Annotated in this window: 47 protein-coding genes and 3 pseudogenes; 26 read left to right on the top strand and 24 right to left on the bottom strand. The window is 73.5% G+C overall.

Going from position 1 to position 57671, the window contains the following annotated elements:
* Positions 1 to 57: 57 nt before the first annotated feature.
* The 4 genes from FM076_RS30905 to FM076_RS30890 form a co-directional block, all read right to left on the bottom strand.
* The gene (locus FM076_RS30905) at positions 58 to 333 is read right to left on the bottom strand and encodes an HPr family phosphocarrier protein (protein WP_173874126.1); all 276 of its coding nucleotides are present in this window, start codon (positions 331 to 333) and stop codon (positions 58 to 60) included.
* Between the two features lie 37 nt (positions 334 to 370).
* A complete protein-coding gene (locus FM076_RS30900; RefSeq protein WP_173874125.1) occupies positions 371 to 2431 on the bottom strand; it encodes a PTS fructose transporter subunit IIABC in 2061 nt (686 codons plus the stop codon).
* 134 nt (positions 2432 to 2565) lie between these two features.
* A complete protein-coding gene (gene pfkB, locus FM076_RS30895; protein WP_173874124.1) occupies positions 2566 to 3513 on the bottom strand; it encodes a 1-phosphofructokinase in 948 nt (315 codons plus the stop codon).
* Positions 3510 to 4271 (bottom strand): DeoR/GlpR family DNA-binding transcription regulator, encoded by a 762-nt coding sequence (locus FM076_RS30890; RefSeq protein ID WP_173874123.1) that lies wholly within the window; start codon positions 4269 to 4271, stop codon positions 3510 to 3512. Before FM076_RS30890 ends, pfkB begins: the two co-directional genes overlap by 4 nt.
* Positions 4272 to 4530: 259 nt before the next feature.
* On the opposite strand from FM076_RS30890, the gene FM076_RS30885 reads away from it, so the two are divergent.
* Positions 4531 to 6888: an Orn/Lys/Arg decarboxylase N-terminal domain-containing protein gene (locus FM076_RS30885; RefSeq protein WP_173874122.1), complete on the top strand. Its 2358-nt coding sequence runs from the start codon at positions 4531 to 4533 to the stop codon at positions 6886 to 6888.
* Between the two features lie 143 nt (positions 6889 to 7031).
* Here FM076_RS30885 and FM076_RS30880 read toward each other — a convergent pair whose 3' ends face one another.
* Positions 7032 to 8465: an FG-GAP-like repeat-containing protein gene (locus tag FM076_RS30880; protein ID WP_173874121.1), complete on the bottom strand. Its 1434-nt coding sequence runs from the start codon at positions 8463 to 8465 to the stop codon at positions 7032 to 7034.
* Positions 8466 to 8850: 385 nt separating this feature from the next.
* Positions 8851 to 9381, bottom strand: a complete 531-nt coding sequence (locus FM076_RS30875) for a pyridoxamine 5'-phosphate oxidase family protein (protein WP_173874120.1) — start codon at positions 9379 to 9381, stop codon at positions 8851 to 8853.
* A gap of 162 nt (positions 9382 to 9543) precedes the next feature.
* Here FM076_RS30875 and FM076_RS30870 point away from each other — a divergent pair, with 162 nt between their 5' ends.
* A complete protein-coding gene (locus FM076_RS30870) occupies positions 9544 to 11139 on the top strand; it encodes a PH domain-containing protein (RefSeq protein ID WP_173874119.1) in 1596 nt (531 codons plus the stop codon).
* 34 nt (positions 11140 to 11173) lie between these two features.
* Here the strand turns inward: FM076_RS30870 and FM076_RS30865 are convergent, their stop codons facing one another.
* The 3 genes from FM076_RS30865 to FM076_RS30855 form a co-directional block, all read right to left on the bottom strand.
* Positions 11174 to 11488, bottom strand: a complete 315-nt coding sequence (locus FM076_RS30865) for a hypothetical protein (RefSeq protein WP_173874118.1) — start codon at positions 11486 to 11488, stop codon at positions 11174 to 11176.
* Between the two features lie 124 nt (positions 11489 to 11612).
* Positions 11613 to 13052 (bottom strand): MFS transporter, encoded by a 1440-nt coding sequence (locus FM076_RS30860; protein ID WP_173874117.1) that lies wholly within the window; start codon positions 13050 to 13052, stop codon positions 11613 to 11615.
* Positions 13049 to 14167: a nucleoside hydrolase gene (locus FM076_RS30855; RefSeq protein ID WP_345945351.1), complete on the bottom strand. Its 1119-nt coding sequence runs from the start codon at positions 14165 to 14167 to the stop codon at positions 13049 to 13051. The genes FM076_RS30860 and FM076_RS30855 overlap by 4 nt, the downstream gene beginning before the upstream one ends.
* A 301-nt stretch (positions 14168 to 14468) precedes the next feature.
* Between FM076_RS30855 and FM076_RS30850 the strand changes: the two genes are divergently transcribed.
* Positions 14469 to 15830 (top strand): LacI family DNA-binding transcriptional regulator, encoded by a 1362-nt coding sequence (locus tag FM076_RS30850; RefSeq protein ID WP_345945350.1) that lies wholly within the window; start codon positions 14469 to 14471, stop codon positions 15828 to 15830.
* Entirely contained in the window at positions 15827 to 16735 is a 909-nt protein-coding gene (rbsK, locus tag FM076_RS30845) for a ribokinase (RefSeq protein WP_173874116.1), read from the top strand. Before FM076_RS30850 ends, rbsK begins: the two co-directional genes overlap by 4 nt.
* Positions 16736 to 16801: 66 nt before the next feature.
* Here the strand turns inward: rbsK and FM076_RS30840 are convergent, their stop codons facing one another.
* The 3 genes from FM076_RS30840 to FM076_RS30830 all read right to left on the bottom strand — a co-directional run bounded on the left by FM076_RS30840 (position 16802) and on the right by FM076_RS30830 (position 19586).
* On the bottom strand, positions 16802 to 17248 hold the full coding sequence (locus FM076_RS30840; RefSeq protein ID WP_173874115.1) for a hypothetical protein: 447 nt from the start codon (positions 17246 to 17248) through the stop codon (positions 16802 to 16804).
* An 83-nt stretch (positions 17249 to 17331) separates the two neighbouring features.
* Positions 17332 to 17709, bottom strand: a complete 378-nt coding sequence (locus tag FM076_RS30835) for a hypothetical protein (protein ID WP_173874114.1) — start codon at positions 17707 to 17709, stop codon at positions 17332 to 17334.
* A 248-nt stretch (positions 17710 to 17957) separates the two neighbouring features.
* The gene (locus FM076_RS30830) at positions 17958 to 19586 is read right to left on the bottom strand and encodes a CocE/NonD family hydrolase (RefSeq protein ID WP_173875122.1); all 1629 of its coding nucleotides are present in this window, start codon (positions 19584 to 19586) and stop codon (positions 17958 to 17960) included.
* Between the two features lie 187 nt (positions 19587 to 19773).
* Between FM076_RS30830 and FM076_RS30825 the strand changes: the two genes are divergently transcribed.
* Together FM076_RS30825 and FM076_RS30820 are read left to right on the top strand one after the other, a co-directional pair.
* The gene (locus tag FM076_RS30825) at positions 19774 to 20490 is read left to right on the top strand and encodes a TetR/AcrR family transcriptional regulator (RefSeq protein ID WP_345945349.1); all 717 of its coding nucleotides are present in this window, start codon (positions 19774 to 19776) and stop codon (positions 20488 to 20490) included.
* Between the two features lie 79 nt (positions 20491 to 20569).
* The gene (locus tag FM076_RS30820; protein ID WP_173874112.1) at positions 20570 to 20908 is read left to right on the top strand and encodes a hypothetical protein; all 339 of its coding nucleotides are present in this window, start codon (positions 20570 to 20572) and stop codon (positions 20906 to 20908) included.
* Between the two features lie 230 nt (positions 20909 to 21138).
* On the opposite strand, the gene FM076_RS30815 is transcribed toward FM076_RS30820, so the two are convergent.
* The gene (locus FM076_RS30815; RefSeq protein ID WP_173874111.1) at positions 21139 to 21381 is read right to left on the bottom strand and encodes a hypothetical protein; all 243 of its coding nucleotides are present in this window, start codon (positions 21379 to 21381) and stop codon (positions 21139 to 21141) included.
* A 202-nt stretch (positions 21382 to 21583) separates the two neighbouring features.
* On the opposite strand from FM076_RS30815, the gene FM076_RS30810 reads away from it, so the two are divergent.
* The 4 genes from FM076_RS30810 (at position 21584) to FM076_RS30795 (ending at position 27493) form a co-directional block, all read left to right on the top strand.
* Positions 21584 to 22576 (top strand): GlxA family transcriptional regulator, encoded by a 993-nt coding sequence (locus tag FM076_RS30810; protein ID WP_173874110.1) that lies wholly within the window; start codon positions 21584 to 21586, stop codon positions 22574 to 22576.
* Positions 22577 to 22707: 131 nt separating this feature from the next.
* Complete coding sequence (locus tag FM076_RS30805) at positions 22708 to 23331, top strand: isochorismatase family protein (RefSeq protein ID WP_173874109.1); 624 nt, start codon at positions 22708 to 22710, stop codon at positions 23329 to 23331.
* A gap of 283 nt (positions 23332 to 23614) precedes the next feature.
* Entirely contained in the window at positions 23615 to 25861 is a 2247-nt protein-coding gene (locus FM076_RS30800) for a hypothetical protein (RefSeq protein WP_173874108.1), read from the top strand.
* 6 nt (positions 25862 to 25867) lie between these two features.
* On the top strand, positions 25868 to 27493 hold the full coding sequence (locus FM076_RS30795; protein WP_173874107.1) for an ABC transporter substrate-binding protein: 1626 nt from the start codon (positions 25868 to 25870) through the stop codon (positions 27491 to 27493).
* 51 nt (positions 27494 to 27544) lie between these two features.
* Here FM076_RS30795 and FM076_RS30790 read toward each other — a convergent pair whose 3' ends face one another.
* The gene (locus FM076_RS30790; RefSeq protein WP_173874106.1) at positions 27545 to 28480 is read right to left on the bottom strand and encodes an alpha/beta fold hydrolase; all 936 of its coding nucleotides are present in this window, start codon (positions 28478 to 28480) and stop codon (positions 27545 to 27547) included.
* Between the two features lie 282 nt (positions 28481 to 28762).
* Between FM076_RS30790 and FM076_RS30785 the strand changes: the two genes are divergently transcribed.
* The 4 genes from FM076_RS30785 to FM076_RS30770 all read left to right on the top strand — a co-directional run bounded on the left by FM076_RS30785 (position 28763) and on the right by FM076_RS30770 (position 31914).
* Positions 28763 to 29002 carry a hypothetical protein gene (locus FM076_RS30785; protein ID WP_173874105.1) on the top strand — a complete coding sequence of 80 codons (240 nt, stop codon included), beginning with the start codon at positions 28763 to 28765 and terminating at the stop codon, positions 29000 to 29002.
* 368 nt (positions 29003 to 29370) lie between these two features.
* Complete coding sequence (locus FM076_RS30780; RefSeq protein ID WP_173874104.1) at positions 29371 to 29976, top strand: GNAT family N-acetyltransferase; 606 nt, start codon at positions 29371 to 29373, stop codon at positions 29974 to 29976.
* Between the two features lie 285 nt (positions 29977 to 30261).
* Positions 30262 to 30570, top strand: coding sequence for a hypothetical protein (locus FM076_RS30775; protein ID WP_173874103.1), 309 nt, complete (start codon positions 30262 to 30264; stop codon positions 30568 to 30570).
* A gap of 498 nt (positions 30571 to 31068) precedes the next feature.
* On the top strand, positions 31069 to 31914 hold the full coding sequence (locus FM076_RS30770) for an LLM class flavin-dependent oxidoreductase (protein ID WP_173875121.1): 846 nt from the start codon (positions 31069 to 31071) through the stop codon (positions 31912 to 31914).
* A 90-nt stretch (positions 31915 to 32004) separates the two neighbouring features.
* Here FM076_RS30770 and FM076_RS30765 read toward each other — a convergent pair whose 3' ends face one another.
* The gene (locus FM076_RS30765; RefSeq protein WP_173874102.1) at positions 32005 to 33972 is read right to left on the bottom strand and encodes a DUF2264 domain-containing protein; all 1968 of its coding nucleotides are present in this window, start codon (positions 33970 to 33972) and stop codon (positions 32005 to 32007) included.
* A gap of 480 nt (positions 33973 to 34452) precedes the next feature.
* Between FM076_RS30765 and FM076_RS30760 the strand changes: the two genes are divergently transcribed.
* Complete coding sequence (locus FM076_RS30760; protein ID WP_173874101.1) at positions 34453 to 35439, top strand: MsnO8 family LLM class oxidoreductase; 987 nt, start codon at positions 34453 to 34455, stop codon at positions 35437 to 35439.
* Positions 35440 to 35461: 22 nt separating this feature from the next.
* Here the strand turns inward: FM076_RS30760 and FM076_RS30755 are convergent, their stop codons facing one another.
* The gene (locus FM076_RS30755; protein WP_173874100.1) at positions 35462 to 36391 is read right to left on the bottom strand and encodes a phosphotransferase; all 930 of its coding nucleotides are present in this window, start codon (positions 36389 to 36391) and stop codon (positions 35462 to 35464) included.
* Between the two features lie 326 nt (positions 36392 to 36717).
* On the opposite strand from FM076_RS30755, the gene FM076_RS30750 reads away from it, so the two are divergent.
* From FM076_RS30750 to FM076_RS30705, 10 genes are all read left to right on the top strand, one after another.
* Positions 36718 to 36969, top strand: a complete 252-nt coding sequence (locus FM076_RS30750; protein WP_173874099.1) for a hypothetical protein — start codon at positions 36718 to 36720, stop codon at positions 36967 to 36969.
* A gap of 50 nt (positions 36970 to 37019) precedes the next feature.
* On the top strand, positions 37020 to 39227 hold the full coding sequence (locus FM076_RS30745; RefSeq protein WP_173875120.1) for a heavy metal translocating P-type ATPase: 2208 nt from the start codon (positions 37020 to 37022) through the stop codon (positions 39225 to 39227).
* Entirely contained in the window at positions 39224 to 39745 is a 522-nt protein-coding gene (locus FM076_RS30740) for a copper chaperone PCu(A)C (protein ID WP_173874098.1), read from the top strand. Before FM076_RS30745 ends, FM076_RS30740 begins: the two co-directional genes overlap by 4 nt.
* 191 nt (positions 39746 to 39936) lie before the next feature.
* Entirely contained in the window at positions 39937 to 40743 is an 807-nt protein-coding gene (locus tag FM076_RS30735) for a hypothetical protein (RefSeq protein WP_173874097.1), read from the top strand.
* A gap of 175 nt (positions 40744 to 40918) precedes the next feature.
* Positions 40919 to 41539, top strand: a complete 621-nt coding sequence (locus tag FM076_RS30730) for a sigma-70 family RNA polymerase sigma factor (protein WP_173874096.1) — start codon at positions 40919 to 40921, stop codon at positions 41537 to 41539.
* Between the two features lie 242 nt (positions 41540 to 41781).
* A complete protein-coding gene (locus FM076_RS30725) occupies positions 41782 to 42849 on the top strand; it encodes an ABC transporter substrate-binding protein (RefSeq protein WP_173874095.1) in 1068 nt (355 codons plus the stop codon).
* 2 nt (positions 42850 to 42851) lie between these two features.
* Complete coding sequence (locus FM076_RS30720; RefSeq protein WP_173874094.1) at positions 42852 to 43934, top strand: iron chelate uptake ABC transporter family permease subunit; 1083 nt, start codon at positions 42852 to 42854, stop codon at positions 43932 to 43934.
* Positions 43931 to 44722 carry an ABC transporter ATP-binding protein gene (locus FM076_RS30715; protein ID WP_173874093.1) on the top strand — a complete coding sequence of 264 codons (792 nt, stop codon included), beginning with the start codon at positions 43931 to 43933 and terminating at the stop codon, positions 44720 to 44722. Before FM076_RS30720 ends, FM076_RS30715 begins: the two co-directional genes overlap by 4 nt.
* A 68-nt stretch (positions 44723 to 44790) precedes the next feature.
* A complete protein-coding gene (locus FM076_RS30710; protein ID WP_173874092.1) occupies positions 44791 to 46062 on the top strand; it encodes a cytochrome P450 family protein in 1272 nt (423 codons plus the stop codon).
* 121 nt (positions 46063 to 46183) lie between these two features.
* Positions 46184 to 47119, top strand: a complete 936-nt coding sequence (locus tag FM076_RS30705; RefSeq protein ID WP_173874091.1) for an L-tyrosine/L-tryptophan isonitrile synthase family protein — start codon at positions 46184 to 46186, stop codon at positions 47117 to 47119.
* A gap of 70 nt (positions 47120 to 47189) precedes the next feature.
* Here FM076_RS30705 and FM076_RS30700 read toward each other — a convergent pair.
* From FM076_RS30700 to FM076_RS30670, 8 genes and pseudogenes are all read right to left on the bottom strand, one after another.
* Positions 47190 to 47405 (bottom strand): annotated as a pseudogene (locus tag FM076_RS30700) (hypothetical protein); the annotation flags it as partial.
* Between the two features lie 166 nt (positions 47406 to 47571).
* Positions 47572 to 49245 (bottom strand): annotated as a pseudogene (locus FM076_RS35435) (glycosyl hydrolase); the annotation flags it as partial.
* 555 nt (positions 49246 to 49800) lie between these two features.
* A pseudogene (locus FM076_RS35430) lies at positions 49801 to 50190 on the bottom strand (discoidin domain-containing protein); the annotation flags it as partial.
* Positions 50191 to 50237: 47 nt separating this feature from the next.
* Positions 50238 to 51809, bottom strand: coding sequence for an alpha-amylase family glycosyl hydrolase (locus tag FM076_RS30690; RefSeq protein WP_173874089.1), 1572 nt, complete (start codon positions 51807 to 51809; stop codon positions 50238 to 50240).
* An 81-nt stretch (positions 51810 to 51890) separates the two neighbouring features.
* On the bottom strand, positions 51891 to 52772 hold the full coding sequence (locus tag FM076_RS30685) for a carbohydrate ABC transporter permease (protein WP_173874088.1): 882 nt from the start codon (positions 52770 to 52772) through the stop codon (positions 51891 to 51893).
* Positions 52772 to 53722, bottom strand: a complete 951-nt coding sequence (locus FM076_RS30680; RefSeq protein WP_173874087.1) for a carbohydrate ABC transporter permease — start codon at positions 53720 to 53722, stop codon at positions 52772 to 52774. Before FM076_RS30680 ends, FM076_RS30685 begins: the two co-directional genes overlap by 1 nt.
* Positions 53722 to 55086, bottom strand: coding sequence for an ABC transporter substrate-binding protein (locus tag FM076_RS30675; RefSeq protein ID WP_173874086.1), 1365 nt, complete (start codon positions 55084 to 55086; stop codon positions 53722 to 53724). Before FM076_RS30675 ends, FM076_RS30680 begins: the two co-directional genes overlap by 1 nt.
* A 121-nt stretch (positions 55087 to 55207) precedes the next feature.
* The gene (locus FM076_RS30670) at positions 55208 to 56218 is read right to left on the bottom strand and encodes a LacI family DNA-binding transcriptional regulator (RefSeq protein WP_173874085.1); all 1011 of its coding nucleotides are present in this window, start codon (positions 56216 to 56218) and stop codon (positions 55208 to 55210) included.
* Positions 56219 to 56428: 210 nt separating this feature from the next.
* On the opposite strand from FM076_RS30670, the gene FM076_RS30665 reads away from it, so the two are divergent.
* Positions 56429 to 57610, top strand: a complete 1182-nt coding sequence (locus tag FM076_RS30665; protein ID WP_345945346.1) for a hypothetical protein — start codon at positions 56429 to 56431, stop codon at positions 57608 to 57610.
* The last annotated feature ends 61 nt before the right edge of the window (positions 57611 to 57671 follow it).

Here is a 57671-nt window from a genome sequence, read left to right as displayed (position 1 = left end):
AGCGGAAGCTGCCCGGGGCACAGCGCGTCGGCCGTCACATCGTGACGGCGTCAGCCCTCATGTCCCCGCCGCGTCGAGGTCGGAGGCGACGAGTGCGGCGAGTTCGTCGAGCGCCGCTTCCGCGCCGTCGCCCTCGGCCGCCAGGACGACGGAGTCGCCGTGTTCGGCGCCGAGGGCGAGCACCGAGAGGAGGCTGCGGGCGTCGACCGGCGGCCGGCCGTCCCGTGCGACGGTCACCTTCACGGGCTGACGGGCGGCGGCCTGGACGAAGAGGGAGGCGGGCCGCGCGTGCAGTCCGCTCTTGGCGCCGATCAGGACAGTGCGCTCGGGCATGGGGGTCACACTCCTTGTGGTCAGGGGCTGTTGGGGGTCAGACGGACGTCGCGGTCTTCGGGTCCGTCTCCGTCTCCGCGTCCGCCGGGATCCCGGTGCGGGCGGCGGCGCGGAGCCGTCGGGCATGCGTGCTCTTCAAGGCGATCACCAGGCCGGCCGAGACCGCGGTGCCGACGGCGATCGCGAGCAGGTAGAGGAGAGGACGGCCGATCAGCGGGACGACGAAGACACCGCCGTGCGGGGCCCGCAGCGTGTTCCCGAAGGCCATGGAGAGGGCGCCGGTGACCGCCCCGCCGGCCATCGCGGAGGGGATCACCCGCAGCGGGTCGGCGGCGGCGAAGGGAATGGCGCCCTCGCTGACGAACGAGGCGCCCAGCACCCATGCCGCCTTGCCGTTCTCCCGCTCGGCCTGGGTGAACAGGGAGCCGCGCACGGTCGTCGCCAGGGCCATGGCGAGCGGCGGCACCATGCCGGCCGCCATCACGGCGGCCATGATCTTCAAGCTGCCGTCGGTAGGGTCGGAGAGGCCGCCGACGGCGAAGGCGTAGGCGACCTTGTTGACCGGGCCGCCCAGGTCGAGGCACATCATCAGGCCGAGCAGGATGCCCAGGAGCACGGCGTTGGTACCGGAGAGGCCGCCGAGCCATCCGGTCAGCACCTTCTGGAGGGCGGCGATCGGCTTGCCGATCACCACGAACATCAGGAAGCCCACGACGGCGGTGGACAGCAGCGGGATGACCACCACCGGCATGATCCCGCGCAGTGTCGGCGGCACGCGCACCCGCTGGACGGCCATCACCACGGCGCCCGCGACCAGGCCCGCGACGAGCCCGCCGAGGAAGCCCGCGTCGATGGTGGCGGCGATGGCGCCGCCGACGATGCCGGGCACGAGGCCGGGCCGGTCGACCATGCCGTAGGCGATGTAGCCGGCCAGGACGGGGACGAGGAAGGTGAAGGCCGTGCTGCCGGTCTGGTGCATCAGGGCGGCCCAGCTGGCGGTCTGCGTCCATACGAAGTGGTCCGCCACGGACGGGGCTTCGGTGATCTCGTAGCCGCCGAGGGCGAAGGCCAGCGCCATCAGCAGGCCGCCGGCCGCGACGAACGGCACCATGTAGCTGACCCCGGTCATCAGCCAGGTGCGCAGGCGGGTGCCGAACCCGTCCTCGGAGGGTTCCGCCCGTTCCGCGGGGGGTCCGTCGGCGGACGGGGCGGGCGGCACCTCGCCGCGGGCGGCCTTCTCCCGGACCTCCGCGATGAGTTCCCCGGGCCGGGTCACCGCAGCCTTCACGCCGACGTCGACGGTCGGCTTGCCGGCGAAGCGGTCCTTGTCCCGTACCTCGACGTCGTGCGCGAGGATCACGCCGTCGGCCGCCGCGATCACCGCCGGGTCGAGCCGGGTGAAGCCGGCCGAGCCCTGTGTCTCCACGACGACGTCGACGCCCTCGTCGCGGCCTGCCCGCTCCAGCGACTCGGCGGCCATATAGGTGTGGGCGATGCCGGTGGGGCAGGAGGTGACGGCGACGATACGGAACGGTGCCGCTGCCCGCGCCTCGTCCGTCGCCGGGGCCGGTGCCTGCCCGTCCGCGGGGACCGGGGTGCCGTCCGGCCGGCCGGACGCCCGCTGCTCCTCGTCGCCGGTACGGGGGCTTTCCGGAGCCCGCTCGCCGCGTATGAGGGCAGCCGCGGCGGCGGGGTCGGTCTCCGTGCGCAGCGCCTCGGTGAACCGGTCGTCCATCAGCTTGCGGGCCAGCGCCGAGAGAATGGTCAGGTGGTCGCTGTCCGCGCCTGCCGGGGCGGCGATCAGGAACACCAGGTCGGCCGGGCCGTCCGGGGCGCCGAAGTCGATGCCGTGGGCGCTGCGCCCGAAGGCGAGCGTCGGTTCGGTGACGTGCTCGCTGCGGCAGTGCGGGATGCCGATGCCGCCGTCCATCCCGGTGGGCAGCTGCTCCTCCCGCGCGGCCACGTCGGCGAGGAAGCCGTCGAGGTCGGTGACGCGGCCCGCGGTGACCATGCGCTCGGCGAGGGCGCGGGCGGCTGCGTCCTTGGTCGAGGCGGAGAGATCGAGGTCGACCAGCTCCGCGGTGATCATTTGCGTCATCTCACACGGCTCCTTGCTCGCGGACCGCCCGAAGGGCGGGGCGTGGGGACGATCGGGGACGTACGGAAACCTCGGGGGCGCGGGGGCCGGGAGCGCGTGCCCCGGGAGGAAGGGCCGGGGATGCGGCGGGGGCGTCACGCCGGGTCCCCGGGCAGGGGGCGGTCCAGCGGCGGGTCCGAGGTGACCGTCACCCGTGCCGTGTCGATCTCGCCGGGGCCCGGCATCGCGCTGCCGGGCAGTTGGACGGCCGCGGTGCCGTGCGCGACCGCCGCGGCCAGGGCCGCGGGACCGCTGCCGCCGGCGGCCAGGAAACCGGCGAGCGACGCGTCCCCCGCGCCGACGTCGCTGCGCACGGGGACGGCCGGGCCGCTGCCGAACCACACATCGGAGCCGTCGGCCAGCAGCTGGCCGGCCGCCCCCAGGCTGGCCAGTACGGTGCGCGCGCCGCGACCGCGCAGCTCCTCCGCGGCCTTGACGGCGTCTCCGACCGTGGCGAGCGGACGGCCGACGGCCTCGGCCAGTTCCTCGGCGTTGGGTTTCACCACGTCGGGCCGCTCCCGCAGCGCCGACGCCAGCGCGGGGCCCGAGGTGTCCAGAGCGATGCGCGCCCCCGCGCGGTGGGAGCGCGCGACCAGTTCGCCGTACCACTCGGGGGACAGACCGCGCGGGAGGCTGCCGCAGCAGGCGACCCAGTCGGCACCGGAGGCCCGCACGCGCACGTGCTCCAGGAGCGCTTCGGCGGCGGCCGGGGAGATCCGGGGTCCTGCGGCGTTCACCTTGGTGAGGGTGCCGTCCGGTTCGACGAGCGTGATGTTCACCCGGGTCGAGCCGTCGACCGGGACGCCCGCGGCCTCGATGCCGTGCTGGTCGAGGAGCCGGGCGAGCAGCGCGCCCTCCGGACCGCCCAACGGCAGGACGGCGACCGTCCGGTGCCCTGCCGCGGCCACGGCACGGGAGACGTTGACTCCCTTGCCGCCGGGATCGACCCGGTCGGCTCCGGCGCGCAGTACGGCTCCCCGCGTCAGACCGGGCAGCTCGTAGGTGCGGTCCAGGCTCGGGTTGGGGGTGACGGTGACGATCACGCCCGGACCACCTTCACACCCTGCTCCTCGGCCGCGCGCACCGCTCCGGGGCCGAGAGCGGAGTCGGTCACGAGCACATCCACGTCGGCCAGGGCGCCGAAGCGGGCGAAGTACTTCTGCCCGTACTTGTCGGAGTGGGCGACGAGCACCACGCGGCGGGCCGCGCGGACGATGGCGCGCTTGACCGCGGCCTCCGCCAGGTCGGGCGTGGTGAGGCCGCCCTCGGCGGAGAAGCCGTTGGTGGCGAGGACGGCCACGTCGGCGTTGATCTCGCCGTAGGCGCGCAGTGCCCAGTCGTCGACCGCGGCGCGGGTGCGGTGCCGCACCCGGCCGCCGACCAGGTGGAGCGAGATACCGGGGTGGTCGGCCAGCCGCGCCGCGACGGGCAAGGCGTGGGTGACGACGGTGAGCGGGGAGTCGACGGGCAGTACGGCGGCGAGCCGCGCGGCGGTGGTGCCGGCGTCCAGGATTACGCTGCCCTCGTCGGGCAGCTCGGCCAGGGCCGCCCGGGCGATGCGGTCCTTCTCGTCGGCGGCGACGGTGTCCCGCTCGGTGAGGTCGGGTTCGAAGTCGAGCCGTCGGGTGGGGATGGCGCCGCCGTGCACCCGCCGCAGCAGGCCGGCCCGGTCGAGGGCTTTCAGGTCACGGCGCACGGTCTCGGCCGTGACCTGGAATTCCTCGGCGAGGGACAGCACATCGACTTTCCCGTGCTCCCCGGCCAGGCGCAGGATCTCCTGCTGGCGTTCCGCAGCGTACATGTGGGTTTGCTTCCGTTCCATGCCCGAACATGTGGTTCTGGGGCACGCTACGTCCACGTGACGCGGAAGTAAACAGGTTCGGGCAAGAAAACAGAAGCGGTCGGACACCCGAGCTGGACAAGCAGGACAGTACGGAAAAATATCCGGACCGTAGCTCCTTCGGGTGAAACAGACAGCAGCCCACCGGCGGCCTCCCCGGGCCGGGCCGAGACTGTGGCCGACGCCGCCGGGCGTCCGTGGCTACAGAGGGCGAGACGTCATGGTGGACGGCACAGTTCTGCTTGCTCTGCGCGAGAACCTGCTCCAAGGAGGCGTCGGCGCCGAGCAGTTACGGCGCATCGCGAAAGAACTCGGAAACCGGGGCCTGGACGTCCGCTGGGCGGCCGACGCCCGGGACGCCCGCGCAGTCCTGCGTACGGAGTCGGGGCTCGCCGCTGCCGTGGTGGCCTGGGAGCTGCCGGGCGAACGCGCGGCCGGACGGGACGGCGACGGGGGCAAGGATGGCGGTGGAGGGGGCGGCGGCGCCGACGTTCTGCGGCTGATCCAAAGCCGGTCCAGGGACCTCCCCGTCTTCCTGCTCATGACGGACGACTCCGACCACGACCTGGAACAGCTGCCGCTGTGGGTCTCGGAGACCGTGGTCGGCTACATCTGGCCGCTGGAGGACACCGCCGCCTTCATCGCCGGACGCGTCTCCACCGCCGCCCGTGCCTACCACTGGGACGTCCTGCCGCCGTTCTTCAAGGCGTTGCGGCGCTTCGACGACGCGCACGAGTACTCCTGGCACACTCCCGCCCACTCCGGCGGTGTCGCCTTCCTCAAGTCCGCGGTGGGGCGCGCCTTCTTCGACTACTTCGGCGAACGCCTCTTCCGCAGCGACCTGTCCATCTCGGTGGGAGAGCTGGGCTCCCTGTTCGAGCACAACGGTCCGATCGGTGAGGCCGAACGCAACGCCGCCCGGGTCTTCGGCGCCGACCGCACGTACTTCGTCCTGCACGGCAACTCGACCGCGGACCGGATGGTGGGGCACTACAGCGTCACCGCCGACGAGATCGCCCTGGTGGACCGCAACTGCCACAAGTCCGTGCTGCACGGGCTGGTGATCTCCGGCGCCCGCCCCGTCTACCTGGTCCCCACCCGCAACGGCTACGGTCTGGCCGGCCCCCTGCCGGGCGCCGAGATCGACCCGGCCGCCGTCGCCGCGCGCATCGCCGCCAACCCGCTGGCAGCCGGAGCGGTCAGCGAGCAGGCCGCGTACGCGGTGGTGACCAACTCCACGTACGACGGGCTGTGTTACGACACCATCGCGGCGGCCCGGGCCCTCGCGCCGAGCACCCCGCGGCTGCACTTCGACGAGGCATGGTTCGCCTACGCCCGCTTCCACCCCCTCTACGCCCGCCGCTACGGCATGGCCGTCGGCCCCGACACCTTCCCGGACGCCCAGCGGCCGACCGTCTTCGCCACACAGTCCACGCACAAGCTGCTCGCCGCGCTCTCGCAGAGCGCCATGGTGCACATCAAGTCCTCACCCCGCGCCCCGGTCGAACCCGCGCGCTTCAACGAGGCGTTCATGATGCACGGCACCACCTCGCCGCTCTACCCGGCCATCGCCTCCCTCGACGTGGCCACCGCCATGATGGACGGCCCGCAGGGCCGGTGGCTGATCGACGAGGCCGTCACGGAGGCCATCCGCTTCCGCCAAGCCGTGGTCCGCACCGGGCGCCGCATCGCCGAGGCCGGGGACCGTCCCGACTGGTTCTTCGGCGTCTGGCAGCCGGAATCGGTCACCGACCCTGCCACCGGCCGGCAGCTCACCTTCGCGGACGCCCCCGCCGCGCTGCTGCGCAGCGAACCGCGCTGCTGGCTGCTGGAACCGGACGCCGACTGGCACGGCTTCGAGGGCCTGACCGAGGGCTACTGCATGCTCGACCCGGTCAAGGTCACCCTGACCTGCCCCGGGGGCACGGCGAAGGGAGAGACCTCACCCTGGGGCATCCCGGCCCGCGTCCTGACGGCATACCTGGCCACACGCGGCATCGTCGTCGAGAAGACCGACAGCTACACCACACTGGTCCTCTTCTCCATGGGAATCACCAAGGGCAAGTGGGGCACCTTGATGGACGCCCTGATGGACTTCAAGACCCTCCACGACACCGACGCACCACTGGAGCGGGTGCTGCCGGGCCTCGTCGGCCAGTTCCCCTCCCACTACGCGGGAACCACACTGCCCGAGCTGTGCCGGCGGATGCACGAACACCTCACGGGCGCGGAGCTGATCACCACGCTCGACACGGCGTTCCAGCAGCTCCCGAGGCCCGTGGAACCGCCTCAGCGCTGCTACCAGAAACTCATCCGCCAAGGCACCGAACGCGTGCGCCTCGTCGAAGCAGCCGACCGCGTCGCAGCCGCCATGGTCACCGTGACGCCACCGGGCATCCCGGTCCTGATGCCCGGCGAGTCCACCGGCACCCCCGAAGGACCGCTCCTGCGCTACCTGAGCGCACTGGAGGCGTTCGACCGTGCTTTCCCCGGCTTCCACAGCGAAGCACACGGCGTCACCCTCGACGCCGAGACCGGCGACTACCTGATCGAGTGCGTCTCCCGCCCCACCTCGTGAACCGATTCCGCCTCGTGCACCGATCCCGCGCGGCCCGGCCGGGGCCGGCACCGCCCGGGATCCGCACGGAACCGCGTGCTCCCGGGCCCGGCGCCCGTCGCCGGAGGCGAAACCGATCTGCCCGCCGCGCCGGAGGGCTGTTCTCAGTGGTCGTAGACCTCGCCGAAACGCAGGCCGGTGTTCCGGGGGAAACCGAAGTCGGCGCCGTCGAACGAGGTGACACCGGCCGTCGTCAGGCCGGACGAGGAACCCCGCAGGACCCAGGCCGCTCCCGCGTCCGTCACCGTGCCGATGTCCTCGCCACCGGCTCCGGCGAACAGGTCCGCCTTCCCGTTCTTGTCGATGTCGGCCAGATGCACACCTGAGCCGAAACGGTCACCGTCCTCACCGGCGCCGGGCACCCCGGCGGTCTCCTGGTGGACGGTCTGCGCGCCGGTGGGGCTGACGCCGTCGGCGGAGCCTTTGAGCAGGACGACTGCACCCGCGCGGCTACCGCGTACCACCTCCGAGGGGACGCCCACGGCGATATCCGCGTAGCCGTCGCCGGTCACATCCCCCACGGAGACGTCGGCGCCGAAGCTGTCGCCGTTCTCGCCGGTGCCCGGGACGCCGGGGCTGTCCTGGTCGTAACTCGCGGGTTCCCGGCCGGAGTCGAGGCCCCCCTCGGCGCCCCACCACACGGTGACCGCGCCTGCCTCCCGGTCCCCCACAGGTTCGCCGGTGACCAGGTCGGTCCAGCCGTCCTTGTCGATGTCACCGGTGGCCACCGAACGGATCTCGGTGCCGGCGTCGGACAGGACGCTGTGGTAGTAGCCGATGTCACCCGGGCCGCCGCGGAAGGTCGCCAGATAGTCGCCGTCACCGTCCCCCCGCTTCCCGTACAGCACGAAGTCGCTGCCCTCGGTGCCCGAGAAGCGTCCTGCGGCCACACCGTCCAGTTGGACGTCTTCGGGGAGGAAATCGGCCTCCAGCGGCAGGGGCACGTCGCTGCCGTCGCCCTTGGGCGTCGTCTCCGGGTACCACCAGAAATGGCGACCGCTGACGACCTGGAGCTGCGCCGTGCCGTCTCCGTCCAGATCGGTGAAGGAGGCGCCCTGCCCGAAGTTCCGGTCGCCGGCCGTGGGGGCGCCGAGCGCGATGCCGCCGCTCGTGAGGCCCCTCGCACCGCCCCAGACGACCGACAGGGTGCCGTCGGGCCTGCCGCCGACCTTCTCGTAAGGGGCCCCCACGATCAGATCGGCGTAGCCGTCGTGGTTCACGTCCCCACTGGTGACGTTCTCACCGAACTGGTCGCCCGCCTCCGCCCTCCCCGGCACGCCCGCGGTGTTCTGCGTGAGGCGCACCGAGCGGGACGGAGAGGCACCGGACGCCGACCCGTACGTCACCACCACGGCACCGGCCCTGCCGTCGGCCTCGGGCACTCCGACGGCCACATCGGGGTAGCCGTCGCCGTTGAAATCCCCGTGCCGCCCGGAGGGTTCGGCGACCGCCGGAGCGGCCGTCGCGAGGGGAACCACGAGACCGGCGGCGGCGAGGGCCGTCAGGGTCGCTGCGGTGAGAAGCGCGCGGGTACGCATACGGTGTCCTCTTCGCTCTCTTCCGGGGACGGAGTAGGGACTTCCGGGACGGAGTACGGACCGGCTGAGTGCCGGCTCCGGGGGTGAGACTGTTCGACCGGGCGCATGGTTGTGCGGCAGGGGCAGCGTCGTGCCGCGCACGTTGCGGTCGCCCGGGTCGGCGTAGTTGGATCTCGTGGTCGACCCGGGCGGAGAGCACCGCGCCCACCGCGGCCGGGAGCGCGGCGGGCCGGAAGCGCGCGCGGCGCGTGAGCGGTCCGGGTCAGCAGGACGGTGGTTTCGCGGAAGCGACGGGGAAGCCTTCAGCACGCGGTGGGTGCCGGCCATGCCGGCACCCACCCCCCCCTCGCGCATACCGGTCATCCGGGACAGCGGTTCCCGCGGCTCAGGACCGAGGCACCGCGGTGAGTTTCGCGAGATCGGGCGCGAAGACCGTCATCCAGTGCGGACGCAGCCGGTAGAAGACGACTTCGTTGTCCCAGTCGAAGGCGTCCTCGCCGTAGAAGTCCTTGAGGTAAGCGAGCAACTCCGGCCAGTCCGCGGCGGGTTCACCGTCCTGGGGGTTGAGGATCTCCACCGTGCCGTGCGTGAAGACTCCCAGGTCCTCCCCGCGCATGTGCGCCGCGCTGGCGGCGGGCCGGGCGGCGAGATGCCGGGCCTTGGCGGCCTCACGCGCCGTACCGAAATGCCACATGCCGTGCAGGAAATGCCCGTCCACACCGCTGATCCGCGGCTCGCCCTTCGCCGTCACGGTGGACAGGGCGAGGGTGCGCATCCCGGTGAGGACCTGGGTGAGCTGCTCCGCCGTCAGGGTGCGCTCGGAGTTGATGATCGACCGCAGGTGCGAGGTGGAGCGGGAGAGGGAGGCGTCGAGAAGGGCCTGGAGTTGTTTGAGGTCTTCTGGCGTTTCGCGCATCCGGCAACAGTAGTCATGCCTCCCGGACGGCACATGCCGAATGCCGCAGGCCGCGCGCCTCGGGCCGGGGCATTTCCGTATGCGCTCGGCAGAGTTCCGGGCCGTGAGACTGCCGGAGGTCGCACAAGAACGTGCGGGCCGGCCGCTGGCAGGATCTCGGGCATGACCGCTGTCCAGGAAGTGACCTGCCGTTTCCCGTGGAAACGCCCTCTGTGGTTCCTCGTCGGCCTCGGTGCGGCCGGGGCGGTTCTGGCCGCGGTGCGCCTGGCCGGCCGGGGCGGGTTCCTGGACGCGTGGCTGGGCGTCGGCGTGCTGCTCGCGCTGGTGGGCGTACCGGCCCTGTACGCGCTCACCGTCCGGGTGAGCGCCGACGCGGACGGGGTGCACTCCCGTACGCTGCTGCGGCGCCGGACTGTGCGGTGGGACGACATCGCCGGCCTGCGCATCCACCTCGTCCACGAGAGGAACCCGCGGGTCCAGGACGCCCGTCGTCTCGGCCTGGCGCTGCGCGACGGCCGCAGGTCCCTCCTGCCCCTGCCGCGCAGCTGGACCCGGGACGATCCTGACTTCGAGGCGCACGTGGACGCGTTCCGCGCGCTGCACGCGCGCCACGGGGCACCGGAATCGGACCACGTGCCCGTCATCTCGTACCGCACCGCCGGCTACGGCTCGGCCGGGCTGCTGACCGTGTGCGTGCTCCTGCTCGCGGGCGCGGGCGTGGCCGCGTGGTGCGTCCCGGACGCCGCAGCGTACGAGCGGGCGTGGCGCTCGGCCACTCCCTGCGCCGCCGGGACGCCCGCCATGGAACGCCGCGAGTGCCTGACCACGACGGCCGCGGTGGTCGCCAGGACCGAGGCCAACCAGCCCAGACGGCGCAGTTGGCTCTACTTCACCGACGACCGGCCGCTGGAGCGGCTCGCCGTCCCGCGCGAGGCCGCCCAAGGGTTCCGGTCCGGGGACCGGGTCGAGCTGACCATCTGGCGCGGCGAGGTGCGGAAGGTCGCGGGCCGGCATTACGTGTGGCGCAAGCACATCGTCAGTACGGGGAGCGTGGCCCTCCTCGCCGCCGCGCTGGCCCTCGCCGCGGGCTACCCCGGTGCCCGGATGCTGGTACGCCTGCGCGGGCGCCGGCTGCCCGACGACGAAGTGCTCCCGCCGGCGCTGCCGTTCGCGGGCGCGCTCGCGGGTACGGCCGTGTGGCTGCTGCCCCTCTGCTACCTGCACCCCACGATCCCGCTCTCCACTCCCGCGACGGTCGCGTGGACGGTCGCGGGCTCGCTCGTCACGCTGGGCCTGCTGTGCGGGGCCTGGCGGGCCACCCGCGTACGGACGCCCGCGGCGGCGGCCGATGAGCACGGGCGGGACCGGGAAGGCGCGTACCGGGCGGACAAGGTGTACGTGCCCGCCCGCTTCCTGGAGCCCACCGACTACAACCCGCACCTCTTCGGCACCCACATCCTCCTCGGAGACGGTCCGCCCGCGGTGACCCCGCACCCCGGTCCGGGCCGGTTCGCCGCGAAGCCCGTGCCGGTCGAACGGCTCACCCTCAAGACCGTACGACGCGTACGGGGCGACGACGGCGACACGGTCCCCAGGAGCTGGCACATCGCCGAACTCGACGATGCGGGCAGGACGGTCCGCCTCGCCGCCGCCCCGGCGGATCTCGCTCGTGTACTTCGGGAGCTGGGCGGGCCGAGCACGCCCGCGCATCCGGCGCGCACAACGCCTCCCGCGAGCAGCACGGTCCCCGAGCCGTGACGTGGCCGGCCACGGCGCCGTATCAGCCGGTGGGTCACATCTCGCCACCGGTCAACTCGGAGACGGCGTCCACACCCACCTCCTCGCGGAGGACGGTGGGGAGCCCGAGGTCGCCGCACTTGACGGCAGGGCTACTGGCGGGGAGGGCGGCGCCGAGTCCGCCGATGAGGCCGCTGTGCCGTGTCGTGGCGCCGTCGGCGCGGGAACCTCCGTGGTCGGCGCAGGCGTTGCCGAAAGCCGCGTTGCCGAGACCGATGACGGAGGTGGCGTTCGCGGGTGTCGCGGCGCCGACGGCGCCGATCGTGGCGGCGGCCAGCACCAGGGCACGGAGCACAGGGATACGGTTCATGTCCCCACCAACGTGCGGGACCACCGGGCGGACACGGCACCGGACCGCGGTGGGTCCGGTGCCGTTCCTCGGGGCGGGGCCCGGGTGCGGTCGGCGGCACGGTCGGTCCGCCGGGCCGGCCCGGTCAGTCCGTCTCGGCCGCCACCGGCTTCGGGATGAGGAACGAGGTGCCGAACGCGACGGCGAGCAGCACCACCCCCGCGATCATCCCCGCGGCGTACCCGGTGGGCGACGAGGCGTCCTGGGGCAGGGCCGCGGTCTGCACGGCGTAGATCACCGCGAAGCTGAGCCCCGAACCGAGGTTGAAGGCGCCCGCGTTGAGCCCCGGCAGGAAGCCCGGGTTCTCCCGGGGCGAGTGCACGATGCCCAGCCCGTTGAGCACGATGTTGGCCACGCCCGCGTACGCCACACCGACCAGGAGCGAGGCCGCGAGCAGCAGCCAGCGCGAGTGCGCGTCCAGGGTGAGCAGCATCAGCACGACCGTTCCGGCCGCGCCGACCAGCCCGGCGCGCAGGATGCGGCCGTAGCCGTGGGTGGCGGCGAGCCGGCCGGCGAGCGGCCCCATGGCGAGTCCGGCCAGGGCGTAGGGGGTGAGGGTCCACCAGGCGGACTGCTCGGCCGACATGCCGAGCCCGGCCTTGGCGTCCTGCGCGAAGGCGGGCAGCAGGCCGTTCATGACGGCGAAGACGCCGGTCATGGTGAGCACCGTGGTCAGCAGTGTCGCCCAGGTGGCCCGGCGGCGCAGGTGGCGGGTGGCGACCAGCGGATGGGTTCCGCGGTCCTGCACGCGCCAGAACAGTGCGAAGGCGAGTGCCGAGACCACCACGAGCCCACCGGCGAGCGGCCAGTTGGCGGCGCCCAGCTTGCCCGCCTCGTTCAGCGCGATGAGCATCGCGCCCACCGAGACGACGAGCAGGACGACGCCCGGCCAGTCCATCCGGGTACCGGAGGCGGCGCGCGACTCGGGCGCCAGCGTCGCCACCAGGACCGTACCCAGGGCCGCGACCAGGGCCATCGCCCAGAACACGGCGGCGAAGCCGTGGTGGTCGGCGAGGTAGCCGCCGACGAGCGAGTCGACACCGGCGATACCGCCGTTGACCGCGGTGATGACGCCGAGCAGGGTGCCGTACTTCTTCGGCTCGGTGACCTCGACCCGCAGCATGATCAGGCAGAGCGGGACGGTGGGCCCGGAGACACCCTGGATGACGCGGCCCGCGAACAGCATCGGGACGCTGTTCGCCAGCGCGGCGACGACACAGCCCACGGCCATCAGCGCCAGCATGCCGACGAGCACCTTGCGGCGGCCGATGAGGTCACCGAGGCGCGGCAGGAAGAGGGAGAAGAGGGCGGCCGAGGTGAAGAACGCGGTCTGCGTCATGCCGATCTCGGCCGAACTGGCGTGCAGAGAGCGTTCGATGCTGCTGAGCGCCGGGCTGAGCATGCTCGCGTTCAGCTGGAAGGCGAAACAGGCTACGAGGAGCGCGGCCATCAGCACGCCGATGCGCACGGGCCGGCCCTGACGCACGTGGCCCTCGGTGAGGGTGGGGTAGGCGGCGCCGGTCATGCCCGTCCCGCCCGTTCGGCCGGGGTGTCCGGGCCGCCGGCCGTGCCCTCGGGGGCGGCCGGTCCGCCGGTGGTCTCCTCAAAGGTCGTCTCGGCCGCAGCGCCGACCGTGCCCGAGGCGTCCTCGGCCGCCGACCGCGCCGCCTCGGCCGCCGACCGCGCCGCCTCGGCGCCGCCGCCCTCGCCGATCCGCTCCAGCGCGTCGACGACCAGGTCCCAGAAGCGGGCGTGGTCGAGGTCGACGGCGACCTGGGTGTGGCAGTCGGCCGGCGCCGGCGCACGGAAGTCCGCGACCGTCATACCCAGGGTGAGCCCGCCGCGCAGCTCGATGTCGACGGGCGCCTTGCGCACCGTCATCACGTCCGGGTCGATGACGTACGCGACGGCGCACGGGTCGTGCACCGGGGGGTGTGCGAAGCCCTGGGCCTCCAGATAGGTGGCGCCGAAGAAGTCCAGCAGCTCGTTGACGAAGACCGCCGGAGGGGTGCCCAGCTTCGCGATCCGCTCGGTGACCTCCGGGGTGGCCAGCGCCTGGTGCGTCAGGTCGAGCCCGACCATGGTGACCGGCCAGCGCTCGTTGAAGACGATGTGGGCGGCCTCCGGGTCGATGACGATGTTGAACTCGGCCACCGGGCTCCAGTTGCCCTGGTGGTAGCCGCCGCCCATCAGCACGACTTCGCGGACCCGTTCGGCGATCCGCGGCTCCTTGCGCACGGCCATCGCGATGTTGGTGAGCCCCGCCGTGGGGACGAGGGTGATCTCACCGGGCTCGTGGGACATCACCGTGTCGATGATCAGGTCGACGGCGTGCCGCTCGTCCACGTCGAACGCGGGCTCGGGCAGCACCGGGCCGTCCAGGCCGGACTCGCCGTGGATGTCCGGTGCCGTCTCCACCGTGCGCACCAGCGGCCTGGGGCAGCCGGCCGCGAACGGGACGCCGGTGATGCCCGCGATCCGGGCGACGGCGAGCGCGTTGCGCGTCACCTTCTCCAGCGTCTGGTTGCCGACGACGGTGGTGACGGCGACCAGCTCGACCTCCGGGTTGCCGTGCGCGAGCAGCATCGCGATCGCGTCGTCGTGCCCCGGGTCGCAGTCGAGGATGATCTTTCTGGCCACGGAGAGCCCCTTTGCTCAGCCCTCCCGCCGCCCTGCCCTCCCCCTGCTGTCGGCCGGGGCGCCCCTGCCCCTGGCGGCTGCGCGGCGGGAGGGCGGGTGCGTGTGGCGGGAGCCACGGGATGTGGTGGGAAAACGTTCTCCCAAGACTCTGCGCAGGGCCTCCCAGGATGTCAATGGAGGACTGCGTCACACCCGTGCACAGGGGGCTGAGGCAAGCGGGTTCCGCTTGATAACGTTTGCCGATCCTCGACCGGCAAGGGGATAGGATCCACCCGATCCCGACGAAGAACTGGTGGCCGCCGTGACTCCTGCCTCAGACGTCACCCTGCGCGATGTGGCACGCGCCTCGGGCTACTCCGTCTCCACCGTCTCCCGTGTGCTGGCCGGCTCCCGGCCCGTCGGCCCCGCCGTCGCCCGCCGGGTGCGGGAGGCCGCCGAACACCTCGGCTACCGGCCCAACCAGGTCGCGCGCGCCCTGCGCAGCAGGAGCACCGCCACCGTCGGCCTCGTCCTCCCCCAGATCACCAACCCGTTCTACCCGGCGCTCGTCCGGGAACTGACGCACGTCCTCGACGAGCGCGGCCGCGCCGTGCTGCTCGCCGACTGCGACGACGACCCCGGCAAGGAAGCCGCCCGGATCGAGGCCCTGCTGGCCCGGCAGGTCGACGCGCTGCTCGTGGTTCCCGTGGACGAGCACCGGAGCCGGCCGGCCGTCGCCGCTGCCGCCGCGCGCGTCCCCTTGGTCCTGCTCGACCGAAGCTGCGGCCCGGGGGTCGCCGACCTCGTCGCCGTGGACAACGCCGCCGGAATGACACTGGTGCTCGACCATCTCGCCGCGCAGGGCCGCCGCCGGCCCTGCTACATCGGCGCCGACGGCACCGCCTCGGCCGCGGTGGAACGCCGCGCCGCCTACGAGGCGGGCGTCGCCTCCCTCCCGTCGGCGGCCTCCGGCGGGCCGCCGCTGCTCGCCCTCGGCGACTTCTCCGCCGCCTGGGGCCGGGAGGCTGTCGACCGGCTGTGGGACGAGCGGGAACGGACCTCGGACCCGGCTCCCGATGCCGTGGTGTGCGGCAACGATCTCATCGCGCTCGGGGCGATCCAGCGGCTGCGGCAGCTCGGCGTCGATGTGCCCGGCCAGGTCGCCGTGACAGGTTTCGACGACATCCCGCCCGCGGACCTCGCCGACCCCGCCGTCACCACCGTGCGGCAGCCGGTGCGGGACATCGCCGTCGAAGCGGTACGGCTGCTGGAGCGGCGGCTCGCGGACGGGCACCGTGCCGGACGCCGGTCCGCTGACGGGCGTCCCGACGACGGCCGGACCATCGGCGCCCGGGCCGCCGACGGACGTCCTGCCGACGGCCGCCCCACCGATGACCGTCCCGCCGACGGCGCCGACGCCGGCGGGCCTCCCGGCGCCGCTCCGGCCGACGCGCCCGGACCGGGTCCGGACACACCCGTGGCACGGCACGCCGTACGGCTCGCGCCGCATCTCGTCGTCCGGGCGTCGACGGTGTCCGGGCCGGCAACCGGGGCCGGGCCCCTCCCCGGGGCCTCGGGAGGGGCGGCACCGAGCCGTGCCGCCCCAGCGCCACGGTCCGCCGGTTCCCCGCCGGGCGCCCCGTCCCCTCAGCCCAGCCCCCTCTCCTCGAAGGCAGCACAGTGATCGCAGTCGTCGGAAGCCTCAACCTCGACCTCGTCACCTCCGTCCCGCACCATCCGGTGCCGGGCGAGACGGTGCTGGGCGGGGACATCGCCCAGCACCCCGGCGGCAAGGGCGCCAACCAGGCCGTGGCCGCGGCGCGGCTGGGGGGCGAGGTCGCGTTCGTCGGCCGGGTCGGTGACGACGACGCGGCCGAGGTGATGCTGGACGCCGCCCGCGAGCAGGGCGTGGACGTCCGGCACATCCGGCGGACCCCCGGCACCCCGACCGGCCGCGCCCTCATCGCCGTCAGCCCCCAGGGCGAGAACACCATCATCGTCAGCCCCGGCGCCAACTCCCGGCTCACCGCGGCCGACTGCGCGGCGGCGGCCGGCACCCTCGGCCGGGCCCGGGTCACCGTCCTCCAGCAGGAGGTCCCGGACGAGGCCAACCACGAGGCCGCGCGGCTGTCCGGCGGTACCGTGCTGTACAACCCGGCGCCCGCCGTCGCGGGCGCCCAACTCCCCTCCCGCGTCGACCTGCTGGTGCCCAACCGGACCGAACTCGCCGCGCTGGCCGGGCTGTCCTCGGCGCCCGGGACGCTCGACGAGGTCGCGGCGGCGGCGCGGCGGCTGCGGGGCGCCGGCGCCGTTGTCGTCACCCTCGGCGGGGACGGCGTCCTCCTGTGCGAGGGAAGCACTCATCTGCACATTCCGGCCTTCCCCGTGAAGGCTGTGGACACCACGGCCGCGGGTGACTCGTTCTGCGGCGCGCTGGCCGTGGGGCTGGCAGAGGGGCGGTCGCTGGAGGAGGCCGCCCGGTGGGCCGCCGCGGCCGCCGCCGTGAGCACCACCCGGGCCGGGGCGCAGCCGTCGCTGGCCCGGCGCGAGGAGGCCGACGCCCTGCTCGACCGGGGTTCGCTCGACTGAGGTCCACCCGGCCGGGGCTTCCCTTTTGGGGCGACGCACCGCCACGCGGCCGGGCCGCACGGGACTTCAGGCCGTCCGCAGGTGGCGGATCCGCCGGGCGACCGCGCGCCAGACGGTTCGGCGGCGCTCGGAGGTGGCGGGGTCGGACACGGTTCCGGGGTCCGGATCCGGGTCGTGGTCGGGATCGGGATCGCCATCGTGATCGGAGTCGCCGTCGGGAGATGAGTGGCGGTCGCGGTCGTGAGTCGCGTCGTGATCGTGGCCGTGGTGTTCGGTGTTTTCCGGGGACCCGGTGACCTCCGTGGCCTCGGCGTCTTCCGACCGGTCGCTCTTCTCCGCCGCGTCGGTCTCTTCTGTCGCGTCGGTCCCTTCCGTCGCGTCGGTCCCTTCCGTCGCGTCGGTCTCTTTCATCGTTTCGGTGGACGTGCGGGGCTTCGGCGTGGTGGGAGCTGAGGCGCGGGTGGCTTCGGCACGCGCCAGCGCGGCGATGGCCCGGAACGGGTCGATGGACATGACTCTCCTGCGGCAGAGGTGAAAAACCGGAACGGTGGCCAGCCGGAGCGCGGTCATCCTCGGCTCCGGGCGGGCGGGCCCGGTCAGCAGCGCAGGATCTGCCGTTGGTCCGTCCGTGGTGGACAGTCGGCGGTGGTGCCGGGGGCCGGGGGCGCGGGAGCGGTCACGGCCGGTGCCGGACCGCCGGTGGCCGGGAAGGCGACCGCGGGCAGCAGGGTGTGGCACAGCGTCCGGTGGGTGGCCGTGGCCACGGGACACACCTGGACGGTGAAGGGATGGTGCCCCGGGTGCCGGTCGCGTTCCGGGACGGCCACGGCCGGCCGCGCGCACGGGACCGCCGCGGCGGGGGCCCGGTCAGGGCGGCATTCCGGCTCCGCGGCCGTCAGTTGTGAGCTTTCGAAGGTGAAGAGGGTGAGCAGCAGCGTGAGTACGGTCGCCAGGATCAGCGCTGCCGCGGACACGCGGGACGACAACCGCCGACGGGCCACGGGTGGCATCCGAAGGAGCATCCGCCTTCCGCCTCCCGCCGTCCCGGTCACCGCTTCTATGGGCATGATCGAGGCGGTCCGGACGGAGCGTGGTGACAGTCACTCGCACGGGGTCGCTTTTCACCCGTGCCGCGTACATGGGGCGTTCATCCGATGAGCACGAAAACGCGGGGCGGCGGGTCGGCCCGGGGGTGAGCCGGGCCGGTGGCCCGGCTCACCGGTCACTCCCGTCCGGGACCGGCGGATGGGCGGGGTCCGGCGCCGTGGGCGAGCATCAGCGCCGAGTCCGCGTGAAGCGTGACGTGTACCGGGGTGAAGGTGGTGGCTTCGAGGGGTGACTCGCCCGTGCCGGGGTTGCGGGCGTAGCGCGGATGGGCGCCTCCGCTGATCTGCCAGCGTATGCGGTGGCCGGCGGCGAAGCGGTGGGCCGTGGAACTCATCGGCACGGTGAGCTGGGTGGGCGAATGCGCTCTCGTGCGCACCCGGCCCAGGCCGTCGCAGATGTTGACGGACCTGCCCTGTGCGTCGACGTCGCACAGGCGGACGAAGACGTCGGCGTGGCCGGTGTCCGTGGAGACGGTCAGCCGCGCGGAGACCGGGCCGAGGACGTCCACGGGCTCGGTCAGCTCAGGGCCGGTGAACGTCAGGACGTCGCCCCGGGATTCCAGCGCGCTGTTGTCGCGGGGGCCGGCGGTGCGGGAGAGCAGCGGGCCGCCGACGGACGGGGTGGGGTCGGCCGGGTCGTAGCGGAAGGCGGCCAGCGGCGCGGAATCCGTGGGGGCCTGCCGGGTGAGGTGCCCGTCCGGTGCGGGGAACCAGGCGGTGACGGGCGAGGCCGGGGGCCAGTCGTCCAGGTCCCGCCAGGCGTTCTGGCCGCCGACGTGCACGCGCACCCTCGTGGGGCGCAGCCCTGAGGGGTCGGCGCACAGGTGGGCACGCAGCCAGGCGAGGCTTTCGGTGAACACCTCGGGCCAGCCCCGCTGGAGCGCGGAGGTGTGGGTCCAGGGGCCGACGAGCAGGGCGGTCTCGCATCCGGCCCGGCGCAGCCTGCCGTACTGTTCGAGGGTCTGGTCGGAAAGCGCGTCGTGCCATCCGGTGAGGAGAGCGGTCGGAACGGCGAGCCGCTCGGCCGCCTCCGCCGTGGACGCGCCGTTCCAGTACGCGTCGCCGGGGTCCGGGTGCCTCATCACGTCGTCCAGCCAGGGCACCTCGCCGCCGAGGGCGACGGCGTGGGCGCCGCGCAGCGGTTGTGCCGTGGTGACGGCGCCAAGACGGCGCCGCAGGCGCAAGGTGGCGTTCAGGAACGGTCCCATGCCCTGGTGCTGGTACGTCATGCCGGCGCCGACGGCGAGGGCGTTCTCCAGACGGAGCGCGCCCTGTGCGTGGAAGAGGGCGTGGGGGTCGTGCAGCCCCACCTGCACCACCATCGCCTTCAGCTCCGGCGGCGGGTCCAGGGCGAGGGCCCACTGCGCGTACCCCAGGTAGCTGGGGCCGACGGTTCCCAGTTCTCCGCCGAACCAGGGCTGTTCCCGCAGCCAGGACACCGTGGCCCTGCCGTCGGCCGCCTCGTTGCGCCACAGGTGGAAGTCGCCGCCCGAGCCGCCGGTGCCGCGGCAGCTCTGCAGGAGCACATGGAAGCCCTGTTCGGCGAGGAGCAGTCCGTACATCGGGGACCACGGCAGGCCCCTGCCGTAGGGCGAGCGCACCAGGAGGGTGGGGAAGTCGCCCTCCGCACGCGGGAAGTAGTGGTCCGTGACCAAGGGGCTGCCGTCGGCGGCGGGTACGGGGAGTCCCGGCTCCCATCCGACGTCGTACCGCCTGTCCGGGAGGCGGCGCCAGGTCGCCCTCATCATCCGTGCGGACAGGGGCGGTTTCCCCGGAGGCGGTGCCCAGGCCGGCTTCGGCACAGGGTCCTGTGTGCGTGGTGCCATCGTTCCCTCGCTATTCTCGTACGTCGTACGAGAATAGCGGATGCTTGGATGGCATCCACCAGGCCGCCGCGACGACCGGGGAAACCGGGGAAGGAGCGCCAAGACCGTGACCCGTGAGGGAGGGAACGGCGCCACGGGCGTCGACCCCCAGCAGCTCTGGCTGGACCCCGGCCGGCCCCGCAGGGGCCGCAGACCCGCCTTCAGCCGTGAGGCGATCACGACGGCAGCCGTCGCGCTGGCGGACGCGGAGGGGCTCGACGCCGTCACCATGCGGCGGGTCGCCGCCCAGGTCGGAGCCGGCGTCATGTCGCTCTACAGCTACGCCCCCGACAAGGAGACCCTGCTGGAGCTGATGGTCGACCATGTCAGCGGTGAGCTGCCGGCCACGGACGACCTCACCGGCGACTGGCGCGCCGACCTCAAGGGCATCGCCCACCTCCAGCGCGCCCTCATGCTGCGCCATCCATGGCTCCCGGCCGCCCTGTCCACCCGCCGCGCGCTGGGCCCCAACACCCTGGCATTCCTGGAGCACGCGCTCGCCGCCCTGCGCCCGACCGGGCTGGACGGCGCGGCCAAGCTGGAGGTCTTCGCCCAGCTCACCGCCTTCGTGGCCGGGTACGTCGCCCACGAGATCACGCAGCGGGAAGCCGTCCGGTCCCCCGACCGGGCCGCGGCCGAGGCCCGCTACCTCGCCGCTGTGGCCGCGGACGGCCACCATCCGGAACTCGCCGAGGCCCTCTCGGCCCCCGGGCGCTCCCTCACGCCCGAAGCCACCTTCACCCGCTTCCTCAACCGCCTGGTCGACGGCCTCGACACCGCCTGACTCCCCCCTCCCCCACCCCCCGCTCCCCCACCGCATGGTGGGTTCCGTCCCCTCCGGTGCCGTCGAGTAGCCTCACCGCATGAAGGAGCAGGACCGGGATCAGGACGCGCGGTTCAGGGATGACGCGAAGGCGCTGAGGGAGATCGGCGCACACCTCGACGCCCAGCTGGACCGGGTCACCGTACGACTTCCCAGGGCGGTGGCCGAGGCGGCGATGGCCGCATGGGAACGGGACGAGCGGGCCGGCCCCGGGCGGGAGAGCCCCGCGCGGTACGCGCTGCGGGACCAGGCCGCGGAACTGGCGCTGATCGGCCTCGCGCTCTCGGAGCGCGGTCGCCGGGAGGGCGAGGAGTACGTCGTCGCTCTGGACGTCGCCTCGGCGGGGGCCGCACTACGGGCTTTCCAGCAGTCGGCCTGACCGGCCCGGCGCGACGCCCCTGAGACGCGGCGCCGAAGCGGCGCGGGCTCCCGGCTCCACCGGGCGGGGCCAGGGCCGCCAGTACGGCGAGCAGTCGGTCACCGCGGAACTCCTTCCCTCCGGAACAGCACATCGCCGGCCAGCCCCCCGGGGGGACGAGCTGAGGCACCTGTGTCAACGGCACACCGACTCACGGCACGCCATCCCCCTCTCACGCCGCCCCCCTCACGTCACGCCACGTCGCGTCCTCCCGGATCACGCCCTTCCGGACCGCGACGGCGCGACGGCTCCTCGGCGGCCGCCTCGCCGCCCTGTGCGGTGCTCCGCCCACCGGGGACGAGCCGTAGGTGCCTCTTGGCGCGAGCATGCCGTGGCGGACGACCGGCGTGGAAGAGGCGCTCCTCGACGCGGTCCATGGCGAACAGCAGCCCCCACAGGGCCGGCAGCAGCACAAGCGCGACGGTGACCAACACGATGCACCTCTCGGAGGACGACCGTCCCCCCGGGTGCCCGGCTCCGACCCGCTCAAAAGGACCAAGCTCGAAGGGGACGGACAGACCACCCGCACGCCCTCCGCCGCAGCGGGGAAGAGGCGAGGGACCGTGCGACCGCCGTGTCCGGATGTGACAGGGAATCGTCATTGTGGCCACGAGGGAGAACGGTGAGGATGGGCACATGCCCAGTCCACACCGTGTCGTCATCGCGGCCTTCCCCGATGTCGACCTCCTCGACGTCACCGGCCCTGCCGAGGTGTTCTCGCTGGCCAACCGGGAGACCTCGGGCCGCGCCGGCTACCAGGTCCGCCTCGCCGGGCCCGTCGCGGGCACGGTCCGCACCTCGGCGGGCGTGCGGCTGCTCACCGATGTGAGCTTCGACGAGGTCGGAGAGCAGGTGGACACCCTGCTGGTGCCGGGCGCGGTCGACATGACCGACGACGGTCCGCTCGCCCGTGTCGACAGCGCTGTCGTGGAGTGGGTGAGAAGGACCGCCCCGCACGCCCGGCGGGTCGCGTCGGTGTGTGTGGGCGCGCATGTGCTGGCGGCCGCCGGGCTGCTGGAGGGAAGGACGGCCACCACTCACTGGTCGACCGCCGCCCAACTCGCCGCCGACCATCCCGGCGTCACGGTCGACCCGGACCCGATCTTCGTCCGTACCGACCGGGGACGGCTGTGGACCGGGGCCGGTATCAGCGCCTGCCTGGATCTGTCGCTGGCCCTGGTGGCGGAGGATCTGGGCGAGGAGACCGCGCTGGCGGTGGCCCGCCACCTGGTGATGTATCTCAAACGGCAGGGTGGCCAGAGCCAGTTCTCGGTGCCCCTCAGCCGTCCGGCCGCCGGCCGGCGCGACATCGACGAGCTGCGGCTGTGGATCGCCGACCACCTCCAGGAGGACCTGTCCGCGCGGGCCCTGGCCGCCCGGATGTGCCTCAGCGAGCGGCATTTCGCCCGGGTCTTCACCCAGGAGACCGGCGTCAGTCCCGCCGCCTACGTCGAAGCGGCCCGCGTCGAGGTGGCCCGGCGCGTGCTGGAGACCACCGACTGCCCGCTCGACCAGGTCGCGGCCGCCGCCGGGCTCGGCTCGGCGGAGACCCTGCACCGGGCGTTCCGGCGGCAGCTCGCCACCACACCGGCGGCCTACCGCCGGCGCTTCCGTACCCAGGCGGCCTGACCCCGCCGCCTCCGTCCCCGTTCCCCTCCCCCTCTCTCCGCACCTTCCCCCTCCCCACCTCCCGCACTTCTCCCCCGCATGCAGCGAGGCGAAGGGCCTCGCCATGCCTTCTTCCCGATGAAAGGTTCCTCATGAGCACGCACACGCCCGCCACGACGCTGCGCGATGTGATCGGCCTCGATGGCCGGCCGCCCCGGCTGAGCGAGTCCGCCCTGATAATGATCGACTTCCAGAACACCTACCGCACCGGCGTCATGGAGCTGGACGGCGCCGAGAAAGCCCTCGCCGCGGCGGCACGCCTGCTGGAGCGCGCCCGCTCGCTGGGCACCCCCGTCGTCCACGTCGTCAACGACGGGGGCGAGGGCAGCCCCTACGACATCACCGCCCACATCGGCTCCCTCAGCGACGAGGTCGCACCGGCCGACGGAGAGCCGGTCGTCGTCAAGCAGGTCCCCAACGCCTTCCACGCCACCGGCCTGGAGGAGACGCTGCGCGAGCTGGGCTTCGGCGCGGGCGGCGGCAAGGACCTCGTACTGGCCGGGTTCATGACGCACATGTGCGTCGCCTTCACCGCGCAGGGCGCCTTCAACCTCGGCTACCGGCCCACCGTCGTCGCCGAGGCCACCGCGACCCGCGCCCTCGCCGCCCCGGACGGGAGCGTTCTGCCGGCCGGCGCCCTCCAGGACGCCGCCCTGACGACCGTCACCGATCTGTTCGGCCTGGTCGTTCCCACCGCCGAGGCGCTCCCCGCCTGAGCGGCCACGCCGGAGGCGAGCAGACGGCGGGAAACACGGGCCGCGCGGGCGGGTCCGGCGTCCGGCAGCAGGCGGGTCCGGCGTCCCCATGGGCGCCGGACCCGGGGGGGGGCGGCGGCAACCGGCCGCTCCGCCGGGTACGTCCGGCGTATTCGCCAACTCTCTTCTCTCACATGACAGTTCCCCCACCGGACAGGTTCGTGTTCCACTAGCCTTTTCCGGCACGGTGGTTCACCGGCCACCCGTTCCAGGGCGGGACAGCACCTCATTGGGGGGTGGGTGCGTGTGTGAGGACCTGGGGTTCGAGAGATTGCTCGGCGAGGAGGGCTTCTTCGCCTCCCTGCTGGGACGGGCGCCCTCGGGTGCCGGACGGGAGCCGCTGTACGGCCCCGACCTTCCCGTGGTGCTGCTCACCGGGGGCCCGGGGATGGGCAAAGGGCGGCTGCTGCGCGCGGTCCGGGACCGGTTCGCCGCCAAGGTGCCGGTGATCTTCCTGGACTGCGCTTCGCCCGTGTACGCGGACCGCGCCGAGCCCGAACCGGGTGCCCGATCGGTGGCGACCGAGGCCCTGGCCGAGGTCGCCCGCCGGCTGAGCACCTGGCAGGGCACCGGCGGCTCGTTCGCCCTCCCCCGGCTCTTCACGGGCCTCGCGGTGGTCGCGACCGGTGTCGCGGAGGGCACTGCCGAAGCGGTCGCCACGGAGGTGGAACGGTACGAGGAGCTGCCGCAGAAGCAGCGCCTGCGCGGCCTGGGAACAGGTGACTTCTGGAAGGGCGTGGTCCGCGGGACCGTCAGGAACCTGCTGACGACCCTGTCCGGGCAGCAACTGGACCCGTACTCGGCGGCGGTGAGCAACGCGCTGCTGGACGCCCTCTTCGAGCGCCTGGCCCCGCGCGGCAGGGCGGAACTGGAGCGCCTCTACGGCGCGTACCCCGGCGCGGCAGGCCAGCCCAAGCACGGCCTGAGCAACCTCGCCGCCGACTTCCAGGCCGGCGGCGAGGCCCGGGAGCTGGCCGAGGGCTTCCTCTTCCGGGCGCTCCGCGAGGACCTCGAGGCCGCGTACGCCTCGGCATCCGGCTGGCTGCGCCGGGTCGGCCGCCCGGGACTGCTGCTGGACCACGCCGAGACGCCCCTGGGAGAGCGGCTGCTGCGTGCCGTGCTCAGCGACCGCCGTGCCGGGCAGCGCGACCGTGTGGTGATCGTGGGCACCGCGCGGCGGGCGGACGGGGGCGCCTTCCTGCACGGTGGCCTGCCGCCCGAGGAGGTGGTGCGGCCGGTGGAGTTCCGGCCCGCCGACGGCCGGCCGCCCGCGTGGTCCCGGCGTACGGACGGCGGATCGGACCGGGCACCGCTGGCCGACGGGGTGCTGCTGCTGCGGATGCCGTTCCTCACCGGGGACCAGCTGCGCCGGGAGACCGAGCGCAGACAGCAGCGCGCCGAACCGGAGGGCGGTGCGAACCGGCGCCGGATCGACTCCGCCGTGGCCCGGCTCAGCGGCGGACGCCCGCACACGGTGATCCGCCTGGCCGCCGCGGCTGCGGCCTTCCGGATGCCGGCGGACGCCAACGACCGGGACATCCTCGACGCCCCGCTGCAGCACTCCGGTGACGGCGGGGCCGAGCAGCCGGTGGCGGACGTGCTGCTCCAGGAGCTGATCCTCGACCAGTTGCCGGTGGCGCTGCCGGACGAGCACCGTGACCACTGGCTGGATCTGCTCACCCATCTCTCCGTGGCGCACGACCAGGAGTGCGCGGACGTGCTGCTGCGCCACCACCAGGCGGGCCGGGTGCACAAGCTGACCTCGCACCACGTGCTGGAGCTGCTCACCGACACCGGCTGGCCCGGCTGCGAGAGGCACTTCATCGGGGACTTCGGGCTCCGGCAGCTGCTGGTGCACCGGCTGTACGGGCTGAGCCCCGGCGGCGCCGCCTGGTACGCCGACCATCATCTGCTGCGGGACCACTACGCGGCTCGCGCGGCGGCGGGCGAGGGGGCACCGGGTGACGCCGCCTCCGGCAACGGGAGGCCGGACGACGGGGCGTCGGGCGACGGGGCCTCCACCGTCGGAACGCGGGGCAACGGGGCGTTCCGTTCGCTCACGGCACACCGGATGAACCACCACCTGGTGTCGGGCGGTGCCCACGACGTGGTCCGCCATCTGGCCGCCACGCTGCCGGGGCGTCCCCGGGAGTGGTGCGCGGAGCTGCTGGAGATCGCCCAGGCACCGTATCCGGGCGGGGCGGACGCCCGGCGGGAGCGCGCCCAGGGGCTGGTGGCGGTCGACGGTGCGGCGCTGCGCCGCACCGTCGACCAGCTGCTGCACGCGGTGTGGCTGTGCGAGGAGCGGACCAGGCCGACGGGAAAGGAGACGGCCCGCACGCTGGCCAAGCTGCTGGATCTCCTCTCGATCATGGAGTTCGACGGCGCGGGACAGCTCAGCAGGACGGCGACCAGCTGGAGCGGCCTGGCGGAGAACGATCAGCCGCTGCTGCGCTGCGCCTGCACCGAACAGCTCGGGCGAAGGAGGTAGTGGGGAATGCCCAGGTGGCAGAAGATCCTCTACGCGCTGCTGGCCGTGGGGACGGTCACGGCGTGCGTCTGGTTCGGTCTGTCCGTCCTCAAGACGCCGGACACCTGCACCGACGGGATCGAGCGGATCGGTGACGAGTGCGTCGGCGTCAACGGCGAGGGCTACGACTTCGGTACGCCGGAGATCGCTGCCGTGGCCCGGGCCATCGCACGCGAGAACAAGCGCATCGACGGCCGGCCGCACGTGACGGTGGCGGTGATGCTGCCGCTCCAGTCGGACAGGACGGCGCTGCGCCGGCAGATGCGCAGCGACGTGCAGGGCGCGTACCTGGGGCAGCGGCAGGCCAACGAGGGCGAGGGGGAGCCGCCGAAGATCCGGCTGGTGCTGGCCAACCCCGGGCGGGACTACCGGCACCAGGGAAAGGTCGTGGACACTCTGCTGCGAATGGCCGACTCGTCCCGGGACCGGTTGCGGGCCGTCACGGGCTTCAACCTCAGCCTCGACGAGACCGAGAAGGCTGTCGCGCGGCTGACGCGGCACAAGGTGCCGGTGCTGGCCTCCCGGATCAGCGGGGACAGGCTCGCGAACAAGGACCGTCCGGACGGCACGGCGGAGCCGCGCTTCCCCGGCTTGGCCCGGATCATCCCCACCAACCACGACGCGGCCCGGGCACTGGCCGACTTCAACGGGGAACGGGGCCGGGAGAACCGCAGGACGGTGCTGGTCTACGACAAGCGCGCCGACGGCTACAGCCAGTCGCTGGCCAGGGCGTTCAGCGGGATCGAGGAGAAGGGCCCGCCCGGTCCCGCCGCGATGCCCTTCGAGTCGCCGGCCATCCATGAAGCAGGCTCGACCGGCAACCAGTTCACCCAGACGGCCAACAACATCTGCGACTCCGGCGCCGACACCGTCTATTTCGCGGGCCGTACGCTGCACCTGCGGATCTTCGCGCTCAAACTGGCCCAGGTGGACTGCGCGAACCGGCACTACACCCTCATCAGCGGCTCCGACGCCGCGTCGCTGCGGCAGGACATGTCCGCGAAGGACTGGGCGCACCTGCGCGGCGAGGACGGCCGGGCCAAGGTCACGGTGCAGTACGCCGCCCCCGCGCACCCGGACGCCTGGCGCACCGAGCTGGCCGACTGGCGCCGTGAGTGGAAGGCGGACCACGACCGCTCACCTGCCGAGGAGGACCTGCCCCAGTACCTCACCGAGCCCAAGGCCGCCCTGGACACCCTGCGGAAGCGGATCGAGACCACGCGCGGCGAGGGCATACGGCTCGGATCCGGCCCGAACCTGGAGGACTCCCGGACGATGCTCGTCTACGACGGGCTGGTCACCATCGGCAAGGCGCTGCACCAGGCGCAGAAGGGCGGCGCCGAGGCGGTGCCCAGCCGCGAGGACGTCGGGCGGCAGTGGTCGCTGCTCCAGTCCCGGCACCGGGTGCGGGGCACGAGCGGTCTGATCTGTCTGACCAGCGGCGGGAACGCCTACGACAAGCCCGCGGCGGTGGTGGAACTGGATCCGGGCCAAAGGGGGCGCGGCAAGCTGAAGTTCGTCGGCCTGGGCTGGCCCACGGGCCGGGAGCAGCCGAAGAACTGCGTGATTCCCGGCCGCTCTTTCCAGGAGTGACGAACCGGAGCCGTCAGCGGTGTGGGAGAACCGGTTGGGGGTGCGGGTCCGTCACCGGCGGGCCCCGGTATGGCGGGCGGCGAAGGTGAGGATCAGCGCCGCCACGTCGTCCGGCCGTTCCAGGAGCATGGCGTGTGTGGCGTCGACTTCCTCGACCGTGACGTGAGGGTGCGTCGTGGCCAACCGGGCGAGGTCCCGCGCCAGTCCCGTGGCGTAGGCGGCCATGAGCGCGTCGAACCAGGGCAGGCCGGGCGTCGGCGGGTTGGGGCGGGCCGCCCGGCAGATCAGCAGCGGACACGTGAGGCGCCGGTAGACCCCGAAGAGATCGAGCTGGTCCATGGCGGCCAGCATCTGCAGCGCCGGTGCGCGCTCGGGCCGCAGGTACCGCCTGCCGTCCTCGCACTCGGCGAGAGCCCTGCGCAGTCCCGCCTCGAACAGCGTGCCGGGTATGCCGAGGTCCTCGGCCATGGAGGTCTGCCGTGCGAGCAGGACGTCCATGGCCTCTGCCGGCAGTTCCTGGCCCGCCGCCCGCGCGGCGAACCGCCGGACCTCGGCCAGCCTGCTCTCGACGTGGTCGCGGTCCAGGCCGGCGTACTGCTCGGGCCGGCCGTATCCGTGACCGTCGAGGTTGACCGCCGCGGGTGCGGCCGGATGGTGCAGGGCGTACAGGGCGGCGACCATCCCGCCGAGCGAATGGCCGACGGGCAGCGCGTGCGGGAGGGCGAACGCGTCCAGCACCGCCTCGACGTCGTCGAGAACGGCGGGGAACGTCCACGGCCCGGATTCGGAACGGCCATGGGCGCGCAGGTCCATGGCCACCACGCGGTGCCGCGCGGTCAGCATCGGGGCGACGGCCGCCCAGTCCGCCAGGGTGCGCCCCGCACCGTGCAGGAGGAGCAGCGGCGGACCGTCCCCGCCGTGGTCGCGCACGGCCAGGCCGATGCCGTCACGGGTGACAAGACGGTCCTCGGGGGCTGAAGAAGGCATGGGGAAGCGCTCCTGGTGGCTCGTTCCTGGGGTCGCACCTCACCGTAAGCCCCTTGAGCAGACACAAGATCATCTGTGAGGACGAAGAAACAGCGGGCCTTCCCGGGGCATAATGGATGCACACCACGCCCGCACCCGCACCGTCCCGGGCCGTACCGGAGCCGCCGGGCAGAAGACGGGCCACCGCCCATCGGGCCCGTCGATTAGCCCATCCCGGAGAAGAAGCGCGCGCCACGGCAGCGGACCGGATCTTTCCTGCCGGAGGGCTCCTACAGTCGCGGCGTGCCCCACCCGTCCTCGCGGCCCGACCCGTCGGAGCCGGTGGTCTACCGCCTCACCTGCCGCTTCCGGCCCGGCGGGCCCCTCAACAGCGGCTGGTGGACCGACCGCGAGACGGCCGAGCGCCGCTACCGCGAGTGGATCGGCCTCTACGGCAGCACCCCCGGCACGGTCATCACCCTGACCCGTGAGACCGGCGCCGGAAGCGAAGTGCTGCGTGCGTGGCCCCCGGAGGGGCCCTGATCCGCCGGCCAGGGCCTCGGACGACCCCGGTGCGGCCCCGATCGACGAGGTCTCACCAGCCGGACGACACGGGCCTGCGAAAGGCGAGGAGAAGAGGCGGCCGGGACCATGGGGGCGGGACGTCAAAGAGGCGCCGGACGGTGAGCTTGTCACCGAGGCTCCGCCGGGAGAGCTTGGCACCGAAGCTCCGTCCGGAAAGCCGGCGCGGCCTCCCGCCGGGAAAGGAGGAAGTGCGACCGGCGTCCGAAAGCCGATGCCCTGGCACGGGACACCGACCGGAGACGGGGACGCGCCCGCCGGCTGGCCCCTCGCCGCCCCCGTGGTCAACGGGCCGCCCGCCGAAGGGCGAAGATCACCAACGGGGCAGAATGCCCCGTGTGCCGATAACGAACACCCCGAAGAGGGCCACTGCCGACGACGCCGGACCCGTCGGCCGCATCCTGGCCCGCGCCTTCGACGACGACCCCATGATGCGCTGGTTCTTCCCTGACGACTCCACGCGCGAGGCGGGGCTGGGACGCTACTTCGCCACACTCCTCGCCCGGCAGTACGGCCGCCACGGCGTGTGCGAGCGCACCGACGCGGCAGCCGCCTTCTGGGTGCCGCCGGAGGGCCGGGACAAGGCCGTTCCCGACGCGGAGACGGTCCGGGGACTCCAGGACATCCTCGGTGACCGGGCCGGCCTGTTCCGCGAGGCCGTCGAGGCGGCGGCCGAGCACACGCCGAAGGAGCCGCACTGGTACCTGGCGGTGCTGGGCGCCGACCCGGCCGCCCAGGGCCAGGGGCACGGGGCGGCGCTGCTGCGCTCGGGGCTGGCCAAGGCCGACGCGGCGGGGATGCCCGTCTGCCTGGAGTCCTCCAAGTCCTCCAACCTCCCCGTCTACGAGCACTTCGGTTTCACCGTGCGCGAGGAGCTGCGGCTGCCGGGAGGCGGGCCGGTGCTGTGGGCCATGCGGCGGGAGCCCCGGGCCTGACGCGCCCGGCCGGTGCCGGCCGGTCCCGCGTGGACCGCTGTCCGGCACCGGTCGGTCGAGGACCACGGCCGCTTCGACCGCGACGAGAGGCTGGGCTCGGAGACGTCGAGGGCCGCGGCGCCCGGCGGTGTGGCGAGCGGCGGTGCTCACCGGGCCGCCCGGATCAGGGAGTTGCCCCGGGTTCCCGCTCCATCCGGCCGGGCCTCCGGCGGGCCGCGACGATACCGAGAGCTTCGCGGCCTCGGCCCGGTAACGGCCGTGGGTGGAGGAGCGCTGCTCCTCGAAATGGGCGACCACCCGCTGGACGGCCGCCTCGTCCTCGATACGGGCGAGGGCACGCACCGCCAGGCCGCGCCAGAAGTACTGGGTGCGCCGGTCGTCCAGGAACCTCAGCAGCGGCTCCGTGCACCCCGGCTCCGGCCGTCCGTCGAGCGCACGGACCGCGGCGAGGCGGATCTCTTCGCCGAAGGGGCCGCCGGTCAGCCGGCCGAGGGCGGCGGGCAGCTCCCGCTGTCTCGCGGCCGGCCGCCGGGGAGCGTGCCCGACCGGTACGGAGAGCACCGGGACGGCGGGAGTGCCGATCCGGCCCAGTGACCGGATCGCCCAGACCGCGATGCCGGTGTCGTCCCGCTGCCCTCAAGCCGGCTATGTCCAAGGGGAGTTGAGGAGGGGTCCGCGCGGCACGGGCCGGCCGGGCAGCGGGCTGCCGGGGTCGGGCGGGCAGTGGTCAGGGGGCTTCCTCGTCCTGGTGCACGGGCGCCGCTCCTCACCCGGCAGGCGCGCCTCCTCAAAGCGGTCCAGCACCCGTTGGTCCCCGGTGACACCCGCGCCACCGCGGCACATCCGCGGCGGCTCGCTCCGGTGATCGCACACCTGGGCGAGGCGCTGGAGGAGGCGACCGGCCAAGGGGGCGGCCGAGCGGGGTGGGGAAACACCTTGCTGCCCGCGGCCCGCTCGCTCTAGGGTCGGGGCACTTCGAAGAGACGTTCTCCAGGAGCACGCCGCAGAGCGGGAACGTCCCACCTCGCCGAGGTGCCGGAGGGGCGGCAGCTTCCTTTGTCGACCCTTCTTCAGGAGGACTCTCCCGTGAACGTGAACGTCGGTATCGGCCTGCCCGTCGACGACCCCGCGGCCCTGCTCTCCTGGGCCCGTCGTGCCGACGCCGGTCCCTTCAGCACGCTCGGCCTGCTCGACCGGCTCGTCTACCACAACCCCGAACCGCTGGTGGCCCTCGCCGTCCTCGCCGGTGCCACCTCCCGTATCCGCCTCCAGACCGAGGTGCTGCTCGCCCCGCTGCGCGGCACCGCGCTGCTCGCCAAGCAGGCCGCCACACTGGACCGGCTGTCGGAGGGCCGGCTGGTCCTCGGTCTGGGTATCGGCGGCCGGGCGGACGACCACCAGGTCACGGGGGTGGACCTCCGCGCCCGGGGACGGCGCCTGGACCAGCAGATGGCGGTGATGCGCCGCCTGTGGTCCGGGGAGCCCTACGGGGACGGCGTCGGCCCCATCGGCCCCGCGCCCTTCCGTCCGGGCGGCCCCGAGGTGCTCTTCGGCGGCTTCAAGCCCGCCGCGCTCGCCCGTGTGGCGCGGTGGGGCGACGGCTTCCTCGCCGCCGCGGCTCCCTCCTGGGCCGGCGGCTTGTTCGACACCGTCCGCGCCGGCTGGGCGGAGCACGGCCGCGAAGGCGAGCCCCGCCTCGTCGCCCAGGTCAACGTCGCCCTCGGCCCCCAGGAGCTGATCGACGAGGCGCGGGCCAGCATGTACGCGTACTACGCCTTCACCGGTATGCCCGAGCGCATGGTCGCCGGCATGCTGACCACGCCGGGCGAGATCCGCGGTGCCCTCGCCGCTTTCGACGGTCTCGGCGCCGACGAGGTCATGCTCTACTGCTACGGCCGCGACCCGCGGCAGGTGGACCGTCTCGCCGATCTCCTGTGAAGGCCGCGGGGCCGTGCCGGGGCCACGCCGCCCCGGCAGGGCACGCGCCCCCTCGCGGGCCGCCGGCCGGGTGCGGCGGTCCCTCGGGTGTCAGGGGCCCGCCGGAAGGACGGGACGCACAACGGTGCCGTCGGTGAACCGCACCTCGATCCCGTGCCCGCCGCCCGCGTCCTTGTCGCCCGGGTGCCCCTCGCCCGTCTCCTCGACGACGACGGCGGTGACCGCCTCACGCAGTGCGCGGGGATCGACGGCGTCCCGGGACAGTGCGATCAAGGAGATGTGGACGCTGGTTCCGCCCGGGTGCCGGGCCAGTGCGAGGGAGGGGATCGCCGCGTGGGGGCCGTACGCGGTGGCGTGTGTCGCCTGGAGGACCGCCGCTCCGTCCTCGTCCCAGCCGTGCAGGGCGACCAGGGCGCTCGTCAGCCCGTCCTCCGTGCGGGCGAGGGCCCAGCCAGGCCCCGTCCGCGTGTGCGGGACGCGCCGGTGTGCGACCGCGTATCCGGTCTCGCGGACGCACGCACCGGCCGGGGCCTGGACGCGGTGGACGCGGACCTCCCAGGGGCCGTGCAGCAGCGAGACCGTCTCGATGCGGAAAGTCCTTCGGTGGCCGGGGAGTTCGGCCTCGTGCCAGGACGCTGCCCGGCCGTCCCCGCAGTCCAGCGGGTGGATGCGGACACGGCGCGAGGAGGCGCCGTCCGGGGTGAGGAGAGCGAGGTGGTTGTCGGCGGCCCTCGGGCGGGCGTGCGGGGCGGTGACGGGCGCGGTGGCCGTCGAGTAGGCGAAGGCGCAGTAGTGCGGATCGTCCCGGCCCCCGCCCTCCGGCGGCTGGTGGTCGCTGCCGTGGTTGACGAGCCGGACGATGCCGTCGTGCGTGGTGCCGTGCAGCAGCCAGCCCGGCGCGGGCAGCGCCACGCGCTGGTCGTCCTCCTCGACGGGCAGCGGGCGTTCGGTCTCCGTCCACACCGGGTGGCCGGCGGGCAGCAGCAGGCCGAGGAAGCCCTTGCTCGCCCAGTACGGTGACGCCGGGCCGGAGTAGCCCTGAGTGCTGGGCAGGAACGTGTCGTACCAGCCCAGCGGCAGCAGTCCCCGCTCGTCGGGCACTCCGCGCTCCAGGAAGTGCCGCAGCGTCCCCGACCCGAGGCGGCGGGTGAGGCCGGGCGGCAGCGGGCTGCAGTCCGTCAGGGCGCCCGCCCACAGGGGTGCCAGGGCGGCGAAGCGGTAGGTGAGGGAGCGTCCCTGGTGGACGGGGGCGCCGTCGGCGCCGAAGAAGTGCGGGTAGCAGGTCAGATAGGCGGCGAGACGCTGCCGGTAGACCTCGGTGCGCCCGCCTCCGTCACCCGCGGCGCCCCCGGTGGCGGCGGCCATCCTGGACCACAGCAGCGGGTAGAGGTGCAGGGCCCAGCCGGCGTAGTAGTCGAAGTGGCGGCCGTCGCCGTCCGTGTACCAGCCGTCGCCGACGTACCAGTCCTCGATCCGGTCCAGACCGCGCTCGATGTCCTCCCTGCGGTACGGGGCGCCCACCGAGGCGAGGAACTGCTCGGACACCACCTGGAAGAGGCGCCAGTTGTTGTCCCAGGTGCGCGCGCCGACGAAGCCCGAGAACCAGTCGACGACGCGCTGGCGCACCCGGCTGTCCATCTGGTCCCACAGCCAGGGGCGGGTCTCGTGCAGGGCGACGGCGATGGAGGCGGCCTCGACCATCTGCTGGGAGCGGTCGGTGATCGCCGGCCACGACTCGCCGCTCGCCCGGTCGGTGCCGGCGGCAAGCCCGGCGGCATACCGCTCGATCAGTTCCGGCACCCCCTCGCCGCCGGCACCCGCGATGCGGCACGCGGCGAGCAGGAAGGACCGGGCGAAGCCCTCCAGGCCGTCGACGACGAGCCCCGACCAGCTGCCCCGGCCCGGCAGCCGGTACTGGGCGAGCCCCGGGGTGGCGTACGGCAGGAGCGCGTCCAGCATCCGGTCGGCCACCGTCTCCCAGTGGGTGCGGGTCCATCCCGTGCGGGGCGAGCGGACGCGGTCGGCCGGTGGCAGCGTGATGTGGGGCGGCACAGGCATGGGGGAAGTCCCTCCGGGTCGGCGTGGGGCACGCCGGAAGCGGGTGTGAGGGGTGGTGGTGCCACGAGAGCTGTCGGCGGCGGCGGGCGGCGCCCGGTGATGGCGGGCGGCGCCCCGTGGTGACGGCCACGGTGTCGTCCCGGCCGACCACCCGGCCGGCCCGGGGGACTTGCCGGAGCGGTGGCGATCCTCCCGGCGCGAGGGCTGCTCCGGTTCGCGGGCCGCCCGGTGCCGGAACCCGTTCCGGCGCGACGCGCCCGCCCGGCCGGCCGCCGGGGCCGGTGACGCCCTCCCGCTGGACCGCCGCACCTTCACCGTGGAGCAGACGGACACCGCGTACGGCGGCGGCGCGGTCATCGCCGTCCAGCACGGCGATCCGCGCGCCCAGCCGTCGCCTGCCCGACCGTGCCGCCTGAGCGACGGCTGGCGGAAAAGCGAACAACTTCCCTCGGCACGCACCATGGTCTCTATGCTGACGGCATGTTCGACATACCTCTCTCCGCGCTGGAAGTCGCGATGGTCCAGACGGGCACGCGCGCGGTGGACACGCTGCGGGACACCGCGGCCTTCGCGCGGGAGCTGGAGAGGCTGGGCTACCGCAGGATCTGGTACGCCGAGCACCACCACTCGCCCGCCATCGGTGCGTTTCCGCCGGTCGTGCTGACGGCACACGCCGCCGCCTCCACCTCGGTCATCCGCCTCGGTTCGGGCGGCGTGCTCGCGCCCAACCACGCGCCCCTGATGCTGGCGGAGCAGTTCGGCACGCTGGCCGCGCTGCACCCCGACCGCGTGGACCTGGGGGTCGGGCGCGGTCCCGGCACCTTCGACGAGGGCATCGCACGGGCGCTGCGTCACGGGGCCGGCCCGATCACGGACGCGGAGTACCGGGACGATGTCGCCGCCACCCTGTCCTTCCTGGTCGACGAAGTGGCCCTGGGCCCGCTGCCGGAGCCGTGGCTGCTGGCCTCCAGCGCCGCGGGGGCCGGACTCGCCGCTGAGCTGGGCCTGCCCCTCGCCGTCGCCCACCACATCCGGCCGGACAACACCCAGGCCGTACTGGAGCGCTACCGGGCGGCGTTCGCTCCCTCCCGCTGGTGCGAGCGGCCGCGTGTGCTGGTGTGCGTGGAGACGGTGTGCGCCGAGACGGAGGAGGAGGCCGCCCTTCGCGTCGGACCGATGGACGTGGTCAAGGCCGGGCTCCTCAAGGGGCTGAGCGAGATCCCGTTCCCCACCCCGGCGGAGGCGGCCGGCCACCCCTTCACGGAGCAGGAGCGGCAGGCGCTCGCCGCTTTCCGTGCCCAGCAGGCCACGGGGACACCGGAGGCGGTGGTCCAGCGGCTCGCGCGACTGGCCTCCGAGACCGGGGCGGACGAGCTGATGCTGACCACTCCCGTCTACGACTTCCACGACCGCGTGCGCTCCTACGAGTTGATCACGAAGCACATCGGGGGCCCGGCCGCCCCGTGAGGAGGCCCGCGGCGCGGCCACGTCACCCAGGCGTGTCCGCCAGTTCCTCGTGCAGCCCCCGCAGCGCGGTGCGGTCGTCGTCGGTGCCGGTGTGGGGAGCGGCGAACCAGCGTGCGTACTCGACGATTTCGGACAGCCGCCAGTCGAGCCTGAACAACTCGGCCATCGCCGGGTCGGACCGCGGCCGCTCGCCCGCGCCGGCGTCGAGCAGGTCGGTGTGGTCCCGCTCGGGCGGTGCCAGAGCCAGTGACTCCCAGTCGACCAGCTTCAGTTCACCGGAGCCGGCGAGCAGCTGGTTGTACCTGTGCGGCTCGCCGTGTGTCGGCACCCAGGTGTGGCGGGCGGACAGTGCGCGGTCCGCGAGTTCCAGATACCGCCGTGTCCAGCGCTCGATGGCGTCCCCGCGTGCGGCGATGGCGGTACGGGCCTCCTCCGCCAGCGGGCCGGACGTCCAGGGGCGGGCGGTGCGCTCCCGCAGCTCCCCGGCGAACCGGGGCCCGACCCGGGGCGCCCAGGACGGCAGGCCGTGCGGCGGTGCGGCCCGGTGCAGAGCCGCCAGCGCGGTGAGGACCCGTTGCACGTGCCGGGGTTCGCCTGCCTCCGCCTCGCTGGGTGTCCGCCCCTCCAGCCACGGCGTCGCACTGAGCAGGCCGGCTCCGATGTCGACGGTGAACCGCCCGGAGGGGGCGGGCAGCGGCGCGCACACCGCCGCCAGACCGGCGTCGGCCAGCGCGGCGGCGCTCGCGTAGGCGGCCTCCAGCGACTCGCCCGTGTGCCGGGGCGCCGGCTGGTCCAGTGTCACGAAGAGCGTCCGGCCACCACCGGCCGCCCGCCAGTGATGTGCGCCGAACCCCCAGGGCAGGTGGGTCACTTCGGCGACCTGGGGCAGCCAGTTCGCGGCGACCGCGCGGGCGATGGCCTCGTCGCCGACGAAGGCGGGGCGGGTGAGCATGGGCACCGATCCTAGGCTCCCGGCCCGCGCCCGCCGGACGGAGGGCAGCCGGCTGTGCGCACCTCGGCCGCGTCGTCGGGGAGCGGGGTGTGCCGAGAAGCGTGAGTATCGGGTCGTGCCTGCCCGCCGGACGCCGGGGCGGCTCGGTGAGCCGACCCCGGGGGGCCTTCCGCCGCCGTGACCATGGCGAGGAGGCAGGGGCCCCGGTTCCGCGTCTGTGACCCGCTCCACATCGGTGCGCTGGAACCCGTCGGCCCCGCTGTCCGACCCCTGAACCGGTACGGCCTGGACCGGGCCGGTGGTACGACGCGAGCTGGGAGCAGTGGATGGACGGGCCCCGACGAACCTCTTCTTCCGCCACGGGTGGCAGGCCACGGCGGCTGCCGCCCGCCCCCGCACCGGCCCTGTGCGGGTTCCTGCTGCTGTTGGCGCTGGTGTTCGCGGCCTCGTACACGGTCGGTTCGGCGGTGGGGCCGGTGGCGCCCGGCATGCACGGCACCGGGTCGGGCGGCGGGGAGGGCGGCCGTGGCGAAGGGGACGGCGGTATGGAGCACGGGCACGGGGGCGGTGGACGGTGAGCGCGGGAGCGGCGGCCGTCTGGGTGACGACCGATCTGACCGTCGGCGGGATGACCTGTGCGGCCTGTGTGCGACGGGTGGAGAAGAAGCTCGCCCGGCTGGAGGGGGTCACGGCGACCGTCAACCTGGCGACGGGCCTCACCAGGGTGAGCCATCCGCCCCAGGTGCTGCCCGCACAACTCCTCGCGACGATCGAGCAGGCCGGCTACACGGCGGCCCTGCCGCAACCGCAGGCCCCTGTGCGGGCGGTGCGGAGCGAGGAGGAGGAAGGGTCCCCGGACAGCCGGGCGGAGCCCGACCGCCTGGTGGTCACCGCCCTGCTCTCGGTCCCGGTGCTCGTCCTGTCGATGGTGCCCGCACTCCAGTTCCCTCGCTGGCAGTGGCTGTGCTTCGTGCTGAGCGCGCCCGTGGCCGCGTGGTCCTCGTGGCCGTTCCATCAGCGGGCGCTGCGGGGCCTGCGGCACGCGGCGGCGACCATGGACACCTTGGTGTCGCTGGGCGTGGTGGCGTCGTTCTCCTGGTCCGCGTACGCGCTCTTCCTCGGGGGCGCGGGCGAGCCGGGGATGCGCATGCCGTTCAGCCTGGTGCCCTCGGCCTCCTCCGGGGCGGCGCACCTCTATCTCGAAGCGGCCGTGGGAGTACCGCTGTTCGTGCTGGCGGGCCGGTTCCTGGAGGCGCGGGCGCGGCGCGGGACGGGCGCGGCCCTGCGGGCGCTGGCCCGGCTGGCGGTCAAGGACGTCCCGGTCCGTGACGGCGACGGGGAACGGCTGGTGCCCCTCGGTGAGCTGGAGGTCGGCCAGGTCTTCGTCGTCCGTCCCGGCGAGCGGATCGCCACCGACGGAGAGGTGGTCGAGGGCAGCTCCGCGATCGATCTGTCGTTGGTCACCGGGGAGAGCGAGCCGGTCGAGGCCGGCCCGGGTTCGGCCGTGGTCGGGGGCGCCGTCAACGCCGGCGGGCTGCTGCTGGTACGGGCCACCGCGGTCGGGGCCGCGACACGGCTGGCCCGCATCACCCGGCTGGTGACCGAGGCGCAGGCGGGCCGTGCCCGCGCGCAGCGGCTGGCCGACACGGTGGCCGGTGTCTTCGTGCCGGTGGTGCTGACGCTGGCCGTCACGGTCCTCGGTTTCTGGCTCGGCGCGGAGGCCGCGCCGCAGGCGGCCGTGACGGCCGGTGTGGCGGTCCTGGTCGTGGCGTGCCCGTGCGCGCTCGGTCTGGCGACACCGACCGCGCTGATGGCCGCGACCGGACGAGGTGCCCAACTGGGCGTTCTCGTCCGCGGTCCGCAGGCGTTGGAGGGGCTCCGGCACCTCGACACCGTGGTGCTCGACAAGACGGGCACCCTCACCTCCGGCCGGATGAGCGTCGCCCGGGTCACCGCCGCACCGGGCGGTCTTGGCACGGAGCGGGCACTGTGCCTGGCGGGCGCGCTCGAGCAGGGCTCCGAGCACCCTGTGGGGCGGGCCGTCGCCGCGCATGCCCGGCGCGCGCTGGCCCCCGAGCCGCTGCCCGCGGTGAGCGGGTTCCGCGCGGTGCCGGGACGGGGTGTGCGGGGACGGGTCGAAGGCCGCCTGGTCGAGGCCGTCGTCCCGGACGGCGAGCTGCCCGCCCCGCTGGCGGAGGCGCTGGTGCGGGCCGGGAAGGACGCGCGCACGGCGGTGCTGGTCCGGGTGGACGGCGCGGCCTCGGCGCTGATCGAGGTCGGCGATGTGGTGCGTCCGGGCAGTTACCGGGCGGTCGACCGGCTGCGCCGGCTGGGCGTGCGGCCCGTTCTCGCCACCGGGGACCGGGAAGCGCCCGCCCGGTCGATCGCCGCGGCCCTGGGCATCGACGACGTGCACGCCCGGTGCTCCCCCGAGGACAAGGCCGCCCTCGTGCGGGGATTGCGGAAGGCGGGCCGCCGGGTCGCGGTCGTCGGAGACGGCGTGAACGACGCCGCCGCTCTGGCGGAGGCCGACCTGGGGATCGCGATGGGCGGCGGCACGGATGTGGCGATCGGCGCGGCGGACGTGACACTGGTACGCGGGGACATCGACTCCTTGGCGGACGCGGTCCGCCTCGCACGGCGTGCCCTGGGCACGATCCGCGCCAACCTCCTGTGGGCCTTCGGCTACAACGCCGTGACCGTGCCCCTCGCCATGGTCGGCCTGCTGAGCCCCATGGTGGCCGCGGCGGCGATGTCGGCCAGTTCGCTGCTGGTGGTCGGCAACAGCCTGCGGCTGCGCGCCTGGTGCCCCGACCCGGCAGGGAGGAGAAGGTGAGGGACACCGACTCCTGGCGGCCCTCCCGCCGCCGCCTGGCCGCTGCCCTGCGCGCCGGGACCGCTCCCCTCGCGGCTTGCGCCCTCGCCCTCGGCGGGCTGGCGGTCTGGGCCGGCACCGGACAGGCGGGCAGCCCCGCCCGGATCGGCGTGGCGCGGGGGCAGGTCCTGCTGCCGTACGGAAACGCGGAGAGGACGGCCGCGTTCTTCACCGTCGTCAACCGTGGCGGCACAAAGGACGAACTGCTCGAGGTGACGTCGCCGGTCACGCGCGGACCGATCGCCCTGAGCCGCCACCGCACCACCGCGAGCGGTGCCCCGTACAAGGGTGTCGCGGAGTCGGCCACGGTTCCGGCGGAGGGCGTCTTGTCCATGGACCCTCACGGCGTGGACGTGACGCTGCCGCCCGGGCGCGGGTGGCGTGCCGGCGACGTGGTGCCGTTCACCTTGCACTTCGCGCGGAGCGGGGCCGTCAGGGCGACAGCGGTGGTGATCACGCCGGGCGCGCGCATCCCATGACTGCCCGTTCGGTGGTGATGTCCGCCCCGCACGCCCCTGCCCGGCACGCTCCCGGCCCGGCCCCTCGGGACCGGGCGAGGTCCCGGCGCGGCACTGCTTCCCGGCTCCCCCAGGTGCGGTGCGGCACCGGGCCGGTGCGGCTCACGTGCCGGCGCATGACGCCCCCTGCCCGGATGCGACGATGAGGTGCGATGACTGTCGGGTGGTGTTCCCGCACGATACGGGCCGGTATGTTCGCGGCCCTGTGCGTGCTGGTCGCCGCTCTCGGACACGTGCTGATGTCGGGGAGCGACGTGCCCGCCTGGGCACTGGCGGCCGGTGTCGGTCTGACCGGCGCGGCGGGCTGGTGCCTGGCGGGGCGTGAGCGCGGGCTGCCGCTCGTCGTGGCGGTCGTGGTCCTCGCCCAGGCGGTACTGCACTCGGCGTTCTCCCTGGCACAGACCCTGGCGCGAGAAACACCGAAGCCCAAGCCCTCCGGGGGCGGCACGGCCGTCGTGCGCACGGGCGGCTGCGGCGCTCCGGAGCACCACCGCATGGACTCCGCGGTCCACCACACGGATTCCGCCGGCCACATGGGCACCCCGGAACACCATGCGGGCGGCCCGCGGGTGGGCGCCGGCCACTTGGGCGCGGACCCGCTCCACCCGTTGGGGCGGCATCCCGGGCACATGCCCCGGGGCGACCACATGGGCGCCATGGGGCACATGGACCACTCCATGGGCGGCATGTGGTCGTTCGGCATGCTCTCCGCCCACCTGCTGGCCGCCCTCCTGTGCGGTCTGTGGCTGGCCTACGGCGAACAGGCGGCCTTCCGCATCCTGCGGACCGTCGCCGGCTGGCTGGCCGCACCGTGGCGGCTGCCGCTCACCAGGCCGCTCACACCCGACGGCCCGCGGCCCCGCCCCGCCTACCGTCGCGCGGAGCGGGCACCGGCTCTTCTCCTCCTCGTCCACGCGATCACCTCTCGGGGCCCGCCCGTGGAGCCCGCTGTCGTCTGAAGACAGCCGGCATCCCGGGGCGGCCCCTGCGCTCCCCGGGCCTCGGTCGCACGCGCTGAAGCGCCCTGCGGCCGATCCGACACACGCACCGGACCGCGTCGCGCCGCCGCGTCCGCGCCGTGGTGTGCGCGTGGCCGCGCACCGGTCCGGGCCTTGGTGACGAGAAGGACAACAGGTGTTCACTCCTGCTCCGCACGCTCCGTGCGAGAAACACAGCACCACCCGCAGCGCCCCGGCCGACGAGTCGATCACCGCCTGGGCGCTGGCCGCCCGCGGTGGTGACCCGCGGGCCGTTGACGCGTTCGTACGCGCCCTCCACCGCGATGTGCTGCGCTACGTCGCCCACTTGTGCGCCGACCCCCAGGCCGTGGACGACCTGGCGCAGGACACGTTCCTGCGGGCGCTCGGCAGCCTGCACCGCTTCGAGGGCCGCTCCTCCGCCCGCGCGTGGCTGCTGTCCATCGCGCGGCGCGCGGTGATCGACAGCTACCGCCGCGCCGCCGTCCGCCCCCGGCTGACGGATCTCCCCGACTGGCAGGCGGCCGTCGAACGGACGCAGCCGCGCGGTCTGCCGGGCTTCGAGGACGGTGTCGCACTGCTCGAACTGCTCGCGTCCCTGCCGGAGGAGCGCCGTGAGGCGTTCGTCCTCACGCAGATGCTGGGCCTCCCGTACGCGGAGGCGGCCGAGGTGAGCAACTGCCCGGTGGGCACGGTCCGCTCGCGGGTGGCCCGGGCCAGGGCCACGCTGATGGATGCGCTGGCCGTGGCGGACGAACCCGCCGCCGTGGCGGCCTGAGCCGGTCCGGCGTGCGGCGGGAGGTGCCGGTTTCCGGTGGGGAGCACGTGTCCGGCACCGGCACCTCTCCCCTCGCCCGCTCCCCTCCGCCGGGCGGCCTCGGGCCGTGCCGGGATGCCGGAGTCAGGAACCGGGTCGCCGCCGGTGCCCGGCCCCCGGGAACTCCCCGCCCCTTCGTCCCGACGTCTGCAGGGGGGTGACGCGGGTTCACCTCCGTACCGAGTGGAACCGGGAGATCTGCGATGCGTTCTCGTGTGTGGCGCGGGACGACGGCCGTCGTCCTCGGCGGCCTGCTGGCGGCCGGCTGCGGAGGCGGGGAGGAGACCGGGGGCCGGGACGCCCGCGCTCCGGGCCCGGACGGCCATCCGGTGACGGTCACCGACTGCGAGGGGGCGAGAACGACCTTCGCCCGCGCCCCGGAGAAGATCGTCACCAGCAACGCCTCCGGCCTGGAGCTGCTGCTGCGGCTGGGCGCCGGGGACAAGGTGACCGGCACCGGGTTCCCGCCCGGCGAGGGCACCCTCCCCGGCGCTCTCGACGCGCGGGCGCGAAAGGTCCCGGTGCTGGGCAGGACCGTGATCCCGAAGGAGAAACTGCTCGCCTCCGGCGCCGATGTGTACCTCGACACCTTCGCGTCGATGGAGAACATGGGCGGCGGCGGGGCGGGAAACGCGCCGACCGAGGCCGAGTTCGCGGCGGCCGGGATCAAACATCTCTACCTGAAGTCGACCGCCTGCGCCTCGACGCGCGGGAAACCGGTCACCGACCTGTCCGCGGTGGAGGCCGACATCACGACTCTCGGGGCCGTCACCGGAACCAGTGCCCGGGCGGAGAAGCTCGTGGCCGGGATGCGCGAGAAGGTGGCGGCGGCCCGGAAGCTGAGCCGGGGCACCCCTGACGCCGAGCGTCCCACGTACTTCTTCTTCGACTACGACGCGGGCACCAAGCAGCCCACGGCCGTCTGCGGCCGGCAGGTCGCCAACGCGGTGATCACCCTGGCCGGGGCCCGCAACATCTTCGCCGGGTGCGACGGCGACTTCCAACGGGTCGACTGGGAGGAGGTGGTCGCGAAGGACCCGGACTGGATCCAGCTCGGGGTACGCGACCGGGGAGGCGAGACGGCGAACCGGAAGGCGTTCGACGAGGCGCGGCAGTGGCTGGAGGACAACCCGGCCACCAAGGGGCTGACGGCGGTCAGGAAGAAGCGGTTCCTGCGCATCGGCTCCGAGCCGACGACCATCGCCGGGGTCCGCAACGCCGACACCGTCCAGGAGATCGCCCGGACGCTCTACCCGGGCAAGGGCGCGTAGCCGTGGCCGTCACACCGGTCCGGGTCCGCCGGGAGAGGGCGGGCTTCGGACAGCGGACGCGGAACCTGCCCGTCGGTCCCGTCGCGCTGGTCCTGGGTGCGGCCCTGTTGGGGGCGCTGACCGCGGCGGTGTCCTGGGGCTCGACCTCCCTCTCCCCCGGCGAGGTGTGGGGGGTGGTGGGGCGACGGCTGGCGGGCGGTGGAGCGCGGCCGGGCACCCACGATCTGATCGTCTGGCAGTTGCGCGTGCCCCGCGCCGTGCTGGCCGCGCTGGTCGGCGCGGGGCTGGGCCTCGTCGGTACGGCGGTGCAGGCGCTGGTGCGCAACCCGCTGGCCGACCCGTATCTGCTGGGTGTCTCCAACGGCGCCTCGCTCGGTGCGGTCGCCGCGCTGGTGCTCGGTCTCGGTACCGGCGGGGCGCTGGGGCTGGGGCTGTCCACCGCGGCGTTCGCGGGCGCCCTGGCCACCTTCGCGCTCGTGTGGGCGGTGGCCCGGCGCGGCGGCGGGTTCGCGCCGCTGCGGCTGGTGCTGGCCGGGGTGGCGATCGGCCAGTTCCTCTCCGGCTTCACCAGCTACCTCGTCCTCCGGGCCGGGGACGAGCAGCAGACGCACAGCGTCCTGTTCTGGCTGATGGGCAGCCTGAGCGGCGCCAACTGGCCGCTGCTGGCCGTACCGGCGGTGGCGGTGCCCGCCGCGCTGGTGTGGCTCCAGGCACGGGCGCGGAGGCTGAACGCGCTGCTGGCCGGGGACGAGACGGCGGCCGGGCTCGGTGTCGACGTGGCCCGGCTGCGCCGCGAGCTGTTCACCGTCACCAGCATGCTGACCGGCGTCCTGGTCGCGGTGTCGGGCGCCATCGCCTTCGTCGCGCTGATGGTGCCGCACGTCTGCCGTCTGGTCGTGGGTGGGGACCACCGCCGTCTGCTGCCCGTCTCGGCGCTGTTCGGCGCCCTGCTGCTGGTGGTGGTCGACCTCGTCTGCCGCACGGCCATGCCGGACCAGGAGCTGCCCGTGGGCGTCGTCACGTCGCTGCTGGGGGCTCCGGCCCTGCTGTATCTGCTGGACAGGCGCCTGGGGAGGGAACGTTGAGGATCGACATCGAGGATCTGCACGTGTCCTACGCGCGCCGCACGGTGGTGGCGGGCGCCCGCCTGGTGGCAGCCGAGGGGGAGATCACGGGCCTGGTCGGCCCGAACGGCAGCGGGAAGTCCACCCTCCTGCGGACCGTCTACCGGCACCTGCGGCCCACCGCCGGCCGGGTGCTGCTCGGCGGTACGGATCTGCACACGCTCTCGCCGCTCCGCTCGGCGCGTCATGTGGCGGCGCTCCCGCAGGAACGGGGCGGCGACTTCGAGCTGACCGTGCGGGAGATCGTGGCCATGGGCCGCATCCCCTACAAGCGGCCGTTCGCGGGCGAGGACGACACCGACCGGGAGTCGGTCGCACGGGCCCTGGCCGGTGTGGGGATGAGCGCCGCGGCGGACCGCCGCTTCACCACGCTCTCCGGCGGGGAGCGCCAACGCGTGCTGCTCGCCCGTGCCTTCGCCCAGGACCCCGAGGTGCTGGTGCTGGACGAGCCGACCAACCACCTCGACGTCCGCCACCAGGTCGACCTGCTGGTCCTGCTGCGCGCACAGCGCCGTACGACGCTGGTGTCGCTCCACGACCTCAACGCCGCCGCCTCGGTGTGCGACCGGCTGCACGTGCTGCACGACGGCGCCGTGGTGGCCTCGGGCCCACCGCGTGCGGTCCTCACGCCCGAGGTGATGGCCGAGGTGTTCGGCGTCCGGGCGGCGGTGGTCGACCACCCGCTCACCGGTGATCCGCTGATCGCCTTCGACCACCGGACGCCCGCCCCACAGATCGGCCGCCGCTGATCCAGCATCCGCCGCCCGGCCTCCGGGCGTGCACCACCGTTGCGACTTCGCGTTCCGAGGAGTTCCGTATGCCCCCGCACGAACCGTCCGCGACCCCCGCCGGCGATCCGCGTCGGCCGCTGCCCGACCCCGTCCCGCTGACGGGCCGCTCCTACACGTCAGATCCCTACCCGCTGTACGCGCGGATGCGTGCGGCCGGCCCGGTGCACCGGGTGCTCTTCCCCAGCGGGGTGCACGCCTGGCTGGTCACCGGTTACGAGGCGGCCCGTGCCACGCTCACCGACGACCGCCTGGGCAAGAACCACGACCGGGGCAACGACCGCTGGCGCGCCCGCGCCTCGATCATGCCCGAGCCGCAGCGCTCCCAGCTCCAGGTGCACCTCCTCCACCAGGACCCTCCTCGGCACACCCGCATGCGGCGCCTCGTCACCGAAGCCCTCGCCCCCCACCGGATCGAGCGCCTCCGCCCCCGCATCCAGCAGTGCGCCGACACCCTCGTGGACGAGCTTCCCGGGTCCGGCCCGGCCGACCTCGTCCCCGGCTTCGCCGCCCGCTTCCCCTTCCGGGTCCTCGCCGATGTCATCGGTCTCCCTCCACAGCAGGCGCGCCGCTTCGACCCGGACTGGGGCAAGGTCGTCCAGCCGGTGGGACCCGCCGACCCCGGGCGGGCCCTCTACGAGCAGCGGCTGCACGGTCTGCAGAGCTACATCGCCGAGCTGGTCGCCCACAAGCGCGCGCACCCTGGCGACGATCTGCTCAGCGGCCTGGTCGCGGCCCGGGACCGCGGCGAACTGACCCGGCAGGAGCGGGACTCCATGGTCTTCCAGCTGCTGGTCGCGGGGCAGGAGCCCGTCACCAACCAGATCACCACCGCGCTCGTCGCCCTCTTCCGCAACCCCGGCCAACTCGCCCGGCTGCGGGACGAGCCGCGGATCGCGCCGCGCGCCGTCGAGGAGCTGCTGCGCTACGACAGCGCCTTCGAGCTGACGACCTGGCGGTTCCTGGCGGAACCGGGCGACCTGCACGGGACCCGCGTGCCGGCCGGGGACTCCGTGATCGTCTCCCTGTGCGCCGCGAACCGCGACCCGCGACGCTTCCCCGCGCCGGACACCCTCGACCTGGACCGCGGCCCCGTCCCCCACCTCGCCTTCGGCCACGGCGTCCACTTCTGCCCCGGCGCCGCCCTCGCCCGCGCCGAGCTGCGGATCGCGCTGGGCACACTGCTGGCCCGCCTGCCCGGTCTGCGGCTCGCCGTTCCCGGCGACGCCCTCACCTGGATCCCGGCCGTCCTGGGGCGAGGGACCGAGCGGCTGCCGGTGGCCTACGACCGGCGGCTCTGACACCCCGGCACCTGGCCTCCCCCCCCCTGCCCCTCCCGTACGGCCGGGCCGCCCCTTCTTCCGTACGGCCGGGCCGCCCCTCACACCTCGCCGTCACAGGCCCTCACACCGGAGAGATCCCATGCCGCCGACCACTGCATACCGGGACCGCCACACCAGTGTCGGTACCGCTGTCCTGGACCTGCTGCTGCCCCACCACCGCACAGCGGGCCGGGCCTCCGTGTCCCCCTCGTGCTTCCCGCACCAGTTGCGGCGCATAGCCGGCTTCGTCCGCCAGGGCGCGCCCGTGGTCTTCACCCTGCCCGGTTTCCCCTGCAAGTCCCCCAACCCGGACAAGGTGCTGGGCCACCTCCCCGACCAGGGAGAACGGCTCTCCCTCGGCTTCCTCGACGCGCTGTGCGAACAGATCGAGGGGGTCTACCCGCCGGGCGCCCGGGTGATCGTCTGCTCCGACGGCCACGTCTTCTCGGACCTCATCGACGTCCCCGAGCACCGCGTCGACGCCTACGCGGACGCGCTCCGCGGCCTGATGTCCGCGCAAGGGCTGGACCACCGCCTGTCCGTCTTCGACCTCCGTGACGTGTTCGGCGACCTTCCCGGTGACCTCAGACGCACGCGCCTGAACGACCACTACGCCCCCACGCTCGACGCCCTGCGGGCCGAGGTCCGCGCGGGCGGCCAGCCGCTCGCGCTCTACCGGGGCATCACCCGCTTCCTCTTCGAGGACGCCGCCGACCGCACCGGCACCCGCTCCGCCCTGCAACGCGCATGCAGGCGGCGCGCGTACGGCGTCATCCAGCGCAGCCGCGGATGGGGCCGCCTCATCGCCGCCCACCACCCCCACGCCGTCCGCCTGTCCATCCACCCTCAGCCCGTCGGCGCGCCCAAGTTCGGCATCCGTCTCCTCGACGCGCCCGACGCGTGGACGACACCGTGGCACTCGGCGGCCCTGCTCCGCGCCGACGCCGCCTGGACCCTCATGCCCCGCGCCCAGGCGGCCCGCACCGGCCGCCTCGTCCACCGCGACGGCCGCCCCAGCCACTTCGAGCAGCGCTGAGGTCACGGAGCGGCACCACGGCCGGACCACGGGCGCGGACACGCTTCCCGCCCCGCGCGGAGCGAAGCCGTCAGGCCGCGTGGTGGGGGCCTCTCCAGCCGGTCGTGGCCAGCACCTCGCGGGCGATACCGGCCACGGTCCGCCCGTCCGTGGCCACCCGCACGGTCCCCGCGGCGGACCGCTGGTCCAGGAGCCGGGCCTTGCGGACGCCGGCCGCGAACTCGGTCTCCAGCTCGGAGCCGGGTTCCCGGCCCGTGAGCCGCGCCCGTGCCGTGGCGTCGGAGGCGCCGCCCGAGTTCCCGGAGGTGGACGGCATGGCCGAGTTCGTGGCACGACGCGTCGGCGCCCGCCGACGCGGCGGGCGCCGTCGGGGCCACCGCCGGTGGTGACGGCAGCGGTGAGGTGTGCGTCCCGGCACCGGGGCCGGTGCGCCCGGTGCCGGGACGGGCCGGTCACTCGATGGTGAGCTTGAACGTGGAGGTCGTGTTGCGGATGTCCTCGGCGTTGTCCCGCAGGGTGAGCCGGCGGAAGGTCGCCTCGCCCACGGCCGGGCCCTGCCCTTGTTCGGGCATCTCGTTGGCCCAGATGCCGAAGCCGGACTTCTTGTCGTACTCGTCACCGCTCTTCTTCGCCCCGGAGACGGTGACATCGGTCAGTTCGGTGTCCTCGACCGGATTCTGCGGCTGCTGTCCCACGTAGTTCGTCTGGAACATGATCCCGTGGTACGTCGGGTCGGTGATCCCGGCGCCGTTCACCCGGATCGCCCGGAACGGTTTCGACGCCGAGAACAGCCAGATGCCGGGGAAGGTCTGGCCGTTCCAGAAATGACCGCCGGCACGCTCGATGCCGAGGTTCTCGAATGTGGTTTGCCCGGGCCCGAAGCCGTTCATCGGATACCCGAAGTCCAGCGAGGAGATGGTCACCCCGGAGTAGACCAGGGTGTCGGCGACGCGGATGTTGCGGAAGGTGTTGAGCTGCCCGCCGTAGACCGCCAGCCCCGCCGCCCGCCAGGTCAGCTTGGAGGTGAGGTTCTCGTAGACGTTGTTCTTCTGGTCACCGCCGCCCGCGTCGAGCGCGGAGAACAGTGCGAACGAGTCGTCTCCGGTGGCCCGCGCCTCGGTGTCGGCCACCAGGTTGTCGGTGGAGCCGTTGGTCATGTTCAGACCGTCGGCGAAGGTGTTGCGGATGCGGTTGTCCCTGAGCGTCATCCGGTCGGTGTTGGCGCCCCAGTAGAGGCAGACCATGTGTTCGGCCCAGATGTTCTCGATCGTGATGCCGGAGACGTTCTGGAAGTCGAAGACCTTGCCGGGCCCGTCGATGCGCGAGGTGTAGTTCCCGAAGTACGCGAACCCGGCGAAGGTCGAGCCGTTCGCGCCGTTGTCGGCACGGAAGCCGACATCGGTGTTCTGCTGTCCCGCGGGGGCGTGGAAGCGGGTGAACCACGGTCCTGCGCCGATCACCTTCACCGGTTTCAGGTACACCTGGAACTTGCTGGAGGTCTCGTAGTCACCCGGCGGCAGATAGACGCCCTGGATCTTCCCTGTGGTGTCCATCCGCGCCTTGTCCAGCGCGTTCTGCACGTCCTGGTGGGTGAACCCGGCCGGTTCCACGAACGCCGCGGGGTCCGGGTTCGGCGCGGCCGAGACCTTTTCGAAGTCGACGAAGTCGATGGCGTACGTCGAGGAGTTGTCCGCGTCCTTCTGCAGCCGGATGGTGCTCCCGGCCGGCACCGTACGGCCGAGGTCGAGGTGCGCCTCGTCGTAGATGTGCCGGGCCGGGCCCGCGCCCGGGTCGTTGACCGGGGACGCCTCCGGGCCGTACAGCCAGGCGTACTTGGAGGTCAGGTCGAGCGCCTTGGCCTTCTGGCCGTCCACGTAGACGTTCAGGGTGGCACTGGTCCCGCCGCCGCCCGGCGCGTCGGGGAGGGAGAAGCGGGTGACGAGGGTGTTGGTCTCGGCCGTGGTGGTGAACTCCACGTACTGGCCGGTCTCCTTCAGCGTCACCGCCTTCCGGCCGGACGCCTCACCCGCCACGTCCCCGATCTTCCGGTTGGGTCCCACCACCTGGGCACCGCCCCCGGTGGTGCCGGACTCGGCCTCGACGGTGGTGTACGGCATGTCGGCACCGGTCGCGGCGGCCCCCGCGCCCTTGCCCCCGCCGCTGCCGTCCTTGCCGCTCCTGCCGCCCTTGCTCCCGCTCTCGCCGCCCTTGCTCCCGCTCTTGCCGTCGGTCCTCGTGCGTGCCTTCCCCGCCGTCCCGGCGCCGCTGCGGGGCGGGGTGAAGGCCGCACGCGAGGACCCCTCGCCCGCCGCGACCGTACGGATCACCGGACGGCTGTCCGGGGACTGGTTGCCCGCCGCGTCCCGGGCCCGCACGGTGTACTCGACCTTCTCCTCGGCGCCGCCGGGAGCCGTGGTGTCCTTCCAGTGCTTCGCCGTCGCGGGCAGTCCCGCGCGCAGCCGGCCGTCGGCGTAGACGTCGTACCCGGCCGCGCCGGGGACCCGCTGCCAGTGCAGGACCGCGCCGTCCAGCCGGACGCGGTGCGGCGTGCCCGGTGGTGTGGTGTCACCCGACACCGCACCATACACCGCGAGTTCGCCGACCCGGCGGGCGCCGACGGCACGCAGGTACCGCACCGGCGCACCGCCCAGCCGCAGGGTGACCTCGCCCTTGCGGGCCCGGGTGTCCGACAGTTCGACGTAGTCGCGCCCGTTGGCGGAACCCTGGAGCTGGACGCGCTGGGCGCCGCCGGGCAGCGACAGCTCGACCCGGTCCAGGCGGCGGGTCGCGCCGAGGTCTGCCCGCACCCAGTGGGCGGTGCTGCCCTTCGCGTACGTGTCCGGGTCGCCGTCCCGCGCGCGGGCGGGCTCGGCGTCGCCGCTGACCCGGACCTGGAGGGGGCCGGTGTCGCCGCCGCCGTCCGGCCGGCCGTCCTGGGCCGCCCCGGCGGAGGCCGCCTGCCAGCCGGAGAGGAGCAGCCCGGTGCTGAGCACGGCGGCCAGTACCGGTCGCCAGGCTCTCGTGCCTGCCGCGCCCCTGCGGGCGCGGACCGTGCGTTCTGTGGTGCCCATGGGATTCCCTTCTGTGGGGGGAGGGAGGGGGCGGCGGCCGGCCCGGGTCAGGCCCGCAGCCAGACCGCCGTGTCCTGCGGCAGCGCGCCTGACGGCGTCAGGGGGCCGCTGGCCAGCAGGAGTTCGGAGTGCGCGGGGAGCGCGGCATCGGACGGGCCGAGGTTGACCGCGCACAGTACGGTCCCGCCGTCCGGCAGGGCCCGCGCGAAGGCCAGCAGGTGCGGCGCGTCCGTGCGCAGCCAGCGCAGCGGCCCGGCGTCCCGGAAGGAGCGGCGCAGCCGCAGCGCGGTGCGGTACAGCGAGAGCATCGACTCCGGGTCGCCGGCCTGCCGTTCGGCGGCGTAGCGCTCCCAGCCCTCGGGGCGCGGCAGCCAGGAGGGCCCGTCACCGTCCGCGCGCCACGGCAGCGGCACCCGGCAGCCGTCCCGGCCCGGGTCCACGCCGCCGGAGCGGGCGTGCATCGGGTCCTGGATGCGTTCGCGGGGGATCTCCGCCTCGGGCAGGCCCAGTTCCTCGCCCTGGTAGAGGTAGACGGAGCCGGGCAGGGCCAGGGTGAGCAGCGCGGCGGCGCGTGCTCTGCGCGTGCCGAGGGCGAGGTCGGTGGGGACTCCGAAGCGTTTGCGCTCGAAGGCGAAGCCGGTGTCCTCGGCCCGCCCGTAGCGGGTGACCGTGCGCGTCACGTCGTGGTTGGCCAGCACCCAGGTGGCGGGGGCGCCGACCGGCGCGTGGGCTGCCAGGGTGAGGTCGATGGAGGCGCGCAGCTCGGCCGCGTCCCAGGGGCGGGCCAGGAAGTCGAAGTTGAAGGCGGTGTGCAGTTCGTCGGGGCGCAGGTAGCGGGCGAAGCGTTCGGCGTCGGGCAGCCAGATCTCGCCGATCAGCACGGCCCCGTACGCATCGGCCAGCCGCCGCCAGGAGCGGTAGATGCCGTGCAGCTCCGGCCGGTCGTGGAACGGGTGCTCGCCCGCGTCGGCGCTGCCCGGCATGTCGGGCAGCCCGTCCGCCTTGACGAGCAGCGCGGCGGAGTCGATCCGTACGCCCGCCGCACCGCGTTCGAACCAGAAGCGCAGCACGTCCTCGTGCTCCTCGCGCACCTTCGGGTGGTTCCAGTTGAGGTCGGGCTGCTCGGGTGTGAAGAGGTGCAGGTACCACTGGCCGCCCTCGGTGCGGGACCAGGGCACCCCGCCGAACTCGCTCACCCAGTCGTTCGGCGGCTCGTCGGAGGGCGGGCGGAAGTGGAACAGCTCCTGCTCCGGTGCGCCGGGCCCGGCGGCGAGCGCGGCCTTGAACCACGGGTGCTGGTCGGAGACGTGGTTGGGCACGATGTCCACGATGGTGCGCAGGCCCAGCTCCCGGGCCTCGGCCAGCAGCGCCTCGGCCTCGGCGAGGGTGCCGAAGGCGGGGTCGATGGTGCGGTAGTCGGCGACGTCGTAGCCGCCGTCGGCGAGCGGTGACAGGTACCAGGGGGTGAACCAGAGGGCGTCCACGCCGAGTTCGGCCAGGTACGGCAGGCGGGAGCGGACCCCGGCCAGATCGCCGGTACCGTCGCCGTTGCCGTCGGCGAAGGAGCGGACGTACACCTGGTAGATGGCAGCACTGCGCCACCAGTCCGTGCGGGACAAAGGAGGGATCCTTTCGTACGGGTCGTACGGGAACCGCGGAGGGTGGGCGGGGTGACCGTGCCCGGCAAGGTCCGAGCCCGGTCAGCCCTTGAGGCTGCCGGCGCCCAGTCCGGCGACGATCTGCCGCTGGAAGACCAGGAACAGCGCGATCAGCGGCAGCGAGGCCATGACCAGGCCGGCCACCAGGGTGTTGAGCGGGGTGTCCTGGGCGACGCGCTGGAGGAAGACGCTCAGCGGCTGCTTCGCCGGGTCCGGCAGCACCAGCAGCGGCCACAGGAAGTCCTTCCACGCGGTGACGACCGAGAGGATCGACACCACGGCGAGGATCGGCCTGGACAGCGGCAGCACGATCCGCCACATGGTGCCGAACGGTCCGGCTCCGTCGATCCGCGCGGCGTCCAGCAGTTCGTCGGGGACGCGGTCGAAGAAGTTCTTGAGGATGTAGATGTTGAAGGCGTTGGCGGCGGCGGGCAGCCAGACCGCGCTCGGGCTGTTGACCAGGTTCCGGTTGAAGAGCGGTACGTCGACCACGGTGAGGTAGACGGGCACCAGCAGCGCGGTGGCGGGCATCATCAGGGTGACCAGCATCAGACCCAGTACGACGTTGCCGAACCGGGGCCGCAGCTTGGAGAGCGCGTACGCGGCGGGGACCTGCACCGCGAGCTGGACCAGCCAGGCCCCGCCCGCCAGCAGCACCGTGTTGAGGAAGTAGCGGGTCAGGTCCATCTCCCGCCAGGCCCGCGCGTAGTTCTCCGGGTGCCAGGTGGAGGGCACGTAGGTGGGCGGGTTCTGCGCCAGTTCCGTGGGCGACTTCATCGCGCCCGTCGCCGCCCAGTACAGCGGAACGAGGAAGGCGACGGTGAACAGGGCCAGCGCCAGGCCCAGCACCGACCAGTAGACGAGCCTGCCCTTGCGGGTGCGCAGCACGGCGGGACGTATCAGGGTCCGGGGCGAGGCGGCCATCAGTCCTCCTCGGCGCCACGGGTGACGCGCAGGTAGAGGGCGGAGAAGGCGGCGAGGACGAGGAGCAGCAGCAGGCTGAGCGCGCTCGCCGTGCCGAAGTCGTTGTAGACGAATGCGTAGCGGTAGACGAGGAACATCACGGTGACCGTGGAGTCCTCGGGACCGCCGCCGGTCATCACGTAGGGCTCGGTGAACACCTGCATCGTGGCCACGATCTGGAGCAGCAGGAGGACCAGCAGCACGAACCGGGTCTGCGGGACGGTGACGTGGCGCAGCCGCTGCCACAGGTTCGCGCCGTCCAGCTCCGCGGCCTCGTACAGTTCGCCGGGGATGGTCTGGAGGGCGGCCAGGTAGATCAGTGTGGCTGTGCCCATGTTGGCCCAGGTGGAGACGATCACCAGGGAGACCAGCGAGGTGGAGGAGGAGTCGAGCCAGTCGGAGGTCGGCAGGTGGAGGGTGCGCAGGATCTCGTTGATCAGTCCCGGGCCCGGGTCGTAGAACCACTTCCACATCAGCGCCACCACGACCGGCGGCAGCATCACGGGAAGGTAGACCAGGACGCGGAAGTACGCGCGGGCGTGCCGGAACTCGTTGAGCAGCACGGCGGTCAGGAACGGCACGAGGAAGCCCAGCACGAGCGCGTACGCGGTGAACAGCGCGGTGTTCCGCCAGGCGGTGCCCAGCAGGGGGTCGTTGAACAGCTTGTCGAAGTTGGCCAGGCCGGCCCAGGTGTTGCCGGTGGCGAAGTTGACGTGCTGGAAGGCCAGCAGCACGTTGCGGACGATCGGCCACCACGAGAACAGCGCGAAGAGCGCCACGGCGGCACACAGGAACCCGTACGCGGTCACGTGCTCGCGCACACGACGCCGGCGGCGGGCGGCGCTCCGCTCCCTCGCCCCGGTGGCCGGCGGCGGGGGCAGCGGCTTCTCCAGCACGGGGGCGGTGGCCATCAGGACGCGTCGTAGATCTGGTCGACCTTCTTCTCGGCGGTGGCGAGAAGCTGGTCGATGTCCGCGTTCTTCTTGGTGAGGACCGCCTGCATCACGTTGTCGAGCACCGCGTAGACCTGCTGGGCCTCCGGGGGCTCGATGACGCCGGGGATCCGGGGCGCCGCCTCCATGAACGGCTGGTAGTTGTCGACCGGGATGTTCGCGTTCTCGCGCTTGGCCTTCTCCACACGGTCGCGGACGGAGCCCTTCCAGATGTCCGGGGTGGGCGGCACGGGCAGGCCGATGGGGAGCTTCGCGTCCAGGTTCTCCTGGATGTCGCGCTCGACGAGGTCCGGGTTGAGGAACTTCCACCGGAGCCACTTGACCCCGGCCTTGACGGTCTCCGGGTCCGCCTTCGGGTTGATCATGTAGCCCTCGCCGCCGATCAGCGTGGCCTTGGCGTCGGGGACGGGCGCGAGCCCGTAGTCCCGGTACCTGCCGCCGAACTGCTTGGCGATGACGGTGATGTTGTCGGCGGCCGAGACGTACATGCCGAGCTTGCCGCTGCCCATCATCCGCTGGACGTCCTCGGCCTGGAGCAGCTGCTTGCTGCCCATCGAGTCGTCCTTCCAGCGCATGTCGTGCAGCGTTCGCAGGGTGGCCTTGCCCTCCGGCGAGTTGAAGGCGGCCTTCCACTTCCCGTCCCGCTCGGTGGCCATGCGGCCGCCGCGCGAGTACAGCTCGGCGGCGAAGTGCCAGCCGCCCTGGTTGTTCTTGGAGAAGTCGGCGTAGCCGACGGTGTTGTCACCCAGGTCCGCGATCTTCTTCGCGGCGGCGCGGACCTGGGCCCACGTCCTCGGCGGCTTGTCGGGATCGAGCCCGGCCTTCTCGAACAGCGCGCGGTTGTAGAGCAGCCCCATGGAGTAGTTGGCGGTGGGCAGACCGTACTGCCGGCCCTTCTCGTCCTGGAACACCCTCATCAGCGCGTCCTGGACATCGCCCCGGTGCGGCATGTCCTTGATCCGGTCGGTGATGTCGGCGGCCTGCTTCTTGGCGATCAGGCCCCGGGTGTCGGTGAAGTAGACGTAGAAGACGTCCTCCAGCTTGCCGCCGGCCAGTTTGGCGTTGAAGGTCTTCGGATCCATGAAGCCCTCGTGCGGCACGATGTCGATGTCCGGGTTGGCCTTCTCGAACTGCTTGACGCGCTTGTCGAAGAGCTTGCGTTCGAACGCCTGGGTCTTCGGCGGCTGGCCGTTGACGTCGAGCTTCACCGTGCCGCCCGGCCCGCCGTCGGAGCTGTCGCTGCTGGTGCCGCAGGCGGCGAGCGCGGTCAGGGACACGGCGGCCACGAGCGGAAGCACAAGGCTCTTTCTTGACATTGACATCGGTGACCCCTCTGGGCGGGAACGCTGGCCCATACCATTGCACCGGCACCAGAGGAGCGCAATATCCCGAGCGCAGATTGCAAAATAACGACAGCCTCCCAGCGCCTCGGGAGGTGGTCCTCTAGCGGGACATGACGGGACCGGTGGAGCCCCGGACCACCAGCTCAGGCTCGAACATGATCTCGTCGCGCACCACCTCCTTGCCGTCGATCTGCGCCGTCAGCAACTGGATCGCGGTACGGCCCATCGCGTCGATCGGCTGCCGCACGGTGGACAGCGGCGGATCGGTGACGGTCATCAGCGGCGAGTCGTCGTACCCCACCACCGAGACGTCCTCCGGCACGCGCAGCCCGCGCCGGCGCACGGCCCGCACCGCCCCCAGGGCGATGATGTCGCTGGCGCACACGATGCCCGTCACCCCGGCGTCCAGCAGCCGGGACGCCGCCGCGTGCCCGCCCTCCATCGAGTACATCCCGCGCACCACACGCTCCTCGGGCAGCTCGGCCCCACCCGCCCGCGCCACGGCCCGCGCCGCGGCCAGCTTCCGCCGGGAGGGCATGTGGTCCGAGGGGCCGAGGGCCAGTCCGATCCGCTCGTGCCCGAGCGAGGTGAGATGGCGCCAGGCCTGCTCCACCGCGACGGCGTCGTCGGTGGAGACGCACGGGAAGTCCAGCCCCGCAACGGGGGCGTTGACCAGCACCACAGGAAGATGCCGCTCCAGCAGCAGCCGGTAGTGGTCGTGCGGCGCGTCCGCCTGCGCGTACAGCCCGCCCGCGAACACCACGCCGGAAACCTGCTGCTGGAGCAGCAGGTCCACGTAGTCCGTCTCCTGGATGCCGCCCGGCGTCTGGGTGCACAGCACGGGGGTCAGCCCCCGCTGGGCGAGCGCGCCGCCGACGACCTCGGCGAAGGCGGGGAAGATCGGATTGGACAGCTCGGGCAGCACCAGCCCGATCAGCTTGCCGCGCTCCCCGCGCAGTTGGGTGGGCCGCTCGTACCCGAGCACGTCCAACGCCGTGAGGACCGCCTGGCGGGTGCTCTCCGACACCCCGGGCTTGCTGTTCAGCACCCGGCTGACGGTCGCCTCGGAGACGCCCACCTTCTTCGCCACCTGCGCAAGTCGTCGCGTCATATTCGCAAGCTTAGCGCAAATTGTGCAAGCCGTTTGCGTCGTGGTGGTACGGGCCCCGGACCCGCTGCTCAATGAGGCCGGGCCCGGGACCGGGATCGGGAACCGGGGCCGCACTCCGCGCACATTTGTCGCCCGCGTGACTGGCGGCGTCCGCCGGAAGGGAGCATGGTGTGGGCTCCTGAGCGACATCCCAGCGAAAAGGGGTCGGCAGTGGAACGAAGACGTTTTGTGGCCGGGGCGCTCGGCGCGGCGGCGGGTGGTGTCCTGGCGGGCGCCGCCGGCCAGGCGTGGGCGGGGCCCCGTACGCCCGCCCACGGACCGGCGCCCACGGCGCGGGCCGCGTCCGCGCTCGCCGGGTGGAGCGCCGTACCGGCGCCCGGAAGCGTGCCCGGAGCCCAGTTGTACAAGGTGGCGGCGCTCGGGCCGCGGCACGCGTGGGCCGTCGGCGAGGAGGCGCTCACCACCGGTGCGCCGGGGCGTCCGCTGGCCATGCGGTGGGACGGGTCGCGCTGGTCCAGGACCGATGTCTCCTCACTGACGTTCTCCGGGAGACTGAACTCGGTGGCCTGCGACGGCCCCGCCTCCGCGTGGGCCGTCGGCCCGCCGGACACCCCGCCGGGACGGCTGCTGCGCTGGAACGGCACCGCGTGGCGCCCCGTCGGCTACCCGGGCGGTGACAACGCGGTGCTCTGGGCCGTGGCGGCCGGTTCCGGCGGGCAGGTGTGGATCACCGGCAGGCACGCGGGAGCGGCACGGCTGCTGCACTGGAACGGCACCCGCTTCCGGTGGCTGGACCCGCTGCCCGTGCCCTCCCCGGAGGCCGCGACGCTGAGTTCCGTCCTGGTCCGGTCGCAGGGCGATGTGTGGGTGACCGGCAGCCGCAGCACGGAGAGCGCCTGGCTCGGGATCGTCGCCCGCTGGGACGGGGCCTGGACGGTCTTCCCGGACGCGGGCGGCATCCGGTCGGGCATCAGCGGGGTGCTGCCGCTGGCCGACGACGACGTCTGGGCCGTCGGGGCCGGCTTCGGCATCGGCGGGCCGCCCGGGAAGCCGCCGGGCTCGATCCTGGTGCACTGGGACGGCACGGCGTGGACCAGCGCCCCCAAGGACATCGGGCCGGGTGTCCTCACGAGCATCACCGCGGACGAGCAGGGCCGCCCCGCGTGGATCTCCGCCTGGGACTTCTGGGACCAGAAGCGCACCGCGTACCTGCGCTGGGACGGTACGACGTGGCAGGTCGTACGGGGGCCCGAGAGCACGGCCGCACCCTCCCCGTACCTGTCCGACCTCACCCGGGTGCCCGGTACGGCCACCTACCTCTCCGTGGGCCGCACGGGAGCGACCGCGTATCCCCCCTCGGAGGCGTACGGGGAGACGACGACGGACGCCTAGTGGTTCTGTCCCCTAGCCGCTTAGTCCCGGTGCGCGTACAGGACGACGGTGGATCCGCGGG

This window comes from Streptomyces albus subsp. chlorinus, assembly GCF_013302895.1.
Classification (GTDB): domain Bacteria; phylum Actinomycetota; class Actinomycetes; order Streptomycetales; family Streptomycetaceae; genus Streptomyces; species Streptomyces chlorinus.
This window is presented reverse-complemented; position numbering and strand designations above follow the sequence as displayed.

Coding starts and splice junctions, on each gene's coding strand:
- FM076_RS30760 (WP_173874101.1), top strand. CDS start 34,453: ATGTTCGACATACCTCTCTCCGCGCTGGAAGTCGCGATGGTCCAGACG.
- FM076_RS30765 (WP_173874102.1), bottom strand. CDS start 33,972: ATGCCTGTGCCGCCCCACATCACGCTGCCACCGGCCGACCGCGTCCGC.
- FM076_RS30775 (WP_173874103.1), top strand. CDS start 30,262: ATGGGCGACCACCCGCTGGACGGCCGCCTCGTCCTCGATACGGGCGAG.
- FM076_RS30900 (WP_173874125.1), bottom strand. CDS start 2,431: ATGACGCAAATGATCACCGCGGAGCTGGTCGACCTCGATCTCTCCGCC.
- FM076_RS30725 (WP_173874095.1), top strand. CDS start 41,782: ATGCGTTCTCGTGTGTGGCGCGGGACGACGGCCGTCGTCCTCGGCGGC.
- FM076_RS30810 (WP_173874110.1), top strand. CDS start 21,584: ATGCCCAGTCCACACCGTGTCGTCATCGCGGCCTTCCCCGATGTCGAC.
- FM076_RS30830 (WP_173875122.1), bottom strand. CDS start 19,586: ATGAGGGCGACCTGGCGCCGCCTCCCGGACAGGCGGTACGACGTCGGA.
- FM076_RS30885 (WP_173874122.1), top strand. CDS start 4,531: ATGGTGGACGGCACAGTTCTGCTTGCTCTGCGCGAGAACCTGCTCCAA.
- FM076_RS30905 (WP_173874126.1), bottom strand. CDS start 333: ATGCCCGAGCGCACTGTCCTGATCGGCGCCAAGAGCGGACTGCACGCG.
- FM076_RS30680 (WP_173874087.1), bottom strand. CDS start 53,722: ATGGCCACCGCCCCCGTGCTGGAGAAGCCGCTGCCCCCGCCGCCGGCC.
- FM076_RS30880 (WP_173874121.1), bottom strand. CDS start 8,465: ATGCGTACCCGCGCGCTTCTCACCGCAGCGACCCTGACGGCCCTCGCC.
- FM076_RS30875 (WP_173874120.1), bottom strand. CDS start 9,381: ATGCGCGAAACGCCAGAAGACCTCAAACAACTCCAGGCCCTTCTCGAC.
- FM076_RS30710 (WP_173874092.1), top strand. CDS start 44,791: ATGCCCCCGCACGAACCGTCCGCGACCCCCGCCGGCGATCCGCGTCGG.
- FM076_RS30795 (WP_173874107.1), top strand. CDS start 25,868: ATGCCCAGGTGGCAGAAGATCCTCTACGCGCTGCTGGCCGTGGGGACG.
- FM076_RS30840 (WP_173874115.1), bottom strand. CDS start 17,248: ATGTCCATCGACCCGTTCCGGGCCATCGCCGCGCTGGCGCGTGCCGAA.
- FM076_RS30735 (WP_173874097.1), top strand. CDS start 39,937: ATGACTGTCGGGTGGTGTTCCCGCACGATACGGGCCGGTATGTTCGCG.
- FM076_RS30745 (WP_173875120.1), top strand. CDS start 37,020: ATGACCTGTGCGGCCTGTGTGCGACGGGTGGAGAAGAAGCTCGCCCGG.
- FM076_RS30870 (WP_173874119.1), top strand. CDS start 9,544: ATGACCGCTGTCCAGGAAGTGACCTGCCGTTTCCCGTGGAAACGCCCT.
- FM076_RS30820 (WP_173874112.1), top strand. CDS start 20,570: ATGAAGGAGCAGGACCGGGATCAGGACGCGCGGTTCAGGGATGACGCG.
- FM076_RS30860 (WP_173874117.1), bottom strand. CDS start 13,052: ATGACCGGCGCCGCCTACCCCACCCTCACCGAGGGCCACGTGCGTCAG.
- FM076_RS30675 (WP_173874086.1), bottom strand. CDS start 55,086: ATGTCAATGTCAAGAAAGAGCCTTGTGCTTCCGCTCGTGGCCGCCGTG.
- FM076_RS30705 (WP_173874091.1), top strand. CDS start 46,184: ATGCCGCCGACCACTGCATACCGGGACCGCCACACCAGTGTCGGTACC.
- FM076_RS30805 (WP_173874109.1), top strand. CDS start 22,708: ATGAGCACGCACACGCCCGCCACGACGCTGCGCGATGTGATCGGCCTC.
- FM076_RS30790 (WP_173874106.1), bottom strand. CDS start 28,480: ATGCCTTCTTCAGCCCCCGAGGACCGTCTTGTCACCCGTGACGGCATC.
- FM076_RS30865 (WP_173874118.1), bottom strand. CDS start 11,488: ATGAACCGTATCCCTGTGCTCCGTGCCCTGGTGCTGGCCGCCGCCACG.
- FM076_RS30685 (WP_173874088.1), bottom strand. CDS start 52,772: ATGGCCGCCTCGCCCCGGACCCTGATACGTCCCGCCGTGCTGCGCACC.
- FM076_RS30755 (WP_173874100.1), bottom strand. CDS start 36,391: ATGCTCACCCGCCCCGCCTTCGTCGGCGACGAGGCCATCGCCCGCGCG.
- FM076_RS30780 (WP_173874104.1), top strand. CDS start 29,371: ATGCCCCGTGTGCCGATAACGAACACCCCGAAGAGGGCCACTGCCGAC.
- FM076_RS30670 (WP_173874085.1), bottom strand. CDS start 56,218: ATGACGCGACGACTTGCGCAGGTGGCGAAGAAGGTGGGCGTCTCCGAG.
- FM076_RS30750 (WP_173874099.1), top strand. CDS start 36,718: ATGGACGGGCCCCGACGAACCTCTTCTTCCGCCACGGGTGGCAGGCCA.
- FM076_RS30890 (WP_173874123.1), bottom strand. CDS start 4,271: ATGTACGCTGCGGAACGCCAGCAGGAGATCCTGCGCCTGGCCGGGGAG.